This window comes from Herbaspirillum frisingense GSF30 (assembly GCF_000300975.2).
Classification (GTDB): Bacteria; Pseudomonadota; Gammaproteobacteria; order Burkholderiales; family Burkholderiaceae_D; genus Herbaspirillum; species Herbaspirillum frisingense.
Map to the genome: position 1 here is coordinate 1 of NZ_AEEC02000039.1, position 49086 is coordinate 49086.

Sequence of the window (49086 nt, forward strand, 5' to 3'; positions counted from 1 at the left end):
ATCAGGGGGCTGCGTTCGCCCCAGGCCACGAAGAGCTTGCCACGGCGTGTGCGCAGGCGGCGCTGCTTCATGGCCGAATAGACCAGTTCGGACAGAGTACGCTGCTCGGCCGCACTCATCGTCAGCGACATGCGGTACATGCGCAGCAGCATCAGGGCATTGTTCATGAAGGCGTTGTCGGCCGCGTCACTGCGCGCCAGCGCCGCCATCTGCGCCGCCAGGGTCAGGTTGCGCGCACCCTCGGCCGCCGCCGCTGGCAGTGGCTGCCTCATGGAGGGCGCATCCTGCAGCGCGATGCGTTCCAGCACCATCCGATAAGCGGCTTCCAGTTCGCTGCTCTCTCCCGCACTCTCGCCCAGCGGTACTCCGGCCAGGCCGGCCAGCAGTTTTTCCAGGGCACTGAAGCTGCTCACATGACCGCTCAGGTCGCCGTCACGCCAGCCGCCGCCGGCAGGGTCGAGCAGCCACGCCAGGAAGCCATGGTCCAGCCGGGTCATGCTGGCCGCGCGGCTGGTCAGCAGGCGCTGCGCGATGGCGGCCTCTTCACTGCTCATGCGGCCTGCCTGCGCCAGCGATACCGCACCCGCCTGCCCGCTGGAAGCGCCGCCATAGGAAGCCGGGCCGCCGGCGCGTGCCTGCCGATAGGTGGCCAGATCCCGCGCCAATGCATCCACCTCGTCCAGCGCCATCCCGTTGGCCTGGGCATAGGCATAGGCTTCGGCCAGCAGGCGCCGGTCGCCATAGGCCAGGAAATCGCGGCTGGCCACACCGGCCGTGGTACGTCGCACCGGCGTGGGTTCATCCTCGCGCCGCAGCACCCCGAAGACCCGTTGCAGCAGGACCAGATAGGCGCTGTCCTGCACGCTGTGGGCGGCATTGTTGACCTGGATCAGGTCGGCCAGGCGCGGAGCGGCGGCGATCAGTTCGGCCAATGACGGCCCCAGGCGCGGCAGCATCAGACCCCGGATGACACCGCCGGCCAGCGCCAGCGGTCCCATTGGCAGCACCAGCGTTTCCAGCATGCGCGCCAGATCGATCTGCTGTTGCGGCGGCAACGGCGCCTGCGGCTGCAACTGGTAGAGATCCAGATATTGCTGCAGCAACTGGGCGTAGTTGTCGGGATAGGCGGTCTGCTCCAGGGCCGACAGGCTGGCGTAGAACACCAGCGCTGCGGTGATGACCGGCTTCCAGTCGCCGCTGTCGAGGGCGCGCTGGAACACCGGCGCCCAGAATTTCTGGTCTAGCTCGGTACGCTGGTTGGCGGCGGCGTAGCGCTCATTGATGGTGTAGGCGCCGCTCTCGTCATAGACGATGGCCGACAGCTCGGCCCGTGACCAGCCTGCAAACGGATTGGGGGCGCGACCATACAGTGCTTCGGTGGCCTGCCGTGCCTGGTTCAGGCGACGCGGATCGGACGAGGGCGGCACCTCGGCATCGGCCGCCGCAATCGCGTCGGCCCCGCGTCGTGCCGCGACCAGTCTTGCCTCGATGGCGAAGAGCGTATTGCGGGTGATCGGCAGCGTGGCGTCCAGCATCGCCTTCACCGCCGCCGGTACACTGGCAGTGGCACCCTGCGCCGCTTCGGTGGAATCCACCGCCGCCGTGGTGACATGGTCGACCGCCGTGGCCAGGGCCGCCATGAGCTTGCCCTGCGCCGACAGTGTCAGCGTCACGCCCTCATCGGGCGGCACTGGCAGCGCCGTGGCACTGGCGGCCGTGCTCGCCGGTGGCGTATCGCCCCGGGGGTGTTGCTGCGTGGTCAGTTGCGCGACGGCTTCGCGCGCCATGATGGCCAGATCGGTTTCCATCGCCATGTCCGCTCTCCTGGGTCGGAGTTCTCATGACTTGGTTACGGTAGAAAATCGACAATCTTTACACTTGCAAATCGGCATCATCCAGGCGGGACGCGGCGTCTCGGGCGATCACGGTCTCTGCAGGACGTGACAGTTCAGGATTTCTCCGATGCGCGGATGACGGGCCAAGCGCTACAGTGAAGGCACAGGAGAACGCCATGAACAAAGCCTACCCCGTCATCGCCATGATGACGCTCATGCTGGTGCTGCAAGCCCAGCGCAGCGAAACAGCCACAGCGGCCAACCTCGCCGCACTCGATATCTCGGTGGTGGTGGCGGAGAAATGTCGCATCGATTTCTCCGAAGGCAGCGCCGACTTCTTCCAGGTCTGCTCGGTGGGCGGGGGCGCCGCCAATGAGCGGGCCCAGCAGGTCACCGGCGCGGTCAGCGCACTGGCACCGCAAGATGATCCTTACTTCCTGGAACGCGACCCCGACCAGCCACAACGGCAAGCCAGCGCATCGGCCGGCCCGCCGGTGGCAAGCACAACAGCGCCGGTCCGACGCAGCCCGCGGGTGGTGGTCATTCCCTACTGAAGCGCGCTGCGATCCTGCTCCGGCAGGGTGACGCGCCGCCTTTCCTGGCGCGGCTGGTAATGATTGGGCGAACTGCGCAGGGCCTTGCGGAACATGTTGGAAAAGGCGCTCTGGCTGCGATACCCCAGGGCCTGCGCTACCACGCCCACCGCATCGCCACGCGCCAGGCGCACCAGCGCTTCGCTCAGATGCACCTGCTGCACCCAGTGCCGGAACTGCAGGCCGGTTTCACGCGGAAACAGGCGAATCACCGTACGCACGCTGGCCCCACCCACTCCGGCCCAGTCGGCCAGCGCAAACTGCCGCCCGGGCTCGGCCAGGATGGCTTCGCAGATGGCCTGCAGGCGGCGGTCCTGCGGCCAGGGGATGGCCACCGGAATGGACGGTGCCCGCGCCAGCTCCGACATGATCAGGGCCGCCACATGACCGGCGCGGCTCTCCGGTTCATATTCCCTGGGCTCGGCCAGCGAGGCCAGAATCAGTTCGCGCAGCAAGACCGAGACTTCCAGCAAGCGGCACTGTTCACCGATCGCGCGCCCCTCGGCCTGGGCGATGTAGAGGGTGCGCATGCTGACCTTGCTCAGCATGCGGATTTCGTGCTCCACCATGGGCGGCACCCACAGCGCGCGTTGTGGCGGCACCAGCCACACCCCTTGCGGCGTGCGCACCTGCATCACGCCTTCCACTGCGTAGAGCAACTGGCCACGCGCATGCGAGTGCGCCGTCAGCAGGTCGCGATAGGCCAGTTCCCGGGCAAAGGCCACCACCACACTGCGTGCCTGCTGGAAGGCATTGACCTCGGCACTGGGACAGACAGGCTTGAGCTGGGCAACCATGGCACTTAATCGCTAACAATTGGCATCATCATCAATAGATGCCAATGATACGCTTCGCTCCTCCCTTTTTGTTCACTCGAACTGCTCATGTCATGACTAGTGCCACCGACCCCAATACATCTGCAGCATCTGCAGCATCTGCCGCCGCCACCCAGCCCGCCGTCAGCGTCGCCCAGCCGCTGGTGATGAGCATCCTCCTGGCCTGCGGCGGCGCCCACCTGATCAATGACATGATCCAGGCCCTGCTGCCTTCGATCTACCCCATGCTCAAGACGGGCTATGGGCTCAGCTTCACCCAGGTCGGGCTGATCACCCTTACCTTCCAGGTCACCGCTTCGCTGCTGCAACCCTGGATCGGCATGTACACCGACCGCCACCCGCAGCCCTGGCTGCTGCCCACCGGTGCCGTCGCCACCCTCGTCGGCATCGTACTGCTGGCGCTGGCCGGCAGCTTCAGCGCCTTCCTGGTGGCGGCGGCGCTGATCGGCATCGGCTCCTCCACCTTCCACCCGGAAGCCTCGCGCATCGCCCGCATGGCCTCGGGCGGCCGTTTCGGCCTCGCGCAATCGACCTTCCAGGTCGGCGGCAATGCCGGCTCGGCCTTCGGCCCCCTGCTGGCGGCCGCCATCGTGGTGCCTTACGGGCAAACCCATGTGGCCTGGTTCCTGGTGCTCTCGGCGCTGGCCATCCTGGTGCTGTCGCGGGTGTCGTCCTGGTACCGCAGCCACCTGGCCGCCGGCAAGGGCAAGGGCAAGGTGCTGGCCCGTCATCAGCTGCCGGCCTCGACCGTGCGCCGCGCTCTGGTAGTCCTGGCCCTGCTGGTGTTCTCCAAGTATTTCTACATGGCCAGCTTCACCAGCTATTTCACGTTCTACCTGATCGACCGCTTCCAGATGTCGGTGGCGTCCTCGCAGCTCTACCTGTTCCTGTTCCTGGGTGCGGTGGCCGTGGGCACCTTCGTGGGCGGCCCCATCGGTGACCGCATCGGACGCAAGCTGGTGATCTGGATCTCCATCCTTGGCGCGGCGCCGTTCGCCCTGATGCTGCCGCATGCCAACCTGTTCTGGACGGCAGTGCTGTCGGTGGTGATCGGCCTGATCATTTCCTCGGCCTTCTCGGCCATCGTGGTGTACGCCCAGGAGCTGGTGCCGGGCAAGGTGGGCATGATCGCCGGGGTGTTCTTCGGCCTCATGTTCGGCTTCGGCGGCATCGGTGCGGCGCTGCTGGGCCACCTGGCCGATCTCTACGGCATCGCCTGGGTCTACGGTCTGTGCGCCTTCCTGCCGCTGGCCGGGCTGCTGACGGTGTTGCTGCCGGACGTGCGGGAGCACTGACGGCGGAGAAAAACCCTGACCCAAAACAAAAGCGCGCTGGCTTCCAGGCCAGCGCGCTTTTTTTGGACCGCTGCGGTCGGACGGTCGTGACGCTTCAGTCAGTGCCGCCAGATCAAGCCGCGCTCAGGGAAGCGGCGGAGACAGCACGTGCATCGCCCCGGCGACGACGGCGCCAGGCCATTCCACCTACCAACGCCAGGCCTACCAGCAGCATGGCGTAGGTCGACGGTTCCGGTACCGGGGCCACAGTGCGCAGGGCAGCGTTGGAATAGAACATGGTCAGGTTGGAGTATCCCGGCACCTTGCCGCCATTGTTGGTCCAGTTGATGGCGAAGCTGCCACTCTGGGTCTGGCCGGCGGTCAGCACCAGGTTGTCGAACAGGAAGGAACCGGTGGCATTGCCCGCGTGGATACCCAGTACCAGGTCCATCTGCAGGCTCTTGCTGGAGGTGATGGTCCAGGTTCCGCTCTTGCTGTCGCTGCCCAGGGTGAAGCTGACGCTGATGTTGGAACCCAGCACCGAGCCCGGGCTGCCGACGAGCGCGCCGGTCGAGTCGATCTTGTTGAGCAGGTTCCAGGTCCCGCCGCCGAAGGCGCTGCTGAAGAGCGAGCTCGTTCCGGAGGGGCCTGCCTGCGCATTGCCTACGGCAAAGGTAAAGTTGTCGGCCTTGTGAGCACTCAGGGTCACATCGTCGCGGCTGGCATTGGCCACGTTGGGGGCGCTCGGGGCGGCGCTGGCGCTCGAGCTGGCGATTGAACTGGCTACCATAAGGATGGCTGCAATCAGGGTTTTCATGGGCTTCTCTTTGTTGTCAATTCGACATTAATCCGGAAAGGATTTTAATCAAAAGACAACAAAAAGTTTAGCTAAATTTACAATCTTGTTTGCTACTTGCCACAAATGATTGCCTCGCTGCAGCTTTTTACCTGCCGCCACTCACAGGCCGGGAATGTCGGCATCATCGGCACCGGTGGAGCCACTTACCGACCTGCGCGGCGATGGCATTTCTTCCTGCTCTCAATTTTTCGGCGATTTAAGTCTCGCTTAATTTTCAACGCCTACAGTGGGCACATCGGGATCTCCTCTTTCCCCTTGTCCGCTGCGACGACATCCAGCGGATCTTTCAGGCCCGTCCATCCCCCGGACGGGCCTTTTTTTCGCCCGTTACCCGTGCTTCAGGGTGTGGCGTCTTTGTCGGATTGCCGGCTGCAAGGGATTTGCAGGCAGCTCAACCGTTCACTTATGGTCTTTCGTATGAGATCATTAACGACTGGCAATCCTGACCAGGACTCAATGGCAACCTGCCGCCAGCCCGGGTCAGGGCGGGCCAAGCTAACCTGTTCCCCGGCGCGCCGGAGAGAAGTACGAGAAATGTTAAAGAAAATCAAAACGGAGGATCTGGTCCTCGGCATGTACTTCTGCGGCTTCGAGGCCGCATGGCTGGACCATCCGTTCTGGAAGAACAAGTTCCTGCTCAAGAACGAGAACGAGCTCAAGCAGGCCCATGCCAGTGGCATCGCCTATTGCTGGATCGATATTTCACGCGGCCTGGACGTGGCCGAACAGGCGCCCACGGACGCCCCCGAGGTGGACGCAGAACAAGCCGAACCCGCCCCGCTGCCCCCCGAACCAGCCCCGGTCCCGGCCATCGACACCACGCTGATGGATGCCATGGCCCTGCGCGAGACGGCCAAGAAAGCCACCAAGGCCATGTTCAGCGAAGCCCGCATGGGCAAGGTGCTGGACATGGAGCGTTGCGTCTCGGTGGTGGAAGAAATCGCCAGTTCGGTGGTCAAGAGCCCCAGCGGCATGCTCAGCGTCTTGCGCCTGAAGCTGGCCGATGAATATACCTACCTGCACTCGGTGGCGGTGTGCGCCCTGATGGTGGCGCTGGGTCGCACCCTGGGCCTGGACGAGGCAGCCTGTCGCGAAGCGGGCCTGGGTGGCTTCCTGCATGACGTAGGCAAGGCCTTCATCCCGCATGAACTGCTCAACAAGCCCGGCAAGCTCACCGACGAAGAATTCACCCAGATCAAGAAGCATCCCGAACTGGGCTACAAATACCTGAGCCAGGACCCCAACGTTCCCGACTACGCGCGTGACGTCTGCCTGCACCACCACGAAAAGATGGACGGCAACGGTTACCCGGAAGCCCTGCGCAGCGGTTCCATCAGCCTGTATTCGCGCATGGCGGCGATCTGCGACGTCTACGACGCCCTCACCTCGGACCGCCCCTACAAGCGCGCCTGGGACCCGGCCGAAGCGATCTCCACCATGGCCACCTGGACCGGCCACTTCGACCGCGCCATGTTCCTGGCCTTCGTCAAGACCCTGGGCATCTACCCGGTGGGTTCCATCGTCAAGCTGGAATCGGGCCGTTCCGGCTTCGTGATCCGGCAGAACGCCCAGGACCTGACCCGTCCGGTCTTGAAGGTGTTCCGCTACAACGACAGCATGGAAATGAGCGATACCGAAATCCTCGACCTGATGGCCACGCCCGAAGCCGATACCATCGTCGCCCGCGGCGGCGAGGAATGGGCGCGCCTGAGCCATCTGGATTCCATGCAATTGCTCAGCACCGGCACACCGGGCTAAGCCTGTCCCGATCCGCTCAGGCCATGCCCAGTGCCGTCATGAAGTGGCGGCCATGGGCCTCGTGGGAGGCATCGGGTACACCGATGTCGCAGGCCATCACGAAGGTGGAAGCGGCGTCGAAGAAACCCGTGGCGAGTTGCATGCAATCCAGCAGGAAGCTTTCCATGATCGTTCTCCTTGAAAGGCCCGCCGCCTGATTGCTGCGGGCTTGAGAACATCATGCGGTCGTGCCGTGTCAATCCGATGTCAGGCGGTGCGGGCTGGATTTCAGTTGAAACATTGCACCACCCACCGCCTGACCACCAGTCAGGCCGCGCTGACCTGGCGGATCGCCGCTTCCCAGGCGTGGATTCTTTCCTGTGCCTGTTCCCGCGTGAAGCGTGGTTCGAAGGTGCGTTCCATGCGCCACTGCGCGGACAATTCCGACAGATCCCGATAGACCCCGGTGGCCACGCCGGCCAGGTAGGCCGCGCCCAGTGCGGTAGTCTCGGTGACCTGCGGGCGGATCACGGGAATGCCCAGCAGGTCGGCCTGGAACTGCAGCAGCAGGTTGTTGGCGGCCGCTCCGCCATCGACCCGCAATTCGGTGATGGGCGAGACCGCGTCCCGCACCATGGCATTGAGCAGGGCCGTGCTCTGGAAGGCGATCGATTCCAGCGCCGCGCGGGCGATGTGCGCCACCGTACTGCCCCGGCTCAGGCCCACGATGGCGCCCTTGGCCGACGGGTTCCAGTAGGGCGCACCCAGGCCGGTGAAGGACGGCACGAACACCACCCCGCCCGAATCCTCCACCGTGCAGGCCAGGCCTTCGACGTCGGTAGAGGTCTTGATGGCTTTCAAGCCATCACGCAGCCATTGCACCACTGCGCCCCCGATGAAGACGCTGCCTTCCAGGGCATATTGCTTGCGTTCATCGACCTGGCAGGCGGCGGTGCTGATCAGGCCGTTGTGCGAGGTGGCGCACTGGTCGCCGGTATGCAGCAGCATGAAACAACCGGTGCCATAGGTATTCTTGGCCATGCCGGGGCGCACGCAGGCCTGGCCGAACAGGGCCGACTGCTGGTCGCCGGCGATACCGCCGATCTTGACCGCTGCGCCCAGGTGCTGCGCATCGATCTCGCCATAGAGATGGGCCGAGGCATGCACCTGCGGCAGCATCGATGCCGGAATGCCCAGCCACTGCAGCAGTTCCTCGTCCCAGGCACCGGTGTGGATATTCCACAGCATGGTGCGCGAGGCATTGGAAACATCGCTCACATGCAGACGGCCGCCGGTGAGCTTCCATACCAGCCAGGAGTCGACCGTGCCGAACAGCAGTTCGCCGCGCTCGGCACGCTCGCGCAGGCCGGCCACGTTATCGAGGATCCAGCGCAACTTGGTGCCGGAGAAATAGGGGTCGAGCACCAGCCCGGTCTTCTTCTGGATGGCCTCGCCCAGGCCGCGTTCGCGCAGCGCCGCGCACACCACCTCGGCGCGTCGGTCCTGCCACACCACGGCGTTGTAGACCGGCTTGCCGGTGGCGCGCTCCCAGACCACGGTGGTCTCGCGCTGGTTGGTGATGCCCAGCGCGGTCAGCTCACTGGCCTGGATGCCACTTTGCGCCAACACCTTCTGCGCGGTCTGCAACTGGCTTTGCCACAGGTCCATGGGGTCGTGTTCGACCCAGCCCGGCTGGGGAAATATCTGCGGAAATTCCTGCTGGGCGGTGGCCACGATGGCCCCGCTCTGGTCGAAGATGATGCTGCGCGAGCTGGAGGTGCCCTGGTCGAGGGCGAGCAGATAGGCCATGCTGGTTCCTTGCTGACGTACTGAAAACGGCGGGTTGAAAATGAAACCTTGAAAACGGAAAAACTGAATCAGACCGGCTGCAAGACCGGTACACCAGAAACACGAAGACGCCATCCCGACACAAGCCGGGATGGCGTCATCCTACGCGTGATGCGGATCAGATTGCACGATCAGACTGCATCAGCGTACGCGGCCATCCTTCCAGGCCTGCAGCAGCTTGTCGTAGGGGATGGTCTCGCCCTTGGGCTTTTCGTTGGCCAGCTTGGCCCACGGCGCAGCCTTGTCGGACAGCCAGGAGGCCGGGTCCTTCTTCGGGTTCAGCTTGGGCGCGCACTGCTTCATGCCGGCGCGCTGCAGGCGGGCCATGATACCGTCCATCTCGTCGGCCAGGTTGTCCATCGCACCTTGCGGGGTTTTCTCGCCGGAGATGGCCGAGGAGATGTTCTTCCACCAGATCTGCGCCATCTTCGGATAGTCGGGCACGTTGGTACCGGTCGGGGTCCACGCCACCCGTGCCGGGCTGCGATAGAACTCGATCAGGCCGCCATACTTGGCCGCGTTCTTGGTGAAGTAGTCGGAGCGGATGTCGGAGTCACGGATGAAGGTCACGCCGACGATGGACTTCTTCAGCGAGACGGTCTTGGCCGTGGTGAACTGCGCATACAGCCAGGCCGCGGCCATCTGGTCAGGCGGCGTGCTCTTGAGGAAGGTCCACGAGCCTACGTCCTGGTAACCGTTCTGCATGCCATCCTTCCAGTACGGGCCGTGCGGGCCGGGGGCCATGCGCCACTTGGGCGAGCCATCGGTATTGACCACCGGCAGGCCCTGCTTGGTCATGCTGGCGGTGAAGGCGCTGTACCAGAAGATCTGTTGCGCGATGTGACCCTGCGCCGGTACCGGACCGGCTTCGGAGAAGGTCATGCCCAGCGCCTCGGGCGGGGCATACTTCTTCATCCAGTCCAGGTACTTGGTCAGGGCATAGACCGCTGCCGGCGAGTTGGTCGCGCCGCCGCGCGCCACCGATGCGCCCAGCGGGGTGCACTTGTCGTCGGCTACGCGGATGCCCCACTCATCCACCGGCAAGCCGTTGGGCAAACCCTTGTCGGCGGCGCCAGCCATCGACAGCCAGGCATCGGTGAAGCGCCAGCCCAGCGAGGGGTCCTTCTTGCCGTAGTCCATGTGACCGTAGATCTTCTTGCCATCGAGTTCCTTCACGTCGTTGGTGAAGAAGGCCGCGATGTCTTCATAGGCCGACCAGTTCTGCGGCACGCCCAGTTCATAGCCGTACTTGGCCTTGAACTTGTCCTGCAGGTCCTTGCGCGCGAACCAGTCGGCACGGAACCAGTACAGGTTGGCGAACTGCTGGTCGGGCAGCTGGTAGAGCTTGCCGTCGGGCGCGGTGGTGAAGCTGGTGCCGATGAAATCCTTCAGGTCCAGGCCGGGGTTGGTGTATTCCTTGCCGGGGCCGGCCATGTAGTCGGTCAGCACCACGGTCTGGCCGTTGCGGTAGTGGGTACCGATCAGGTCCGAGTCATTGACCCAGCCGTCGTAGATGGACTTGCCGGATTGCAGCGAGGTCTGCATCTTCTCGACCACGTCGCCTTCCTGGATCACGTCGTGGATGACCTTGATGCCGGTGATTTCCTCGAAGGCCTTGGCCAGGGTCTTGGATTCATAGGCATGGGTATCCAGGGTCTCGGAGACCACGTGGATTTCCTTGACGCCCTTGGCCTTGAGCTTGGCGGCAGCGTCGATGAACCATTGCATCTCGCTGACCTGCTGCTGGCGCGACAGCGTGCTGGGCTGGAATTCCGAATCCACCCACTTCTCGGCCGCCTTGATGTCGGCCCAGGCATTGCCGGCGACACCGGCCATCGCCATGGCAGCCACCAGCACGGTTAATTTGATTTTCCGCATGTTCTGCATCATGTCTCCTCGTCACCTTCCCCTGAATTGGCGTGCCGGGTAGGGAAGGAGTATCCCCGGACGTCCGTTCTGATTGGCACTACAGATCTGTTGCCTGCTGCTATAAAAATCGATGTCCAGCTCACCACGAACCGTTCGGACCGAGCAGGCCCGCCAGGGCCGTATCGAAGACGCTCAGCCTCATGCGAACCTTCGATACGCGGCTGCGCCGCTACTCAGGACGAACGGGAGTCATCAGCTCCGATCAGCCCTTGCGCATGATCAGCACCAGGGCGAGCAAACCCAACACCGCTGCGTACCACTGGTCCAGGTCGGTCAGTCCGACCCAGGCCAGGTTGATATAGGCCGCTGCCAGCAGTCCGATGAAGAGGCGATCGCCGCGGGTGGTGCGCATGGGCAGGAAGCCCTTGCGCTCGATGGTGGGAGAACGCACCTCCCACACCGTCATGCCCACCAGCATCAGCGCCACGCAGGCGAAGAAGATCGCCACCGGTGGCGTCCACGACATCCACGAAAATGCATTTGCCATGATCACACTCTCCCCATTGCGAAGCCCTTGGCGATATGGTTGCGCACGAACCAGATCACCAGGGCACCAGGAACAATCGTCAACACGCCGGCCGCGGCCAGGATGCCCCAGTCCATGCCCGCCGCCGAGGCGGTGCGGGTCATGATGGCGCTGATCGGCTTGGCGTTGACCGAGGTCAGGGTGCGCGCCAGCAGCAGCTCCACCCAGCTGAACATGAAGCAGAAGAAGGCCGTCACGCCCACGCCGGACTTGATCAGCGGCAGGAAGATGCGCAGGAAGAAGCGCGGGAAGGAGAAGCCGTCGATATAGGCGGTCTCGTCGATCTCACGCGGCACGCCCGACATGAAGCCCTCCAGGATCCACACCGCCAGCGGCACGTTGAAGAGCATGTGCGCCAGCGCCACCGCGATGTGGGTGTCGGACAGGCCGATGGTGGAATACAGCTGGAAGAACGGCAGCAGGAACACCGCCGGCGGCGTCATGCGGTTGGTCAGCAGCCAGAAGAACATGTGCTTGTCGCCCAGGAAGCGATAGCGCGAGAAGGCATAGGCCGCCGGCAAGGCCACCAGCAGCGACATGACCGTGTTCATGGCCACGTAGATGATGGAGTTGATGTAACCCGAATACCACGAAGGATCGGTGAAGATCACCTTGTAGTTGTCCAGCGTGGGCGCATTGGGCCAGAGGGTGAACACCGACAGGGTTTCCTCGTTGGTCTTCAACGACGTGTTCAGCAGCCAGTACAGCGGGACCAGCGTGAAGGCGATGTAGACCAGCATCACCAGCACGCGGGTGAGGGTCTTGTCCTGGTTTTTTCCCTGGATTTTATTCATGTTGGCCACCCGAAGCATTGGCGTTGTTGCCGGCGCTCTGCATCCAGTTGTAGAGCACGAAGGACAACAGCAGGATGATGAGGAAGTAGATCAGCGAGAAGGCGGCGGCCGGACCGAGGTCGAACTGGCCCACGGCTTTCTGCGTGAGGTACTGGCTCAGGAACGTGGTGGAATTGCCGGGGCCACCACCGGTGAGCACGAAGGGCTCGGTGTAGATCATGAAGCTGTCCATGAAGCGCAGCAGCACCGCGATTACCAGCACGCCGCGCATCTTGGGCAGCTGGATGAAACGGAACACTGCCCAGCGGCTTGCGCCATCGATCTGCGCGGCCTGGTAGTAGGCATCCGGGATCGAGCGCAGACCGGCGAAGGCCAGCAGCGCCACCAGCGGTGTCCAGTGCCACACGTCCATCACCAGCACGGTCAGCCAGGCATCCAGCGGATTGGAGGCGTAGTTGTAGCCGATGCCCAGCAGGTTGAGCACGTAGCCACCCAGGCCGATGTCGGCGCGGCCGAAGATCTGCCAGATGGTACCGACCACGTTCCATGGGATGAGCAGCGGCATGGCCAGGATCACCAGCGTGGCCGAGGATTTCCAGCCCTTGTGCGGCATGGCCAGCGCCAGGCCGATGCCCAGCGGGATCTGCACCAGCAGCACGCAGAAGGAAAAGATCAGCTGGCGCAGCAGGGCCGCATGCAGCTCGCTGTCGCGCATGACATCCTTGAACCATTCCAGGCCGACGAAGACCTTCTGCTCGGGGCTGATGATGTCCTGCACCGAATAGTTGACCACCGTCATCAGCGGGATGATGGCCGAGAAGGCCACCGTCAGGAAGACCGGGAGGATGAAGAACCAGGCCTTGTTGTTGTAGGGCTTGTTCATGGGCTTAGCGTCCTATTCTCTGGTCGTTGCTGAAGTAGATCGTCTCGGGCTTGGCCAGTCGCAGCCATTGCGGCCCGGTGGCGATCTTCATCTCCGGCGCCACGCGCGCCTTCACGCTCATGCCCTCGAACTGCGCCGTCACCAGCTGGCTGGTCCCCAGATGCTGGACCTGTGTGACCTCGGCGCTGATGGCACCGGCCGTGCCGGGCGCGGCCAGTTCGACGAATTCGGGGCGGATGCCCAGCTTCAGTTCGCCACTGCTGTTCTTCAACGCCTGCAACTGCGCCGCGTCCACCTGCACTTGCTGCCGGCCCAGCAGCACGGTATCGCCTTCGATGCTGAGCGGGCAGAAGTTCATGCCGGGGCTGCCGATGAAGTAGCCCACGAAGGTGTGGTCCGGCCGCAGGAACAGTGCCTCTGGCTTGCCCTGCTGCACCACCTTGCCTTCGGTCATGACCACCACTTCGTCGGCGAAGGTCAATGCCTCGACCTGATCGTGCGTAACGTAGATGAGGGTCAGCTTCAGCTGGTGGTGGATTTCCTTCAGTTTCTGGCGCAGTTCCCACTTCATGTGGGGGTCGATCACCGTCAGCGGTTCGTCGAACAGGATCGCGGCCACGTCCTTGCGCACCAGGCCGCGCCCCAGCGAAATCTTTTGCTTGGCATCGGCCGACAGGCCGGCGGCGCGCTGCTTGAGGTCACGGGTGAGATCGAGCATCTCGGCGATCTCGCGCACACGCGCCTGCACTTCGCGCTCGGGCATCTTGCGGTTGCGCAGCGGGAAGGCCAGGTTGTCGAACACGCTCATGGTGTCGTAGAGCACCGGGAACTGGAACACCTGGGCGATGTTGCGATCGCGGGTTGCCATGCGGGTCATATCGACACCGTCGAACAACACCTGTCCTTCGGAAGGCTGCAACAGCCCCGAGATGATGTTCAACAGCGTGGACTTGCCGCAGCCGGACGGCCCCAGCAAGGCATAGGCGCCACCGTCTTCCCACACCATGTTCATGGGTTGCAGGGCGTAGTCCTTGAGGCTGGCCGGATTGCCGCTGTAGGCATGGCCCAGGTTCTTGAATTCGATGCGGGCCATGTCAGTGCGTCTCCAACGGGGCGCTCAACAGGCGACCCTCTGTGTCGAACAGGAAAGCCTTGGCGGCGGCGATGCTGACCTGCACCGTGCTGCCGATGGCCACTTCATGCACGCCCGATAGCTGCGCCACCAGCGGTACCTCGCCATGGCGCAGGTGCAGGTAGGTCTCGGAGCCGGACAGCTCGGCCAGGGCCACGCTGCATCCCAGGCTCACGCCCGGTGCGTCCAGCGCCTGCAGGCGTACGTCGTTGCAGCGGATGCCCAGCTTGCAGCGCTGGCCTTCGGCCAGTGTCAGCGCGCGGCCGGCAATCTCCAGCACGCTGCCATCGTTCATGCGGACGGCGGCCACGCCATTGGCCGAGGACACGGCCGTGGCATCCAGCAGGTTCATCGGCGGATCATTGAAGATCGCCGCCACCTGGGTGGAGGCCGGCGAATTGAACAGTTCCAGGGTCGGTGCGACCTGCAGCAGCCGGCCTTCGTGCATCACCGCGGTATGGCCGCCCAGCAGCAGGGCTTCCTGCGGCTCGGTGGTGGCATAGACCACGGTGGTGTCGCCGGTGGCGAAGAGCGAAATCAGTTCGCTGCGCAATTCCTCGCGCAGCTTGTAGTCCAGGTTTACCAGCGGCTCGTCCAGCAGCACCAGCGGGGCGCGCTTGATCAGCGCGCGCGCCAGCGCAGTGCGCTGCTGCTGGCCGCCGGAGAGTTCGCCCGGCAGGCGTTGCAGCAGGTGGGCGATGTGCAGCTTGTCGGCGATCTCGTTGACGCGCCGGGTGATTTCCTGCTCGCCCTGCTTTTGCAGGCGCAAGGGTGCTGCGATGTTCTCGAACACCGTCAGGCCGGGATAGTTGATGAATTGCTGGTAGACCATCGCCAGGTTGCGCTCGCGCACACCCACGCCAGTGACATCCTGGCCTTCGACCAGCACGCGGCCGGCGGTGGGCTTGTCGAGCCCGGCGATGATGCGCATCAGAGAGGTCTTGCCGGCCTGGGTCGGGCCTAGCAGGACGTTGATGCCACCTTTGGCGAGATTCAGGTCAAGCGGGTAGAGGTGCGTTTCGGCACCGACCGTCTTGGCCACTTGTTTCAGTTCCAGGGTCACGCTGTCTCCTCACTGCATTTTTTTGATTGATGGTGGGCGTCGACCTGGGATCAGCTGGCGGCGTGATCGGGCAGACTCGCCAACCACGCCTCCAGCCGTCCTCTGTGCTGGGGCCCGCAGTGCAGGCCCAGCTTGCTGCGGCGCCAGAGGATATCGTCGGCGCCGCGCGCCCATTCGTGTTGTACCAGGTAACGCGCCTCGGCCTCATACAGGCCCGGGGTCAGCTCCTCGCCCAGCGCGGCCAGGCTGTCGGCCTGACCGATGATCTGGGTCACGCGCGAACCATAGCTGCGCGCATAGCGATGCGCAAGCGCGGCCGGCAGCCAGGGATGACGTGCCTGGAACTGGCGCAGGAACGCATCGAAGTCGTAGCGCGCCACGGTCTTGCCGGGCTGCTCCAGGTCGCCGCCGGGCAGGGGCGCCGCGGCCGTCCACGGCTGACTGGAGGCGCCCAGATGCGGCGCCAGCATGGCCAGCGCCTCTTCGGCCAGCTTGCGATAGGTGGTGATCTTGCCGCCCCAGACATTCAACATGGGCGCACCGGCGTCGTCGCATTCGAGCAGGTAGTCGCGGGTGATGGCCGAGGCATTCTCGGCGCTGTCGTCCAGCAACGGGCGCACACCGGAATAGGTCCAGACCACGTCTTCACGGCCGATCTGGCGCTTGAAGTAGCGGTTGGCCATCTCGCAGAGGTAATCGATCTCCTCGGCATCGATCTCGACCTTGCCGGCATCGCCGTGGTATTCAAGGTCGGTGGTACCGATGAGGGTGAATTCTTCCTGGTAGGGAATGGCGAAGATGATGCGCTTGTCGGGGTTCTGGAAGATGTAGGCGTAGGGATGGTCGAACAGGCGCTTGACCACGATGTGGCTGCCCTTGATCAGGCGCAGGCTGCGCCCGGTCCTGGCCTGCGGCACCGCCTGCGCGAAGCGTGCGGCCCACGGGCCTGCAGCGTTGACGATGGCGCGGGCGCGCACTTCTTCCTGTTGCACGCCATTGGCATGCTGATGTTCCAGCACGGCATGCCAGGCATCGCCCTCGCGGCGGGCGCTGATGCACTTGGTACGGGTGAGGATACGGGCGCCGCGCTCCTGCGCGTCCATCGCATTCAGGACCACCAGGCGCGCATCGTCGACCCAGCCATCGGAATAGACGAAGCCACGACGATAGTCGCCCTTCAAGGGTTGACCCGCGACGTGCCGGGTCAGGTTGGCACCTTCGGAGGCTGGCAATATCTCGCGCTTGGCCAGGTAGTCATACATGAACAGGCCGGCGCGGATCATCCAGGCCGGACGCTGGTTGGCATCGTGCGGCATGACGAAACGCAGGGGCCAGATGATGTGCGGCGCCGAGCGCAGCAGCACTTCGCGCTCCTGGAGCGCCTTGCGCACGAGCTTGAATTCGTAGTATTCGAGATAACGCAGGCCGCCATGGATGAGCTTGGTGCTGGCCGAAGAGGTGTGCTGGGCCAGGTCATGCTGTTCGCACAGCAGCACCCGCAGCCCGCGGCCGGCCGCATCACGTGCAATGCCTGCACCGTTGATGCCACCGCCTACCACCAAGAGATCGTATTCGAGCGCCATTGGCCTGTTCTCCACTTTCCGCTTGTTCGCTTTTTGCTTCGTTCGCTGCACCCAACTCACCCATTTCCCGCGAGTTGGCAATGCTCAGTAAGATAAGCGACATCCCGAACGTAAATCAACAATTATTTGTTGTTTTAAGTTCGTTTATGTTTTTTAATGTTCATCTCTGATCGCAACCGTTAATCCTTTTTCAAGCACACCATGCTCAATCCCAGGCAACAGACGCTACTGGAATGCGTGCGCAAGCACGGCACGATCTCGGTCGAAGAGTTGGCTCAACAGCTGGGCGTGACCACCCAGACCGTGCGCCGCGACGTCAAGGCGATGGTCGATGCCAGCCTGCTGGCGCGCTACCACGGCGGCGTCGGCCTGCTGTCCTCAACCGAGAACATCGCCTATCCGGAGCGCCAGGTCCTGCATGCCGAAGCCAAGCGCCGCATCGGTCGTACCGTGGCTGCCCGCGTGCCCGACGGCTGCTCCCTGATCCTGAACCTGGGCACCACCACGGAAGAGGTTGCGCGCGCCCTGCAACAGCATCGCAACCTGCACGTGGTGACCAACAACCTGAACGTGGCCAATTCACTGGCCAGCAATCCCGAGCTGGAAGTGATCATCGCCGGCGGCGTGGTGCGCGCCCGTGACCGTGGCATCGTCGGCGAGGCGACCATCGATTTCATCCGCCAGTTCAAGGTGGACATCGGCATCATCGGCATTTCCAGTATCGAGATGGACGGCGTGCTGCGCGACTTCGACGCCCGCGAGGTCAAGGTGGCCCAGACCATCATCGAACAGTCACGCCAGGTCTGGCTGGTGGCCGACGCCAGCAAGTTCGGCCGGCAGGCGCTGGTGAAGATGGCGCACCTGTCGCAGATCGATGTGCTCTTCACCGATGCCCCTCCACCGCCGGAACTGGCCAAGCTGCTGGCCGAGACCGATGTGGAAGTGGTGATCGCGAAATAGCAAACACCCCGCCATAGGGAGGGTCATGGGAGCAGGCCCTGCGCACCGCCCGTCCTGCGTATTTCTTAAATGAACGTCCAAGTTTTTCAACGATGAGCGACATGGATCAACCCATGTCCAATCATTGATTGTCGTCCCTGTGCGCCCGGAGGATAGTGGGCCATGCAGGCAGGCACAACAGTTGGCCAACGCAGCAAAACGGTCATCACCCTGCCCTCGCATCCCGTTGATCCCCCCCGAGGAGTGCATATGACGCAAATGATGAAAGCGGCCGTCGTCCGCGAATTCGGCAAGCCCCTGTCCATCGAGGAAGTCCCCGTACCCACACCCGGCCCAGGTCAGATCCTGGTCAAGTTCGAGGCCAGCGGCGTCTGTCACACCGACCTGCACGCCGCCCATGGCGACTGGCCCGTCAAACCCACCCCACCCTTCATCCCCGGCCACGAAGGTACCGGCTATGTCGCTGCGCTGGGCGCTGGCGTCAAGCGCGTCAAGGAAGGTGACCGCGTCGGCGTGCCCTGGCTGCACACGGCCTGCGGCTGCTGCTCACCCTGCCGCACCGGCTGGGAAACCCTGTGCGCCGAACAGCAGAACACCGGCTATTCCGTCAATGGCAGCTTCGCGCAATATGGCCTGGCCGATCCCAACTTCGTCGGCCATCTGCCGGCCGGCCTGGAGTTCGGCCCGGCCGCACCCGTGCTGTGCGCGGGCGTGACCGTCTACAAGGGCTTGAAGGAAACCGAGGTGCGCCCCGGTGAATGGGTGGTGATCTCCGGCATCGGCGGCCTGGGCCACATGGCGGTGCAATACGCCAAGGCCATGGGCATGCACGTGGTCGCCGCCGACATCCACGAAGACAAGCTGGCGCTGGCCAAGAAGCTGGGCGCGGACCTCACCGTCGATGGGCGCGACATCAATGCCGTGGCCGACGTCCAGCGCATCATCGGCGGCGCCCATGGTGCGCTGGTGACGGCGGTCTCGCCCAAGGCGATGGAACAGGCCTTCGGCTTCCTGCGCGCACGCGGCACCATGGCCCTGGTCGGTCTGCCGCCGGGCGACATCAGCCTGCCGGTGTTCAACACGGTCTTGAAGCGCATCACCGTGCGGGGCTCCATCGTCGGCACCCGCCAGGACCTGGAAGAGTCACTGGTCTTCGCCGCCGAAGGCAAGGTCGCGGCGCACTTCACCTGGGACAAGCTGGATAACATCAATGCCATCTTCGCCCGCATGGAAGAAGGCAAGATCGATGGGCGCATCGTGCTGGACCTGAAGTAGCCACATACGTGGCAGACAGGAAAATGGCGACACACATCAGTGCGTCGCCATTTTCATGGGCCCTTTCCAGATTCAGGCGGAGGGTTCTTCCCTGGGCTGCCACTGCCGGATGCCGGCCAGTACATCCCGCATCTTTTCTCGTGCAATCTCGGTGTCATGCGCGACCTGTGCGCGCAGCCAATAACCGTCGGACAGGCCGAAGAAGCGCGCCAGCCGGAGGTCGGTATCGGCCGTGATCGAACGCTTGCCATTGACGATTTCGCTGATGCGCAATTGGGAAACCCCGATCTCCTTGGCCAGGCGATACTGGGTGATGCCCATCGGCTTGAGGAACTCTTCGTTGAGCAACTCTCCCGGCGTCACGGGAGCAAGGTGGCGAGCCATATTGATCTCCTAGCTGTGGTAATCCACGATTTCGATCTCGAACGCAGCGCCATCCTTCCAAATAAAGCAGAGGCGCCACTGGTCGTTGACCCGGATGCTGTATTGCCCTTTACGCTTTCCCTTGAGTAGCTCAAGGCGATTTTGCGGCGGGATTTTCAGATCGTCGAGACGCACGGCAATCTCGAGTTGACGTAGTTTTCGTAAGGCCACACGTTCAATGTTGACGAAGCGCGCAACGCGCCGCGCGTCATGCAGGGACTCGGTGTCCGGACACTTGAATGAACCAATCATAGGAATAGTAACGAAATACGTTAGTAACGTCAAACGATATTATTATTACCACTCCCTGCCTGTGTACCGCCTTGCCGCTATCCTACCAATACCCCAACACCTTCCACCACGCCGTCCCGACGGTCGCGAACACCAGTAGTTCCACCACCGCCATCACCAGCCCCACGCCCCACCACTTGCCCATGGAGACGTAGCCGCTACCGAAGATGATGGGCGAGGTGCCGGTGGCGTAGTGGGTCAGCGTCATCATGATGGCCGAGCCGGCGGTCATCATCAGCATGAAGGGCAGCACGTACTCCTGCGGCAGCAGTTGCGCTCCCACCATCAGGAAGGCCAGCAGCATGGCGCTGATGTGGGCGGTGGTACTGGCAAAGAAATAGTGCGACAGCACGAACACCAGCAGCAACACCGCCGCGACCGCGAACCAGCCCATGCCGCTGGCGACGATGGCCGCCTTCATGCCCTCCGAGAACCAGGCCACCACGCCGGTCTTGTTCAACTGCTCGGCCAGCATCACCAGCGCACCGAACCAGACCAGGGTGTCCCAGGCACTCTTTTCGGAAAGCACATCATCCCAGTCGATGGTGCCGGTGATGATCAGCACGAACAGGCCGACAAAGGCCACCACCGTCGGGTCCAGCGTGAAGGCCGCACCCAGCAGCATGGCCGGCACATTGGCCCACAGCAGCAGCAACAGGGCGAAGGTCCCCAGCATGACCTTTTCACTGGCACCCAGGCGGCCCATCTTGTCCAGCTCGCTGCGGGCGTAGTCCACCGCATTGGGCGTGGACTTCAGCTCCGGCGGCGAGACCAGGTAGATCACCATGGGCATGATCAGCAGGCACACCAGACCGGGCAGCAGCATGCACAGTGCCCAGGTGGTCCAGGACAGTTGCAGCGCCTGGCCGGTCGCCTTGGCGACGTAGTTGACCACCAGCGGATTGGGCGCCGTGGCGGTAAGGAACATGGCCGAGGTGATCGGATTGGCGTGATAGTTGACCAGGGCCAGGTAGCTGCCGACCTTGTTCTGCGTGCCCTTGGCCGGGTCGGAGTCAAAGGCATTGGCGATCGACTTCATGATGGGGTGGACGATGCCGCCGCCACGCGCGGTATTGCTGGGGGTGAAGGGTGCCAGCACCAGTTCGCAGATGGCCAGCCCGTAGCCGATGCCGATGGTGCGCCGGCCCAGCAGGGCAATGAACATCAGGCCCACGCGCCGTCCCAGCCCGGTCTTCTTCAGGCCGCGCGAGATCAGGATCGCTACCACGATGAGCCAGATCAGCGGATTGGAAAAGCTGGCCAGCGCATCCGCAATGGCGCCCTTGGAAGAGGTCGAGGTGACCTGCGAGAGCGAGACGATGACGATGGCCATCATCGCCATCACGCCGATGGGCATGACCTTGAGAATGATGGCCACGATGGTGGTGAGGAAGATCGCCACCAGCGCCCAGGCCTTGGGCGCAAGACCCTGTGGGCAAGGCAGCAGCAACAGCAGGATCAGCACGGCCGTGGTGATCAGGGCGGGGATCAGCCGGAACGGCACGGCCTCGTTGAAGTAGTTGAAAGTGGCTTTGAGTCTGGCAAACATCGCGTCATCCCTGGAGTGGAAAAGCAGGATGGCCGCGCGGCATCACCGTGGCGACCATCGTGGCGCCAGTATAGTCACGCGACCGCCCGGGCTGGTCCGCTCATTGCCGATGAATTGATCTGTGCCAGCTAAGCAGCGGATTTCGCCGCCTTCCATTCCTGCTGCGCCTTCTTCAGTCGCGCCACGCCCTCCACGATGTCCTCGGGCTGGGCATTGGCGAACGACAATCGCCAGTGTCCGGCGTCCGCCGCGCTGGCGTAGAAGGCCGAGCCCGGCACATACATGACGTTGTGCCTGACCGCCTGCTGCAGCAGGGCCGTGGCATCGGTGCCATCCTTCCAGCTGGCCCAGATGAACATGCCGCCTTCCGGCGCGATCAGGTCCAGGCTGTCGCCGAACGCCTCTTTCAGCGAGGCCAGCATGATCCGGCAACGTTCGCGATAGGTGGCGATGATGGTGGGCAGATGCGCCTGCAGGCAACCGGCCTGCAGGTAATGGGCCGCGACCATCTGCATCCACGGCGCGGTGCACAGGTCGCCGGTCTGCTTGGCGATGACGGCGCGGCGCAGGATTTCCGCCGGGCCGCACATCCAGCCGATGCGCAGACCCGGTGCCACCGTCTTGGACAGGCTGGACAGATAGACCAGCCAGTCGCTGGCGCCGTCGATCTCCTGCGCCACCTGCAGCAGCGGCGGTTCTGCCTGGCCGGAGAAACGGAGTTCTCCGTAGGGATCGTCTTCCACCACGATGAACTGGTAGCGCACCGCCAGTGACAGCAGATGCCGCCGGCGCGCCAGCGGCAAGGTGGCACCGGTGGGATTGGCGAAGGTCGGCACCAGATACAGCATCTTCGGCCGGGCGCCGGCCTGCAGCGCGGCTTCCAGGGCATCGGTGTCCATCCCCTGGGCGTCGCCGGGAATTTCCAGCAGGTCGGCATGCGCCAGTCGCAATGCCTGGATCGCGGCCGGATAGCAGGGACGTTCGATGGCCACGCAGTCACCTGCCTGCAGCAGGATGCGCAGCAGCAGTTCGAAACCCTGCTGGGATCCGGTGGTCACGATCAGCTCAACCGGATCGGCGCCGCCGATGCGCTCGCGGGTGAGCTGCTTCAGCGTCTGCGTCAACACCGCCGTGCCTTCGGTAGCACCATATTGCAGGCAGGCCGCAGCGGCACTATCGAGCAAGGTGGCAGCACTGCGCGAGAGTCCGGCGGCATCGAACAGGGACGGTGCGGGATAGCCACCGGCAAAGGAAATCATGCCGGGCTGCTGGGTGTACTTGAACAACTCGCGGATAGGCGAACCCTGCGGCGCCTCGAAGGCGGGATTGAAGCGGTAGGCGGCTGTCATGATGTGCGCAGCAAAATGTGAAGAAAAAAGGACGAGCGCGGCCAGCGCGGGATGTGCAGGATGCGCGGGAAGCGCGGCGCCGCGTGGTTCTTCAGGAATATGAATAAAGCTTCTACGGTGGCTGCAGCTGCAGCCCAAGGAGAAAAGAGCAGCAAAGAAGAGAAAAGGCCAGCGGGGGCTCCAGGCGGAGCCCCGTCACGTCAGCCGATCACTGCTCGATCATGCGGTTCCAGCGGTTGTTCCATTCGGAACGCTTTTCGTTGACCACATCCCAATCGACGGTATTGAGGTTCTTGGTCAGCACCTCGCTCTTGCCCAGCTTGGCTTGAGCAGCTTCCGACAGCGGCACGTTGCGGTTGACCGGAATGGAATTGGCCAGCGCCATGCTCTTGGCCTGCACGGCCGGGGTCAGCAGGTATTCCAGCAGCTTCTGCGCCAGTTCCGGCTCGCTGTTGCCCTTGATAGGGCAGGCGCCGGTCATCAGCAGCACGCCACCTTCCTTGGGTGTGGCGAATTCGGCGGGGATGCCCTTGTCCTTCAGGTTGGCAATGCCGGTCACGGTCAGCGGGAAGATCGCTGCTTCGTTGGTCTGCACCATCTCGGAAATCTTGGCCGAGCTGGACAGGTATTCGACCACGTTCGGGCCGACCGTGCTGCCCCACTTCTTGAAGCCGGGGTCGACGTTCTTGTCGGTGCCGCCCACCAGACGGTTGAACATCATGAAGCCATACAGACCGAAGGTGCTGGCGGAGATGGACTGGAACACCACCTTCTGCTTGTACTTGGGATCGGCGAAGTCCATCCACGAGGTCGGTGCCGGCCAGCCCTTTTCGGCGAACAGCTTCTTGTTGTAGCCGATGCCCAGCACGCCCATCTCGATGGCCACGGCCTGGTCATTGGCCAGGCGTGCGAAGGGGTAGACATCCTTGAGCACGGCGGCGTCCTTGACCTTTTCGCACAGGCTCATGTTGATGGCACGGTACATGATGCCGTCGTCCAGGAAGGCCACGTGCATCTGCGGCTTGTCGCGCTGTGCCTGCATCTTGGCGATGATGTCCGAGGAAGTGCCGGGCACCACCACCACCTTGACGTTGTTGGCCTTCTCGAAGTCCGGGAAGATCGAGGCGGTGTAGTTCTTTTCCATCGTGCCGCCGTTCATGCCGACGTAAATGGTCTTGCTCTGCGCCTGCGCGCCGGAGGCGGCCATCAGGGTCGCGCCGATTGCACAGGTCACTGCCAGGGTCTTCATCTTCATTACTGCACTCCTTGCCGGTTTGCCGATGTGGGTCCCGCTTGCGCGGGTGTGGGTACGTGGGATGCCGCGCCGGTCCCTTGCCGGGCCGGCGTGGTTGCTGCTGTCGCTGCTGTCGCTATTGCTGCTGTTGACGCTGTTGCTGTTATTGCTGTTATCGCTTCAGGCCCTGCGCGGGCCGCCGTGGAGGGCGGCCGCCGGTGACTCAGTCGATATCGAACTTCACGCCCTGCGCCAGCGGCAGGGTCTTGCTGTAGTTGATGGTATTGGTGGCACGACGCATGTAGTTCTTCCAGGCGTCCGAGCCCGATTCGCGGCCGCCGCCGGTTTCCTTCTCGCCACCGAAGGCGCCACCGATCTCGGCACCGCTGGTGCCGATGTTGACGTTGGCCAGGCCGCAGTCGCTACCGACCGCAGAGACGAACAGCTCGGCCTCGCGCATGTCGTTGGTGAAGATGGCCGAGGACAGGCCCTGCGGCACGGCGTTGTTGAGCGCGATGGCGTCGGCCAGCTCTTCGTACTTGACGATGTAGAGGATGGGCGCGAAGGTCTCGTGATGCATGATGGCGGTCTGGCCGGGCATGGCCACCACGGCCGGACGCACGTACCAGGATTGCTCGCCCATCACCGTCACGCGTTCGCCGCCGGTGACTTCGCCACCCTGGGCGCGCGCCTGCTGCAGCGCAGCCTGCATGGCATCGAAGGCGCCCTTGTCGATCAGCGGGCCGACCAGGGTGTCACCCTGCAGCGGGTCGCCGACCTTGACGCTGGCATAGATGCGCTTGATCTGCGCCACCACCTGGTCATGGATGCTGCTGTGGACAAACAGGCGGCGCAGGCTGGTGCAACGCTGTCCGGCCGTGCCCACGGCGGAGAAAGTGATGGCGCGCAGCGCCAGGTTGAGGTCGGCCGAGGGCGCGACGATCATGGCATTGTTGCCGCCCAGTTCCAGCAGGCTGCGACCCAGGCGCTCGGCCACCACGGTGGCGACCTTGCGGCCCATGCGCACGCTGCCGGTGGCGCTCACCAGCGGCACCAGCGCCGAACGCGACAGGCTCTCGCCCAGGTCGGCGCCGCCGATCAGCAAGGGGCACAGGCCGGCCGGGACCAGGTTGGGGCGCTGCGCCGAAAAGCGCGCGACCGCCTTTTCGAAGATGGCCTGTACCGCCAGCGCGGTGACGGGCGTCTTTTCTGACGGCTTCCACACCACGGCATTGCCGGCGACCAGGGCCAGCGCGGCATTCCAGGCCCACACCGCGACCGGGAAGTTGAAGGCGGTGATCACGCCCACCACCCCCAGCGGATGCCAGGTTTCCATCATGCGGTGACCGGGACGCTCGGAGGCGATGGTCAGGCCATGCAGCTGGCGCGACAGGCCCACGGCGAAGTCGCAGATATCGATCATTTCCTGCACCTCGCCCAGTCCTTCGGAGAGGATCTTGCCCGCCTCCTGGGTCACCAGTGCGCCCAGTTCCTCGCGGTGCTCGCGCAGCACTTCACCCAGTACGCGCACCAGTTCGCCACGCACCGGGGCCGGTACTTCGCGCCAGGCCAGGAAGGCCTTGTGCGCGCCAGCGATGGCGGCCTCGGCGTCGGCTGGCGTCTGCGCCTTGAGTTGCGCGATGACCTCGCCATCACGCGGCGAACGGATCACCAGATCGTTGCCGGCATAGGCCGCGAGGTCAGCACCCAGAGTGGAGAAGATGCGTGGAGAAGACATGGAATTCCCTTGAAAAGTGGAGTGGGATGGGTCTGGAACGGTGGAGTATAAGGACAGCCAGGACAATTCTTAAAACCAAAAAATTTCACGACATCATGAGTTTTTGGAATGCACCGTCGTGGCGCGCGATAATCCGCGAGGATGCGCGAGGATGGTGCGGCGCATCACGGGCATTTACGCCGAGAGCCTTTCTGATAGAGGGATAGCGCCCTGCCGACCAGAACCCGGCCAGCCCTGCCCGGGCGCCCTGCGCAACTTGGGCGCCCTCTCTCCCGGTCCAGGCCTGGCGACCGTCGGCCATGAGTTTTAGTCAGCCTGGAGATCAAATGGCACGCAGCCATGCGCACCGAAGCAATGCAGGGCCGTACCGGCCTCAGGACTCAACCGCCCTGGGCTTCGCCCAGCAGCCATTCGCGGAATTTCAGGATGGCGGCCTTGCCAGCGTTCTTCTCGGGATAGACGAGGTAATAGGATTGCGGACTCTTGACCGCGAAGGGGAAAGGCACATGCAACTGGCCCAGGCTGATCTCGGTCTCGACCATGAACTTGGGCATCAAGGCCACGCCCATGCCGGCGACAGCCGCCTGGATGACCATCGCCAGTTGCTCGAAGCGCGGCCCTGACAAGGCATTGGGGCAGTCCACGCCGACATGGCGGAACCAGTCCTGCCATGCCTGCGGGCGGGTGGTGTGCTGCAGCAGGGTGACGTTGGCCAGGTCTTCGACCGCGTGGATGCGCTCGCTCAAGGCCTTGCTGCACACCGGCACCACCTCTTCGCCCATCAGCCGCACCATCACCGTATCGGGCCAGTCGGGTTCGCCGAAGTGGATGGCGGCGTCCACCTGGCGCGTACTGAAATCGAAGGGCAAGACCTCGGTACTGAGGTTGAGCAGCACATCCGGATGGGCGGCGGAAAACTTGGCCAGGCGCGGGATCAGCCACTTCACGCCGAAGGTCGGCAGGATGGCCAGGTTCAGCACGCTGGCCAGGCTGTTGTAGGTCATCACCTGGAAGGTCGCCATCTCGATCTGCTTGAGGATGGTGGAGACCTGGGCCGCGTAGTCGCGCCCGGCCTCGGTGAGGATGAGTCGGCGATTGATGCGCTCGAAGAGCTTGACGTTGAGGTAGTCCTCCAGGATCGCCACCTGCCGGCTCACCGCCCCCTGCGTCATGTGCAATTCGTTGGCCGCCTTGGTAAACGACATGTGCCGCGCCGAGGTATCAAAGGCGATCAGACATGACGTTGACGGGATGAAACGGCGCATGGGACGGGTTCCGCTGGGTAAATGACCCCGCACTATAGCAAAAGCCGCCCTCTCCCCTCCAGCGTGACCGGCCCCGCTCATGCCGGTGGCAGCAGCGCTGGCTGCAGCGCCGCCGGGCGGGACGGACTCATGCAAAACGCGTATTGCCCAGCAGGCAGTCCGGATCGAACACCGGCTGCACCCGCGCCGCCAGCGCGCGTTGCGCGGGCTGGGTATAGCGCTGGTAGTAGTGCTGGTTGAACGGCCCGATGCCATGCTCCGCACTGAAGCTGCCCTGGTAGCGCTGCACCACCAGGTCATACAGGGCGGTGCGCAGGGCCTCGATGCGTTCAGCCGGGAATTGCGGCTGTGCGGCGGGGGCGATGGCCAGGTTGAAGTGCACGCCACCGTCACCCCAGTGACCGAAGTCATACACGTCGGCACCCGCGAAATCCCGCTCCACCAGCGCCAGCGCCTCGGCACGGAAGGCCGGCAGGCGCGAGCGCGAGACCGAGATATCGAAGGCCACGATCTTGCCCTCCTGCTTGACGCTGTCGCTGATGGCGTGGCGCAGGCGCCAGAGGGTATCGGGCTTGTCGACCACGGCATCGACGATGGCGTCGTCGAAATGGCGCTCCAGCCAGGCCATGAAGAGCTTGTCCAGATCGAAGTGCTCGCCTGCTTCAGCCGATGAACTGACTTCAACCAGCAGAGCATAGCCCGGCAAGGGATCGAAAGGTGCGGCAACCTGCGGCAGATGGCGCAGCACCGAGGCCAGCGCATTGCGGGAAATGCCTTCGAAGGCGGTCAGGAAATCGGCGAACTGCGCCTGGGCATCCTGCAGCAGGCGCAGACCGGCCTCCAGCGACGCAGGCACCACGAGTGCCGTGGCACGCTGGCGCGGCAGCGGATGGGCGCGCAACACCGCCTGGGTGACGATGCCGTAGCTGCCGGCGGTACCGATGAAGAGTTGCTTCCAGTCGGGCCCGGTATTGTTCTTGTGCAGGCGATTGCCCATTTCCAGCAGTTCGCCGGGCGGCTGCATCAGCAGGGCCTGCAGGCCCAGCGTGTTGTGGCGCACATCGCCGTAGCGGATCAGACGCGCGCCACCGGTATTGGCAGCCAGCATGCCGCCCACAGACGGGTCCGCGCCGAGATCGATGGGAAAGCACAGCCCATGCGGCGCCAGCGCCTGGTTCAGATCCGACAGCCGGGTACCGGCCCAGGCCTGGATCACGCCATCGACGGGATCGATATCGATCACGCCGCGGATGCGTTCCATGCTGAGGATCACCTGCAGGCCGGAATCATCCGGGGAGGCCGCGCCGACCAGCCCGGTATTGGCACCCTGCGGCACCAGCCGCACACCCTCGGCGGCACACAGGCGCATCAGCTCGGCGGCCTGGGCCACATCGGCGGGACGCGCCACGCACAGCGCCTGGCCGGCGCCATAGCGCGGGCCATGTTCATAGGGCGTACGTTCGGCGGCGGCAGTGATCAGGCCGCTGCTGCCCAGCAACGACTGCAGCTGCTGCAGCGCCCGTTCAGCAGACACTGCCTGCCTCGTCGCCGGCCGGGACCGCTGCGGTCATCTTGAAGATGCCCTGGGCGTTGCCGCTGTCGAAGCTCAGGTCCAGCTTGCGCTGGCCGGCCTCGTCCAGGTAGTGGTCGCGCGAGATGAATTCGTAGAAGGAACCGGGCACCGTCATGGCAACCGGCTGGCCATCGTCGCCCTGCATCTGGTAATCGACCTTGACGGCCCGGAAGGCGGTCTGGCGCACGCGGCCATTGCGCGAGACCTCGACCTGATCCTTGATCGGCCGTCCCAGCTGGCGCTGGCGCTCGGCCGTGGCGACCACGTCGCCCACGCGGTCGGTGGCGTGGTTGAAGGCATTGCCTTCGGTGGAGATCCAGGCCATCTCGGCGGACTCGGCCTTGAGGGTCTCGTATTGCGCCACGGTGGGCAGGTCATGGTGACGGGCGAAGCAGGCCAGCATCGCCGGCAGCAGGCGCTTGGCCTGGTCCAGGGCCAGCTTGCCCTGCGCTTCCAGCTGCGCCAGCAGCGCCAGCACCTCGTCGGAGAGCGGGCTGCGCGAGCTGGCCAGCACTGCCTCTACGGTCTGCTGGAACTGCGGCGAGAACTGCTCGGGATGCAGTTCGCTGACAAAGAACTGGGCGATGTTCTCGGCGTCATCGACGTGGGTATAGACACGGCCGGTCATCTTGATGCGGGCCAGCGGATAGGTACCGCTCTGCTGGTAACCCAGCGGCAGCAAGACCTTGGTGAACAGGGTTTCGCCATCGGGGAAGCCGCTGTCGCGACCACGCCGTACGGTGCGCACGGCACCGTGGTCGAAACAGATCTTCACACCGTCGCGCTCGGCGTCGTCCACATAGTCGCGGCCGCTGGCGACCTGCTGCAGCAATTGTTCGAAGAGCAGCATGTTCAGTGCCTGCGCCAGCTCCAGGCGCGACACCTCCTGCCCGGCCGGCTTCAGGGTGGACACCGGGACCTCCAGCCGCACGAACTGGCGCTCGACAATGGCTTGGTCGCCGTAATGGGAAAGCAGGAGTTGGTAGAGGTTGCTGTCTTGCGCGGAAGTCGTCATTTGCTTGCCTTTGACCATGGGACAATGAGATAGCCTCATGGTAACGGCAGCGCAGGGAAGGAATAAAACGATAATTTCTGAGGTATGCCCGCTTTTTTCTCATGCAAACGGCGTATTGCAGCCGGGCAGCGATGAAAAAAACATGCCAATGTCGATCACGATGCCGAGCAGATGCCTGACCTGTCCATTGACGACCGTCCCGCAAGTCAAAGTCACGGTGCATCCTGCGATTGTCGGCATCGTTCCTTTCCTTTGACCTGTTCTACGTGCAGCCGGAAAACCCCTCCATGACTGCACGGCGCCGGCGCGGGCTTGCGCCCGCCGTGCCCCCCGACACGGCACCGACGGGAAACGGCAGGCCTAATGTATTACAAGCGAGGCGATTTGATTAGCCGTCGTTTTACGAAGGAACTCATTAACACAGCTTAACAATTGCGGCGCAGTGCGGCTCTGGCAGCGGTCCGCAGGGATTGGGCCAAATCATTGAGCACACTCTTTAGTGATGGACCTCTAATCAATTTTCCCGGGATGTAATACATTGGCGCCTCGCACGGCTCACTTGCCGGCGCGCAAGTAATCGTCCGGTCGCTGCCTGCAGAGGTTCCGGTAGCCCGGCTTATCCGGCTTACCCGGCCTTACGGCCCGTCACCGCCCCACCGCTTTTCATCACCCGCAGCCAATCGATGACCCACCTGAAGAAAATCCATGTCAAGCAACTCAGCCCAGGGATGTATTTCTCAGGTTTTGACGGTGCATGGATCACCTCCCCCTTCTGGCGCGCCAGTTTCCTGATCCGCACTGCTGGCGAAGTGCATCTGGCGCAGCAGACCGGGCAGGAGTATTGCTGGATCGACACCGAGAAAGGCTGCCAACCGCCGCCCGAACCTACCTCACAGGAGCCCTGCGTGCAGACACCCGCCAGCGCAGCCCCGCCCGAGGAAGCCGGTATCGATCCGGACCTGGCCGACGCCTTGCAGCTCTACGAAGAGGCAAGGCAGATCACGCAGGAAGTCTTCAATCAGGCGCGCCTGGGCAAGTCACTGGACGTGCAGAAATGCAAGGAACTGGTGGAACAGATCGCCGTCTCGGTGGCCCACCACGGCGATGCCCTGCTGGGCATCATCCGTCTGAAACGCGCTGACGAGTACACCTACCTGCACTCGATCGCGGTCTGCACCATGATGGTGGCCCTGGCACGCACGCTGGGCCTGGACGACACGGCCTGCCGCCAGGCCGGCCTGGCGGGCTACCTGCACGACATCGGCAAGGCCTTCATTCCGCTCGAACTGCTCAACAAACCCGATCGCCTGAACGATCAGGAATACAAGACCATCCAACGTCACCCGGCGCTGGGCCACGCCTACCTGAGCGGTCTGGTGGGCATACCGGATGACGTGCTCGATGTCTGCCTGCATCACCACGAGAAGATCGATGGCTCCGGCTATCCCGATCGTCGGCAGGGCCCGCAGATCAGCCTGTATGCACGTATGGCCGCGGTCTGCGATGTGTATGATGCGGTCACCTCGCATCGTCCCTACAAGAGCGCCTGGGACCCGGCCGAATCGCTCTCGCGCATGGCCTCGTGGCAGGGACACTTCGACCGCACCATCTTCCTGGCCTTCGTCAAGACGCTGGGTATCTACCCGCTGGGCTCCATCGTCACCCTGCAATCGGGGCGCACGGGACTGGTGATCCGCCAGAATCGCCGAGACCTGACACGCCCGGTGGTCAAGGCCTTCAGCACCACCAGCACGATGGAAGTGCTGGAACACGAGATCATCGATCTGTCTGCCGCTGGCCAGACCGACACCATCATCGAACGCAGCGGCCAGGACTGGCTCAGGAGCCACGGCCTGGCCATCGGTTCACTCCAGGCCATGCTGGCGGTATCGGACGCCGCTGCGTCTACACAGGCGACCAATGACGCGTCAGGTCAGCCCGGGCCGGACTTGCCGGCATCGACCGGATGGCGCCGCCTGAAATAGGCGCGGATCTGCTCGATGCAGGCGAGGATCTTCTGCGGGACAGGCGCCCGGTGCTTGGTGGTGAGGAAGGCACTGTAACTTTCCAGTGACCAATCCGGCAGCAGCACCACCAGCCGCCCGGCATCGAGATCCTCCTGCACCTTGCTGCGCAGCAGGCGCGCCACGCCATGACCTTGCAAGGCCAGACGTCGCAGCGAGCGCGCATGATTGGCCGTAATGTGCGGTGTCAGGCGCATCTGCATGCACTGCCCGCCGCGATCGCGCAGGGCGACTTCCACGCTGGTGCCGTGCGGCGTGAAGAAGAGGAATTGCTGGTGCACCAGATCTTCGGGCTTCCAGATCGGTGCGCGCGCCTGGAGATAGGACGGTGCGGCGCACAGGACCGCCTCCAGCTGCGTGAGGTAGACATCCTCGGCGCCGGGCGCCTTGCCTACGCGCAACGCCAGATCCACGCTCTTGTCCATGAGATCGACGTTATGGTCATTGACGTCGATGTGGATGCGCAGCCGGGGATGCTCGTGGATGAAACTCTCCAGGGCCGGCACCAGGTACTCGGAAGCCATGAAGCTGGAAGCAGCGACACGCAACTCCCCGACCAGTTCATTGTGCAGGCTCTCGGTATTGAGCCTGGCCTCGTCCGCCAGGGCCACGATGCGCGCACAATTGGCGTAGAAGGCTTGCCCCGCCTCGGTCAGGCTGAGCTTGCGAGTGGTCCGATGCAGCAGGGTGGTACCGAGGATGGCCTCCAGCGCACTGATGTGCTGGCTCACCGAAGACGAGGTCAGCCCCAGCTCGCGGGCCGCCTTGGAAAAGGCGCCCAGCTCCACCACCCGGGAAAAGATCACCATGCGCGGCAGGTAGTCCATCGCGTTGTTTTTCATCTTGCGCTGTCGTTGTCGTAAGTCGGTTCCGGGTCCGGGCACTACTGGCCGATGACCTATTGTCGGGACCGACTATAGCCGCTCCCGGAAGTCATACAACTTGGAAGCTGGGCGCAAGAAATGGTTTAATTTCCAGTTTGGCAAGACAGGTATTTTCAGGTAATGGACGCCCGCCTGAAGTGGCAGCGTCAACCTGGGCGCAGCGTCCTACCAGAGCCAGGACGCCAGTTGTACCTCCAGCGAGCGTTTTGACATGGCGCCGCCGAAGGACTTGACCACGTTGCCTTCGACGAACACCTTCAACTCAGGAATCGCCGTGACGCCATAACGTTGTGCGAGAGCAGGGCATTGATCGACGTTGACCTTGTAGACCACCAGTTTTTCCTGATGCTCCCCCGCAATGGCGTCCAGATTCTGCGCAATGCTGCGACATGGCGCACACCACGGCGCCCAGAAGCCGACCAGTACCGGTCTGCCGCTATGCAGTACATCCCGCTCGAAGTGTTCTACCGTCGTATGCCTGGCGCTCATGGAATGACTCCTACGCTGTGATGGCACTAAGGGCCGATACAGATGAAAAAGAGGAAAGTAGATTGCCATGATGGCAATCTACTTTCCTGAAAGGGACTACCCACGTCCCCTGACCTGTCTATCCGATCAATGGCAAACTCCGCAGCTCGGCGTTGGCCTCCAGCACGAAACCCGCCACCGCGCCGGCCAGCTGCTGCGACTGTTGCTTGAGGGAGATGGATGTGGCTGAGGACTCTTCCACCAGGGCCACGTTCTGCTGGGTCGAGTGATCGATCTCCTGGACCGCCTGGCTGATATCGGCAATGGCCATGTCCTGCTCGCGCGAGGAACGCAGGATTTCTTCGGTGATCTCGCTCACGCGCCGTACCTCGGCCACGATCTCGGTCATGGTCGATCCGGCGTTCTGCGCCAGCCGGGCGCCGTTTTCGATCATGTCGACCGAATTGACGATGAGTACCTTGATCTCCTTGGCAGCATCGGCGGAACGACGTGCCAGCGAACGCACTTCGGACGCCACCACTGCAAACCCGCGCCCCTGCTCACCGGCCCGCGCTGCCTCCACTGCGGCGTTGAGTGCGAGGATATTGGTCTGGAAAGCAATACCGTCAATGAGTCCAATGATCTCTGCGATCTGCTTGGAACTCTGATTGATGGCGTCCATGGTATGAACCACTTCCCCCACCACGGTACCGCCTTGCTGCGCCACGCCACTGGCAGCGGACACCAGCGAGTGCGCCCGCGATGCAGCCTGGGTACTTTGACTCACGGCGACGGTCACCTGCTCCATGGCTGCGGCAGTCTGTTGCAGCCGCTCGGCGGTGAGCTCAGTACGACGCGACAGTTCGTCATTGCCATTGGCAATCTCTTGCGAAACATGGTCAATGTCGTTGGCCATGCCACGCAACCGCTGCACGATGGTCGCCAGTTGGCTCCGCATGGCAAACAGCGAGAACAGAACGCTTCCGCTGGTAATCTTCCCGACCTGCCCTGCCTGGCTCAGGTCACCATTGGCGACGGCTTCTGCGATTGCCGCCAAGGCCTCGGGTTCGGCCCCCAGGAAGCGTTGCACCAACCGCCCCATGACGATACGGGTGACGGCAAATGCCAGTACGACGATGACCACGGTGCTGCAGATCAGCCATAGCAGCAACTCGTTCAAGGCCTGCGAAGGAGGCGGATGCGGCAGATCCGACACCAGCCACCATCCCTTGCCGGCGGGTCCTGTGTGATCAAAACGGCTGGCGGCCTGGAAGCGCCCCAGATCGGCACCCACATGCAGATAGGAAGCAGCACCACCGGCAGGATGCTGCACGTTTGCGGTAGTGGCGCCCATGCGCGCCACTGCGGCACCTGCGCCATCATAGAGCGCTGCGCTCACATCCGTGGTGGGGCGCAGGATCACCGACGACTTCATACTCAGCACCAACGTACCCAGATGCTTGCCGTCTCTGATGACCGGTACTGCCGCATCGACCTGTCCGTCTTGTAGTCGACCATAGAAGCGCACGTCATCGGCACTGAGGAACTGTTGTCGTATCGCCGGTGCCGGGGGAGCAGCCACCTTGGTCCCGGCATCACGGGCGGCGGCGAAAAGCACGCGTCCGTCGGAAGCCATGAAGATGGCGCTGTCGTAAGCCGGGCGCACCCGCATCAACCCACGCAGATTGGTCTCACCGCGCGCCGCCCACTGGGCCTGGGTGCTCTGATCGGCGGGATCGATGCCCTCGTTGGCCAATGCCCTGAGTGCGCCCTGGAAAGGCGGGGTCATCACCACAAAGCGGGCATCAGAGGCAATCTGCGCCATCGCGCTGCGCGCCGCTTCCACCAGCATTTCCTGTTGCTGGCCCGCCCCTTGCAATGCCTTGCCACTCTCGGCCGAGTCGACCTGGAAAGCTGCAACCGCTCCGATTACAAGGGTGGAGGCCAGCGCCACCGAAAGCACCACCAGCATCAATTGGGTCTGGAATCTTAATCTCATCTCTACCTTTGCGTGAAAGGGCGGGACCGTCGCATGTGGTCATCGATCGGCCAGCTGCCCGGTCTGTGTGATCGCCCCGGTTACCACTTACTGGATATCGGAAAATGCGCACAGCAGCTTGCGCACCGCCATCAGAGGCGCCAGCAGGGCATCGCTGATTTCGTAGTCGGCTCGCAATGCCTCACTGGGATCGGCATAATCAAGGTAGGTGCGACCATCGGCGGTTTCCCAGATCACCACTTTCAATGGCAATTCCAGTGCAGCACGCGGGTTACTGAGCATGATGGGTGTTCCCAGCGCTGGATTGCCGAACAACAGTACGCGGGTGGGACGCAAGGACAGGCCCTTGTGCGCAGCAGCGGCTTGCTGGTCGATATCAGCAAAGAGCATGAGGCCGCGATCACGCAGCAATGAGATCAGCAGGCCATGGGTTTTCTTGAAATCCAGCCGGCTGCGGATCGACAATACGTTGGCCGGGGCGTAGCACACCCCCTCGAATCGGGCATTCATAAGTAGCAGTTCAGAAAGTGTTAAGCGGAATCTTCAGGTAACGGATGCCGTTGTCGCCTGCAGCCGGTAGCTCGCCGGCATGCATATTGACCTGCAGCGCGGGGATGATCAGTTGCGGGAGGGACAACGTGGCATCGCGCCTGGTTCGCATGCGCACAAAGTCGGCCAGTTCGACACCATCACGCAGGTGGATATTGCGTTCGCGCTGCTCCTGCACGGTGGTATGCCAGACCGGCGCACGTCCATCAGGCGGATAGTCATGGCACATGTAAAGCACAGTCTGCGGTGGCAGTGCCAGCAGCTTGCGCACCGAGCGATACAGTAGCTGCGCGTCTCCTCCAGGGAAATCACAACGCGCCGAACCGATGTCGGGCATGAACAGGGTATCGCCCACGAAAACGGCCTGCTCGCCAATGCGGTAGGCCAGGTCGGCTGGCGTATGACCTGGCACCGATATGACCTCGGCGTTCAGCCGTCCGATCAGAAAACGCTCCCCATCCTCGAAGAGGTGATCGAAGTCCGTCGCCTGCAAGGATGCCGGCGCCAGATCGAAGGCGTGCGAAAACGTCTGCCTGACATCGGCGATGCGAGCACTCATGGCAATCTTCCCGCCCAGGGACTGGCGCAGGTAGGCGGCAGCAGAGAGGTGATCAGCATGCACATGGGTCTCCAGATGCCATTGCACCTGCAAGCCGCCTTGCCTGACGTAGTCAGCGATCTGATCGGCGCCGGCAGCAGAGATGCGGCCGGAGCGTTGATCGTAGCCGAGCACTGAATCGATGATGGCGCATGCTACGCCACCCTCTTCGTGGATGACATAGCTGAAGGTCCCGGTGGTGGCATCGAAGAAAGCTTCTATCTGTGGTGTCATCTCATTGGCCCTGAACGCCAGGTCCTCAAGCAAATACACGCCGCGTCGTCAGCGCGGTCATGTCCTTTACCGGCCCCGGCCCTTCAATTTCAATAGGTCTTGTACGGCAAGTACTTCCCGGAAAGCAGTACATTGACGCGATCGCCATTCGGATCGGCCTGGCGCTGGATATCCATCTTGAAATCGATGGCACTCATGATGCCGTCGCCAAACTCCTCGTGGATCAGCTCCTTGATGGTGGTGCCATAGACATTGACCATCTCGTACCAGCGATAGATGAGCGGATCGGTCGGCACGGCCGTAGGCAGGGAGCCCTTGTACGGAACGATCTGCAACCACGCGACGGCTTCGTCACTCAGGTCGAAGAGCCGGCCGACGGCTTCCGCCTGGCTCTTGTCGAGGGTCATCTGGCCCAGGCAGGCCGCCGTGCTCCATTCCTTGGAAAGGCCGGTAGCCGCGGTGACCTGACTCCACTTGATGCCCTTCATTACCTTGGCAGAAAGGATCATCTTGGTTACTTCTTCACGACTGGAAATCATTTGATAGCTCCGAATTGACGGGTTGAAAAAAAACGGTGCGCGGACTCACGCCGAAGCGCGTATATCCAGCACAGAGGAGATGTCAGGCACGGCGTCGGACTCCAGGCCGGGCCGTACGATGCGCGTGACGGCCAGCTCGGCCACCTCGCCCGACATCTGGAATGTCCTGGATCGGTGCACCAGGAAATCGACGAGGTGGTTGCGTATCCGGTAGAACTGGGGATCACGATGAATGGTGGCCCGGGTGCGCTGCGGCGAGAGTGTGTTGATCACGATCTCGGCGATACGCGCCTTGGGGCCGTTACTCATCAGGAAGATGCGATCGGCCAGCAGGATGGCTTCGTCCACGTCGTGGGTGATCATGAAGACGGTCTGTTGCGTCGCCTCGCAGATGTTGAGCAACTCGTCCTGGATGACGCCGCGCGTGAGGGCGTCAAGCGCGCCGAAGGGCTCATCCATGAGCAGCATCTTGGGCTCGATGGCGAAGGCACGGGCAATGCCGACGCGCTGCTTCATGCCGCCGGAAAGCTCGGCAGGCTTCTTTTTGGCTGCGGCCGACAGGCCGACCATCTCGATGAAACGCGCAGCGTGGGCCGCCACCTTGTCGCGGCTCCAGTCGGCGTAGCGCGAACGCACTGCGAAGGCGATGTTCTCTTCCACGCTCAGCCAGGGCAACAGGGCGTGGCTCTGGAACACGACGCCCCTATCCAGGCCAGGTCCGGCCACCTCGCGGTTGTCCATGATGACGGTGCCGGTGGTGGCCGCCTCCAGCCCGGCCAACACATTCAGGATGGTGCTCTTGCCGCATCCGGAGTGGCCGATGATGCAGATGAACTCGCCACGCTCGATGCCGAACTGTACCTGATTGAATACCGGCGGCAGGTCGTGCCGATACTGCTTGGACAGGCCGTCAACCTGGACGAAGGGTCGGCCGGCGGGGGACCGGGAAGTATCCCGGGTGCGATCATTCAGCATAGGTCACCTTCTTTTGCAGGGCGGCGAAGAGGATGTCGAGCAGCATGCCGACGACGCCAATGACGAGGACGGCAAAGATCACGTTCGACAGCGAGAGGTTGTTCCATTCGTTCCACAGGAAATAGCCGACCCCGTTGCCGCCGATGAGCATCTCGGCGGCAACGATGACCAGCCAGGCGATCCCCATGGAGATGCGCATGCCGGTGATGATGGTGGGAGCGGCAGCCGGCAGGATCACCAAAAAGGCCTTGCGTAGCGGTGAGACTTCCAGGGTACGTGCCACGTTGAGCCAGTCACGGCGTACACCGGCTACGCCGAAGGCGGTATTGATGAGCATCGGCCATACCGAGCAGATGAAGATGACGAAGATGCCCGAGACCGAAGAATCCTTGATGGTGTAGAGCGCAATGGGCATCCAGGCCAGCGGAGAGATGGGCTTTAGCACCTGGATGAAAGGGTCGATGGCTCGATATAGAAGTGGGGACATGCCGATAGCAAAGCCCAGCGGAATGGCGACCAGCATGGCCAGCAGATACCCGAGTGCCACGCGCAGCAGGGAATGCGCCAACTGGATGCCGATGCCCTTGTCGTTGGGGCCATGATCGTAGAAAGGATCGCTCAGGTGCCGTGCCGCGATATGCAGGAACTGGCCGGGCGTAGGAAAGCCGTCGACCTTCGCCGGAGTCTCTCCGGCGGCAGACGGGGCCTGCCCCATGAGGGCTGCGTATTCGGCATCCTTGGCGCTGACCGCGGTGGGGGCCGAGGCACGCGGCATCGTTGCCAGTTGCCAGATACCCAGCAGAAGCAACAGCAGCAACACCGACAACAAGGCCGCACGCAGTTTGAGTTGATGGTTCATGTTCTTTCCTCGCTGCGGTCAGGTTCGCTTGATGGCGAAGCTGTTCAGGTAGCCCTGCGGATTGGTCGGATCAAAGGTCTTGCCCATGATGCTGAACGAACGGTAGCCATTGCTGGCCGCCGCCGGCACCTGCATGCCCAGCGCTGTCATCTGGCGACGCGCGTCAGTGAGCAGGAACACCTTTTCCGCCAGCGCCTGGTAGTTCATATCCCCCTTGATGTAGCCCCATCGTTTCATCTGGGTCAGCATCCAGGTCGCCATCGAGTACCAGGGCATGGCGTCGAAATCCGCGCGATCCGGTTCGTTGCGCACATTACCCAGACCGTCGGCATAACGACCGCTGAGGGCTTGCAGTACCACTGTCTCGGGCTGATTCAGATAGCCCGGGGTGCAAATGGCCCGCGCGATGGCCGCCCGGTTCTCGGCCTTGTGCGCCATGGCGCTGGCGTTGAGAATGGCCCGGTAGAGCGCCGCGAAGGTATTGGGGTTGCGGTCGATGAAGGCGTGCGTGGTGCCAAAGGCACAGCAGGGATGGCCGTTCCAGATATCCTTGGTCAGCAGATGGATGAAACCGATCTGGTCGTATACCGCACGCTGGTTGAAGGGATCGGGACCGAGAAAGCCGTCGATATTGCCGGCGCGCAGGTTGGCGATCATTTCCGCCGGTGGCGTCACCCGCAGTTGCACATCGCGGTCGGGATCGATGCCATGCTCGGCCAGGTAATAGCGCAACAGGAAGTTGTGCATCGAATACTCGAAGGGAATGGCGAACTTGAATCCCTTCCAACGACGCGGATCACGGTTGTCCTTGTGCCGCAGTGCCAGCGTGATGGCCTGACCATTGATGTTCTGGATCATGGCTACCCGCATCGGTTGCGCGGCCGCGCCAAGGCCGGCGGAGATTGCCAGCGGCATGGGCGCCAGGAAATGCGAGGCATCCAGTTCGCCATTGATCATCTGGTCGCGTACCAGCGCCCAGCCTGCGGTCTTGCTGAGGGTCACATCCAGGCCCTGCTCCCGGTACATGCCCATCGGGTCGGCCATGATCAGTGGCGTCGCGCAATTGATGGGAATGAAGCCGATCCTGAGGCTCTTCTTTTCCAGACTGCCCTGTTTTTCCAGCGCTTGCGCCTGCAGGCTACCCAACGGCAGCACTGACGCCACTGCAGCCATCAGTGCTTGGGAACCGATGGCCTTGATCAGGTTGCGGCGCGTGGCATCGTGAGGAAACAGCGCGCGCACGGCGGCCGCTTCGACGAAGTCGCATGACAGCGCCTCGACGTCTCCAGCGCGGGCCAATCGGGTCGCGCTGGCCGCTGCGGCCTGGTTCGCATGCTCCTCCTCGGAGGCATGCTGGCCGCATGAACAGGCCGCCAACGAGGTGTCGAGGGAATACGGACGATAGAGATTTTTATCGGTCATGCAAGGCCCCTGGTTGGGAGTGGATGGGTGAAATATCAACAGAGATGCGGCGATATCAGGCGGCCAGGCGTTGTCGCGGGACACTCATGTCCAGTGCGGCAACGATCTTGTCCTGGTAGAGCTGATGCATTCGGAGGACCTCCGGGCTGTCCTCCAGAACCAGCCATTGGCCATTGGCGCAGGGCTGGCCATGCAGTACCACCGAAAGCGATTTGGTCTTGAGGCGGATGACCGGCGGCCGGTGCTCGTATTGCGGCCCGGCCAGGCCGAGCAACTGGGCGGCGATCACGGCTGCCTGACGCGCCAATGGTTCGATGAAGCGACAGGGTGTGCCGGCGATGCTGATGCAATCGCCCAGCGCATAGATGTGCTCGGCGCTGGTGCGCAAGGTAGCGGCATCGACCGTAATACCTCGCTCGAACGCCAGCCCCGCACCGCGGGCCAGGCGGCTCTCGGTATGCAGGCCGGTGGCGACCACGATCTGGTCGCAACTGAGGCTAAGGCCGTCGGCACCGCGGATTTCCTTGATGCCTTGCGCGCTACCAGCGATGTGGCTGATCCGGGTCTGCCCGTAGAAGGCAATGCCCTGGGACCGGAAACTGGCACGCATGCGCTCAGCGGCTTGCGGCGGCAGCAGTTGCGCCAGTGGCAGCGCTGCTACGTCAAGCAAGCTGACCTGATGCCCTGCGCGCGCAAAATCCTCGGCCAGCTCGCACCCCACCATGCCGGCGCCGATGATGGCCACGCGCCTTGCAGCCCCTGCAAGACCTGCTTGCAGGCCACTCCAACCTGCCAGATCGTTGACGCGCCAGCACAACGCAGGCGGCACCTCGGCCGGCAGGTAGGGCTTGGCTCCCTGGGCCAGCACGAGGTCGGTATAGCGCAGGGTGCCGCGCGTGGTACGCAGTTGTCGCAGGCCAGGAGCAATGCCGATGGCATAGGTCCCGCTGAGCAGACGCACCCGAAGACGTCGGGACGATTCGGCTGCCGATTCGCGTACCAGGGCAGCGGGGTCGAGCTTGCGGCTGAGTGCGATCGACAACTCCGGTTTGTGATAACGGTCCCCGGCGCAGGCAGTCACCAGGGTGATGGGAACATCGGCATCCAGCTTGCGAAGCGCCTCGACCACCGACCAGCCAGCGATGCCGGCACCGACGACGATGACCCCGCGGCGGTGCGTCGAAGCCTGCATCGTTGCGCCCGACGGCGGCGGCGGCGCCTCCGACTGCGGTGCATAGGGCTCGAAGTCCGCCTTGACCACACCGCACAGGGGGCAAACCCAATCGTCGGGTATGTCTTCAAAGCGTGTTCCCGGCGGCAGGCCGCTATCGGGATCGCCTTCCTGTTCGTCGTAGATCAGGCCGCAGGCGCGGCACAGGTATTGGCGCCACTTCACGACAGCGAGGCTCATGCCGGCACCTCTTCGCGGGACAGGCGCGCCATTTCCGAGCGCAGATGCTTGATGGCGGGTGTGACGATGGCTGCGAAATGCGCCTCGCGTACGCGCCGTTGCGGGGCCGAGTTGATCAGGTAGCCGCGCGCGCCCTGATGCAACAATGCCGACTGGGTCGCTCGCAGCGCCAGCTCGGCCCCCTGGGCGCGGGCGTCGAGCACGTCCAGCATATAATCCTTGCTGCCGTCGAAGGGCGAGCCGACAAGCCTGGCGACGCGGCCAGCCAGTTCGAGATATTCGGCTTCCAGTTCATCCGGGCGGTCGTCCAGGAACTGGTTCACATGCCCCAGCAGCGGTTCCACGTCGCGCATGGAATCGAGCGCTCCCTGGATCAGCCCGGTGGCCATTCCTATCTGCAGCAGGACGAAGGCAGCGCGGATCTTTTCAATAAAAGGCCGGGCCGGATCGGCGATCATATTGTCTTCGCCGACGAAGTAATCCTCCAGACGCACACCCCAGGTACTGGTGCCTTCCATCCCGGAAAACTCCGGACATTGACGCAGCACCACCTGTTGGTCACAGCGAACCAGAAAGATGATGTCATGCGAATGCGACTGGTCATCGCGATAGACCGAGGCAATCGCGCCGAAGTACTGACCCGGCCCGATATGGCTGACCCAGGGCAAGGCACCGCTGACCCGGTAACCGCCCGCTACCCGTCGCGCGCGCAGCAACATTCGTTCGATCCCGGCGAAGGCCTTCATGGGATTGGACAGGCCGGTGCCTCCGAAGCTGCGCCCTGCCACATGGTCGTCCAGCAACTGGCCGTCGAGGGCGGGGTTGCCGGATTGTTCAAGATACAGCGCGCAGACGTCATGCGCCCAGGTCAGGAAACCAGTCGAGCCACACTGCCTGCTGATTTCATGCATGGCGCCCAGCGCCAGCCCATAACGCTCGCCGTTGCGCCGCAAATGGCCGGCAAAGGCCCCCGCGCGCGCCAGCGACGCCATGACCTCCAGCGGATAGTGGCCCTCATGGTCGATCCTGGTCGCCAGCGGCGCCAACTGGTCGACCGCAACACCGGCCACGGCGGCCACCACGGCGGCATCGCCAAGGGCCGGATCGAGTTGTGCACTACGGATATCTATGGTGGTCATGACGTTCTCCTCAACAAGCTGATGGCGGGGACTGGCGCGACGAAATCAGTCGGCCAGGCCGATGCTGAAGGGGATGGGGTTACGCATGGTGTTGGCCACTGGCGAGTAGAAGTTGGCCTGTTTGACGATCTCGTCAAGTTCTTCGCGACTGGCATCGCCTTCCACCAGCACCTTGACGCGGATTGCCTGGAAGCCCATCTCGGAAGGCTGCATCTGCGCGCCACCGGCACCCCAGGCAGCGGGGTTGCCGATATCGCCCTCCACGAACAATTCCAGACGCGACAGCTTGACCTGCTTCCAGGTCGCCACGGCGGTGATGCCCACCGCCAGGCAGCCGCCCAGCGCAGACAGCACGATCTCGCCCGGGGCTGGCGCGGTGTCTTCTCCGAACAGATGTAGCGGCTCATCCACCACCACGGCGGCGTGGTCACCGACATAGCTGAGAGTGCGGTACTGACCCTCGACAACGGTATGGACCTTGTTCGTGCCGCGACGCGCGGGGTTGTCACGGCCCTGTTCGGCGAATTTCATCAGTCCGTCGCGATCAATCGGACGCAGATAGGTCTGGACGGTCTGGGGGGTGGCGGTAGTCACGGAACGCTCCTTGGGAAATAACGGCTTTTGGCGCCGTGCCAGCCAGAAGATCTTTCTCCGGCCCTTCCCTAATGGCAAAAGCTGTGCCAAGACGATTTATCACTGTAAGTCATTGATTTAAATCATAAAAACTATTTTCAGTGACAATTTTATCCACCCACCAAATGTCCGACAATGTTTACAATTTGTAGACATTGTTAATCTTCATGGCGATAATTGACCGGTCCATTCTTTTGCTCACCACCACCGGCCTCCATGACCCCTGACCCCGAAATCGACATCGATTCCGATAGCTCGCCGTCGTTTTGGCGCCAACAGGAAATGCTGTTGTTTGAACAGGTAATGTCCCTGGTCGGCAAGAGCCTTTCTCCCGAAGTGGTCCTGCGCGAGATGCTGCATCTGCTCTCCGAACTACTGGGATTGAACCGGGGCCGCGTGGTCCTGCGCGACGAGGGTAGCGAGACGGCGCGCATCCATTACGCATATGGCATGACGCGCCAGGAGATGGCACGCGGGGTGTACCAGCCTGGCGATGGCGTGACCGGGCGCGTGCTGGCGACCGGGCAGTTGACCATCGTCCAGGATATTGACCAGGAACCGCGCTTCCTGCTGCGTACGGTGCGGCGGGAGGACCTTCCCTCCGGCCCGGTTTCCTTCATCGCCATGCCGATCAAGATCGACCGCCAGACCGTGGGCGTGATGGCCTGTCACCGCATCCGCAGCCGGATGCGCACGCTCAGTGACGACCTCACGGTGCTGCGCATCCTCAGTACGCTGGCGGGCCAGTTGCTGCAACTGCAACAGAGTCTTCTGGCCAAGACCAAGGTGCTGGAACAGCGCAATGAAATCCTGACCAAGGCGTTGCAAGCCGAGGCCACCCGCTATGGGATCGTCGGTACCGCCCCTTCGCTACTGAAGGCAATTTCTGAGCTTGAGCGGGTTTCCGACGCTACAGCCAGTGTCCTGCTGATGGGCGAATCCGGGACCGGCAAGGAACTCTTCGCACGCGCACTGCACCTTGCCAGCCCGCGGCGCGACAAGCCCTTCATCAAGATCAATTGCGCTGCCATCCCCGACACGCTGTTCGAATCGGAACTGTTCGGGCATGAGCGCGGCGCCTTTACCGGCGCAGCTACTGCACGTGCTGGATGGTTCGAGCAGGCCAATGCAGGCAGCATCTTTCTCGATGAGATCGGTGAGATGCCGCTGGCAATGCAAACCAAGCTGCTGCGTACCTTGCAGGAAGGCACCATTACGCGCCTGGGGGGCAAAAAGGAAATTGCCATCGATGTGCGGCTGGTCGCCGCCACCAACAGGGACCTGGCGCGTGAGGTCGAGGTCGGCGCATTCCGGCAGGATCTGTACTATCGGCTCAATGTGATCCCCATCCATCTTCCCTCGCTGGCCGAACGGCGTGAGGACATTCCAGCGCTGGTCCTGCATTTCCTCAATCACATCAACCAGGCGCACCAGCGCAATGTCAATCTCTCCCAGGATGCGCTGGACCTGCTCCAGCAGCAGGAGTGGCCTGGCAATATCCGCGAGCTCTCCAATCTCATCGAGCGCGCGATCCTGCTGGCTGAGCGCCCTATCCTCGATGCCCGCGATATAGCGCGTTTCCTGCCGGACAAGCGAAAAAGCTCTGGCATGGCGCAGCCATTGCCACCACAGCATCAGGAGGCGGCGATGCGGCCGATGGACAGTGCCTCCTGGGGCCAGGACGTGGCATCGACTGCTGTTGCGGTCAGGCCGTATGCCCCAGTGGCCTCGCACTCCGCAGCGCAACTGACGGCGGCGCTGACGCAAAGCGCCGGCAACAAGTCGCGCGCCGCGCAACTACTGGGCCTCACGCCAAGACAGTTTTCCTACCGCTGGGAGAAGCTGGGGCTGGAATAAGCTGCGCGACCGAGCGCATCGCGGTCCGGGCATGCAAGGCCGCCGCACCGGACCACCTCCCCATCCCGGATTTGACAGCAAGGCATCGGCCCGGTATTCTCTCCAAAAGGTCATAAGTATGACCTAATGATTTTAATGATCCGCCCCCCCCCTTCCCTTGCATGAGACACGAGGCAGGAGGCCGGCGCATCCAACAGCATCGATAAAGAACAATGAACGAGGAGACCCGATGAGCAACGCTGATTCCCCATCCCTGGGGCAGGCCGGCAAGCAGTCCATGGCACCGGACCGCACCACGCTGGCTGATGCCACCTACCGCAAGATCCTGTGGCGCATCATGCCCTTCCTGATGCTGGTGTACGTGGTCTCCTTCATCGACCGCTCCAACGTCGGCTTTGCCAAGCTGCACTTCCTGGCCGATCTCAATTTCACCGATGCCATCTATGGCATCGGCGCCGGCATCTTCTATGTGGGCTACATCCTCTTCGAAGTCCCCAGCAACCTGTGGCTGCAAAAGATCGGTGCGCGCAAGACCCTGCTGCGCATCATGGTGCTGTGGGGCCTGTTCTGTGCCGCCCTGGCGTTCATGCAGACCGCCACGCATTTCTACCTCATGCGCCTGCTGCTGGGCGCGGCCGAGGCAGGGCTGTTTCCGGGCATGCTGCTCTATCTCACCTATTGGGTTCCGCTGTCTCGCCGTGCACGCTTCACGGCCCTGTTCACCGCCTCCATCCCGCTGGCCGGACTGATCGGCGGCCCGCTCTCGGGCTGGCTGATGCACGCCTTCGAGGGCGTGGCGGGCATGCGCGGCTGGCAATGGCTGTTCATCATCGAAGGCCTGCCAGCCTGCGTGCTGGGCGTGGTGGCCTATTTCTACCTGAATGACAAGCCGGATCATTGCCGTTGGCTCACTCCCGAAGAACGCGCCCTGGTGACGGCCGACATGCAGGCCGACCAGGCCGCCAAACCCAAGGGCGGCGGGCATTCCTTCGGCGACGCGCTGCGTAATCCTCAGCTGTACTGGCTGGCCGGCATGGGCGTGGCCGTGCTGGTCGGCACCGGTGGGGTGTTCTTCTGGCTGCCCACCATCATCCGCAAGGCGGGCGTGCATGACATCGCCACGGTGGGCCTGCTCTCGGCCATTCCCTTTGCTGCAGCCATCGTCATCCAGTATCTCAATGCCCGTCACTCCGACCGCACCGGCGAGCGCCGCTGGCACGTGGCCATCCCGGCCATCATCGCCGGCATCGGCTGGATCGCTCTGCCTTCGGTGCAGAACAGCATTCCCCTGTCGCTGGCGATGCTGACCCTGGTGACCGCGGGCACCTTCAGCCTGACCGGACCGTTCTGGATCCTGCCGGCGCAATTCCTTTCCGGCACCGCACTGGCGGCCGGCATCGCCCTGCTCAGCACCCTGGCTGGTATCGGCAGCGTGTTCAGCCCGATGCTGGTGGGCTGGCTCTCCAGCACCACCGGCAGCCTCGCCACCGGCCAGTATTACTTCGGCGCATGGATGCTGGTGGGTGCGTTCACCCTTCTGCTGGGCGTCAAGCCCAAGCCCCGCACCGCCGCAGCCTGACCACGCCATGAGCTCTTTGCATACCCACATGAACGCCTTGAAACCAGACACCCTCATCGGCATCATCGGCGCCGGCGCCATGGGCAGCGGCATCGCCCAGGTGGCTCTCGACGCCGGTCACCCGGTGGTCTTGCACGATGCCGCAGCGGGCGCACTGGAACGTGGCCTCGATGGCATCCGCACCCGCTATGCCCGGCTACTGGCCAAGGGCAAGATAGACCAGGCCCATCACGACGCCTGCCTGGCCCGCCTGCGCGGCGGCAGCCTGCAGGAACTGGCCGGCGCCGCACTGGTGATCGAGGCCATCGTCGAACGACTGGACGTGAAGATCGCCGTGCTGTCGCAACTGGAGCAACTGCTGCGCCCGGACGCCATCATCGCCAGCAATACGTCCTCCCTGTCGATCACCGCCATCGCCGCCGGACTGGCACGGCCACAGCAGGTAGTGGGCATGCACTTCTTCAACCCGGCACCGCTGCTGCCGCTGGTCGAGGTGGTCAGCGGCAAGGCCAGTGCCGAGGCAGTGGTGCAGACCATCTTCGAGACCGCCCTGGCCTGGAAAAAAGTCCCGGTGCATTGCCGCTCCACGCCGGGCTTCATCGTCAATCGCATCGCCCGCCCCTACTATGGCGAGGCGCTGCGCCTGCTGGCCGAGGGCGCTGCCGATGCCGCCACCCTGGATCGGGTGCTGCGCGAGACGGGCGGCTTCCGCATGGGCGCCTTCGAGCTGATGGACATGATTGGCCACGACGTCAATTACGCCGTCACCCAATCGGTCTACGACGCGCTCTACCAGGATCCGCGCTACAAACCGTCATTGCTGCAGAAGGAGCTGGTCGACGCCGGCTGGCTGGGGCGCAAGAGCGGGCGCGGCTTCTACCGTTATGACGCGCAGGCGCAGACAGGCGACGCGGTCAGGCCCGGCGCCGACACCCCTGCCGGCTACACCATAGGCAGTGTCATCGCCGAAGGCGAACTGGGCCCCGCCGCCGCGCTCATCGACCTGGCGCACGAACATGGCCTGCCAGTACGTGTGACCGACGGCGCGGGCGTGCTGCACATCGATGGCGTGACCCTGGCCCTGAGCGACGGCCGCAGTGCCAGCGAGCGCTTTGCCCGGGATGGCGTGCAGGTGGTCTTCGACCTGGCCCTGGACTACCGTCAGGCGCGCAGCATTGCGCTGGCGCCGGCCGACCAGACGGATCGCCATGCACTCACGGTCGCCCAGGCCTTCTTCGCCGGTATCGGCAAGTCGGTCGTCGTGCTGGATGACTGCCCGGGGCTGGTGGTCATGCGCACCGTGGCGATGCTGGCCAACGAAGGAGCGGACGCCGTGCAGCAGGCGATTGCCACGGCCGCCGATGTGGATCTGGCGATGCTTAATGGCGTGAACTATCCGCGTGGGCCGCTGGCCTGGGCCGACCGCATCGGCATTGCCCATGTGGCGCGCGTGATCCGCCATCTGTCACTGAGCTATGGCGAGGACCGCTACCGTCTCTCGCCGCTGCTGGCGCGCATGGCATTGACGAATCGCGCCTTCTTTTCCGAGAGGGCCAGCGCATGAGCCAGGCTGCCGACAGGACGGCGCCCGTCCGCTGCGAAATCTCCGACGCGGTGGCCGTCATCACCATCGACCGGCCGGAACGCCGCAATGCCCTCAATCTGGAGGTCAAGCAGGCCCTGGCCGAGCTGATCGACGTGGCGGCGGCGGACCCGGCGGTACGCGTGATCATCCTCACCGGCTCGGACCGCTATTTCGTCGCCGGGACCGATATAGGCGAAATGGCGACGATGACGCCGACCTCGCATACCCTGCAAGCCACCGACCGCGTCTTCAATGTGCTGCGCCGTGTGGACAAGGTGCTGATCGCGGCAGTGGAAGGTTATGCCCTGGGCGGCGGCTGCGAGCTGGCGCTGTGCTGCGACCTCATCGTCGCCGGTGAGACTGCCAGGCTGGGCCAGCCGGAAATCCGCGCGGGCATCATGCCGGGTGCCGGCGGCACGCAACGGCTGGTGCGCACCATCGGCAAGTACCAGGCCATGAAGCTGGTATTGACCGGCGAAGCGGTCAGCGCACGCGACGCCTTGGCCATGGGCATGGTCTCGGAAGTCTGCGAAGACGGCCAGGCGCTGGCGCGCTCGCGTGAACTGGCAAGCACCATTGCGGCCATGCCGCCGCTGGCGGTGCGGGCGATCCGGGAGGTCATGCAACAGGGTCAGGATATGGCGCTGGACAGTGCGCTGGCGCTGGAACGGCGCGCCTTCCAGATGTTATTCGACACGCAGGACCAGAAGGAGGGCATGCAGGCGTTCCTGGAAAAGAGAGCAGCGCGCTATCAGGGGCGCTGAGCC

44 protein-coding genes are annotated in these 49086 nt (G+C 63.4%); 10 read left to right on the forward strand and 34 right to left on the reverse strand.

Annotation, left to right across the window (positions count from 1 at the left end):
* Positions 1–1814 (reverse strand): hypothetical protein (locus tag HFRIS_RS20640; protein WP_006464936.1); only part of this gene is annotated, 1814 nt, incomplete at its 3' end.
* A gap of 197 nt (positions 1815–2011) precedes the next feature.
* Between HFRIS_RS20640 and HFRIS_RS20645 the strand changes: the two genes are divergently transcribed.
* Positions 2012–2389 (forward strand): hypothetical protein, encoded by a 378-nt coding sequence (locus tag HFRIS_RS20645; protein ID WP_006464937.1) that lies wholly within the window; start codon positions 2012–2014, stop codon positions 2387–2389.
* Here HFRIS_RS20645 and HFRIS_RS20650 read toward each other — a convergent pair.
* Complete coding sequence (locus HFRIS_RS20650) at positions 2383–3225, reverse strand: AraC family transcriptional regulator (protein WP_006464938.1); 843 nt, start codon at positions 3223–3225, stop codon at positions 2383–2385. The two genes, HFRIS_RS20645 and HFRIS_RS20650, sit on opposite strands and share 7 nt — an antisense overlap.
* A 92-nt stretch (positions 3226–3317) precedes the next feature.
* Here HFRIS_RS20650 and HFRIS_RS20655 point away from each other — a divergent pair, with 92 nt between their 5' ends.
* The gene (locus tag HFRIS_RS20655) at positions 3318–4559 is read left to right on the forward strand and encodes an MFS transporter (protein WP_039876707.1); all 1242 of its coding nucleotides are present in this window, start codon (positions 3318–3320) and stop codon (positions 4557–4559) included.
* A gap of 112 nt (positions 4560–4671) precedes the next feature.
* Here HFRIS_RS20655 and HFRIS_RS20660 read toward each other — a convergent pair whose 3' ends face one another.
* Positions 4672–5355, reverse strand: a complete 684-nt coding sequence (locus HFRIS_RS20660) for a PEP-CTERM sorting domain-containing protein (RefSeq protein ID WP_006464940.1) — start codon at positions 5353–5355, stop codon at positions 4672–4674.
* A gap of 576 nt (positions 5356–5931) precedes the next feature.
* Between HFRIS_RS20660 and HFRIS_RS20665 the strand changes: the two genes are divergently transcribed.
* A complete protein-coding gene (locus tag HFRIS_RS20665; protein ID WP_006464941.1) occupies positions 5932–7155 on the forward strand; it encodes an HD-GYP domain-containing protein in 1224 nt (407 codons plus the stop codon).
* 16 nt (positions 7156–7171) lie between these two features.
* Here HFRIS_RS20665 and HFRIS_RS25480 read toward each other — a convergent pair whose 3' ends face one another.
* From HFRIS_RS25480 to glpD, 9 genes are all read right to left on the reverse strand, one after another.
* Positions 7172–7321, reverse strand: a complete 150-nt coding sequence (locus HFRIS_RS25480) for a hypothetical protein (protein ID WP_158243320.1) — start codon at positions 7319–7321, stop codon at positions 7172–7174.
* 140 nt (positions 7322–7461) lie between these two features.
* Complete coding sequence (gene glpK / locus HFRIS_RS20670; protein ID WP_006464942.1) at positions 7462–8943, reverse strand: glycerol kinase GlpK; 1482 nt, start codon at positions 8941–8943, stop codon at positions 7462–7464.
* 180 nt (positions 8944–9123) lie between these two features.
* Positions 9124–10872 carry an ABC transporter substrate-binding protein gene (locus HFRIS_RS20675; protein ID WP_006464943.1) on the reverse strand — a complete coding sequence of 583 codons (1749 nt, stop codon included), beginning with the start codon at positions 10870–10872 and terminating at the stop codon, positions 9124–9126.
* Between the two features lie 241 nt (positions 10873–11113).
* The gene (locus HFRIS_RS20680) at positions 11114–11398 is read right to left on the reverse strand and encodes a DUF2160 domain-containing protein (RefSeq protein ID WP_039876711.1); all 285 of its coding nucleotides are present in this window, start codon (positions 11396–11398) and stop codon (positions 11114–11116) included.
* Between the two features lie 2 nt (positions 11399–11400).
* Positions 11401–12231 (reverse strand): carbohydrate ABC transporter permease, encoded by an 831-nt coding sequence (locus tag HFRIS_RS20685; protein ID WP_006464945.1) that lies wholly within the window; start codon positions 12229–12231, stop codon positions 11401–11403.
* Positions 12224–13114 carry a carbohydrate ABC transporter permease gene (locus HFRIS_RS20690; RefSeq protein ID WP_006464946.1) on the reverse strand — a complete coding sequence of 297 codons (891 nt, stop codon included), beginning with the start codon at positions 13112–13114 and terminating at the stop codon, positions 12224–12226. Before HFRIS_RS20690 ends, HFRIS_RS20685 begins: the two co-directional genes overlap by 8 nt.
* A 4-nt stretch (positions 13115–13118) precedes the next feature.
* A complete protein-coding gene (locus HFRIS_RS20695; protein ID WP_006464947.1) occupies positions 13119–14207 on the reverse strand; it encodes an ABC transporter ATP-binding protein in 1089 nt (362 codons plus the stop codon).
* A gap of 1 nt (position 14208) precedes the next feature.
* The gene (locus HFRIS_RS20700) at positions 14209–15309 is read right to left on the reverse strand and encodes an ABC transporter ATP-binding protein (RefSeq protein ID WP_006464948.1); all 1101 of its coding nucleotides are present in this window, start codon (positions 15307–15309) and stop codon (positions 14209–14211) included.
* Between the two features lie 50 nt (positions 15310–15359).
* Complete coding sequence (gene glpD / locus HFRIS_RS20705) at positions 15360–16892, reverse strand: glycerol-3-phosphate dehydrogenase (RefSeq protein ID WP_006464949.1); 1533 nt, start codon at positions 16890–16892, stop codon at positions 15360–15362.
* A 201-nt stretch (positions 16893–17093) separates the two neighbouring features.
* Between glpD and HFRIS_RS20710 the strand changes: the two genes are divergently transcribed.
* Positions 17094–17852, forward strand: a complete 759-nt coding sequence (locus tag HFRIS_RS20710; RefSeq protein ID WP_006464950.1) for a DeoR/GlpR family DNA-binding transcription regulator — start codon at positions 17094–17096, stop codon at positions 17850–17852.
* A 249-nt stretch (positions 17853–18101) separates the two neighbouring features.
* Positions 18102–19127: an alcohol dehydrogenase AdhP gene (gene adhP / locus HFRIS_RS20715; RefSeq protein WP_006464951.1), complete on the forward strand. Its 1026-nt coding sequence runs from the start codon at positions 18102–18104 to the stop codon at positions 19125–19127.
* 72 nt (positions 19128–19199) lie between these two features.
* Here the strand turns inward: adhP and HFRIS_RS20720 are convergent, their stop codons facing one another.
* The 10 genes from HFRIS_RS20720 to HFRIS_RS25485 all read right to left on the reverse strand — a co-directional run bounded on the left by HFRIS_RS20720 (position 19200) and on the right by HFRIS_RS25485 (position 29804).
* Positions 19200–19511, reverse strand: coding sequence for a HigA family addiction module antitoxin (locus tag HFRIS_RS20720; protein WP_006464952.1), 312 nt, complete (start codon positions 19509–19511; stop codon positions 19200–19202).
* A 9-nt stretch (positions 19512–19520) separates the two neighbouring features.
* Positions 19521–19802, reverse strand: a complete 282-nt coding sequence (locus HFRIS_RS20725; RefSeq protein WP_006464953.1) for a type II toxin-antitoxin system RelE/ParE family toxin — start codon at positions 19800–19802, stop codon at positions 19521–19523.
* An 82-nt stretch (positions 19803–19884) separates the two neighbouring features.
* The gene (locus HFRIS_RS20730) at positions 19885–21390 is read right to left on the reverse strand and encodes a DASS family sodium-coupled anion symporter (RefSeq protein ID WP_006464954.1); all 1506 of its coding nucleotides are present in this window, start codon (positions 21388–21390) and stop codon (positions 19885–19887) included.
* Positions 21391–21518: 128 nt separating this feature from the next.
* Positions 21519–22739, reverse strand: coding sequence for an aminotransferase-like domain-containing protein (locus HFRIS_RS20735; protein ID WP_006464955.1), 1221 nt, complete (start codon positions 22737–22739; stop codon positions 21519–21521).
* A gap of 208 nt (positions 22740–22947) precedes the next feature.
* Positions 22948–23988, reverse strand: a complete 1041-nt coding sequence (locus HFRIS_RS20740) for an ABC transporter substrate-binding protein (RefSeq protein WP_370460917.1) — start codon at positions 23986–23988, stop codon at positions 22948–22950.
* Between the two features lie 208 nt (positions 23989–24196).
* Complete coding sequence (amaB, locus tag HFRIS_RS20745; protein ID WP_006464957.1) at positions 24197–25711, reverse strand: L-piperidine-6-carboxylate dehydrogenase; 1515 nt, start codon at positions 25709–25711, stop codon at positions 24197–24199.
* Between the two features lie 380 nt (positions 25712–26091).
* Positions 26092–26976 (reverse strand): transcriptional regulator GcvA, encoded by an 885-nt coding sequence (gene gcvA, locus HFRIS_RS20750; RefSeq protein WP_039876716.1) that lies wholly within the window; start codon positions 26974–26976, stop codon positions 26092–26094.
* A 127-nt stretch (positions 26977–27103) separates the two neighbouring features.
* Complete coding sequence (locus tag HFRIS_RS20755) at positions 27104–28510, reverse strand: FAD-binding oxidoreductase (RefSeq protein WP_006464959.1); 1407 nt, start codon at positions 28508–28510, stop codon at positions 27104–27106.
* A complete protein-coding gene (locus HFRIS_RS20760) occupies positions 28500–29564 on the reverse strand; it encodes a DUF1338 domain-containing protein (RefSeq protein WP_039876726.1) in 1065 nt (354 codons plus the stop codon). The genes HFRIS_RS20755 and HFRIS_RS20760 overlap by 11 nt, the downstream gene beginning before the upstream one ends.
* 99 nt (positions 29565–29663) lie before the next feature.
* Positions 29664–29804, reverse strand: coding sequence for a hypothetical protein (locus HFRIS_RS25485; protein WP_161625986.1), 141 nt, complete (start codon positions 29802–29804; stop codon positions 29664–29666).
* A gap of 443 nt (positions 29805–30247) precedes the next feature.
* On the opposite strand from HFRIS_RS25485, the gene HFRIS_RS20765 reads away from it, so the two are divergent.
* Positions 30248–31549: a cyclic di-GMP phosphodiesterase gene (locus tag HFRIS_RS20765; protein ID WP_081626892.1), complete on the forward strand. Its 1302-nt coding sequence runs from the start codon at positions 30248–30250 to the stop codon at positions 31547–31549.
* Here the strand turns inward: HFRIS_RS20765 and HFRIS_RS20770 are convergent.
* The 12 genes from HFRIS_RS20770 to HFRIS_RS20825 form a co-directional block, all read right to left on the reverse strand.
* Positions 31498–32430: a LysR family transcriptional regulator gene (locus HFRIS_RS20770; RefSeq protein ID WP_006464962.1), complete on the reverse strand. Its 933-nt coding sequence runs from the start codon at positions 32428–32430 to the stop codon at positions 31498–31500. The two genes, HFRIS_RS20765 and HFRIS_RS20770, sit on opposite strands and share 52 nt — an antisense overlap.
* Before the next feature lie 207 nt (positions 32431–32637).
* Positions 32638–32961, reverse strand: a complete 324-nt coding sequence (locus tag HFRIS_RS20775) for a thioredoxin family protein (RefSeq protein WP_006464963.1) — start codon at positions 32959–32961, stop codon at positions 32638–32640.
* Positions 32962–33079: 118 nt separating this feature from the next.
* The gene (locus tag HFRIS_RS24580; protein WP_081626893.1) at positions 33080–34939 is read right to left on the reverse strand and encodes a methyl-accepting chemotaxis protein; all 1860 of its coding nucleotides are present in this window, start codon (positions 34937–34939) and stop codon (positions 33080–33082) included.
* An 87-nt stretch (positions 34940–35026) separates the two neighbouring features.
* Positions 35027–35449 (reverse strand): DUF302 domain-containing protein, encoded by a 423-nt coding sequence (locus tag HFRIS_RS20785; RefSeq protein ID WP_006464965.1) that lies wholly within the window; start codon positions 35447–35449, stop codon positions 35027–35029.
* Positions 35450–35459: 10 nt separating this feature from the next.
* Positions 35460–36320 carry an MBL fold metallo-hydrolase gene (locus HFRIS_RS20790; RefSeq protein ID WP_006464966.1) on the reverse strand — a complete coding sequence of 287 codons (861 nt, stop codon included), beginning with the start codon at positions 36318–36320 and terminating at the stop codon, positions 35460–35462.
* A gap of 89 nt (positions 36321–36409) precedes the next feature.
* A complete protein-coding gene (gene cynS, locus HFRIS_RS20795; protein ID WP_006464967.1) occupies positions 36410–36859 on the reverse strand; it encodes a cyanase in 450 nt (149 codons plus the stop codon).
* A gap of 45 nt (positions 36860–36904) precedes the next feature.
* On the reverse strand, positions 36905–37834 hold the full coding sequence (locus HFRIS_RS20800; protein ID WP_006464968.1) for an ABC transporter ATP-binding protein: 930 nt from the start codon (positions 37832–37834) through the stop codon (positions 36905–36907).
* Positions 37824–38693 (reverse strand): nitrate ABC transporter permease, encoded by an 870-nt coding sequence (ntrB, locus tag HFRIS_RS20805; protein ID WP_006464969.1) that lies wholly within the window; start codon positions 38691–38693, stop codon positions 37824–37826. The genes HFRIS_RS20800 and ntrB overlap by 11 nt, the downstream gene beginning before the upstream one ends.
* An 18-nt stretch (positions 38694–38711) precedes the next feature.
* On the reverse strand, positions 38712–40115 hold the full coding sequence (locus HFRIS_RS20810; protein WP_006464970.1) for a CmpA/NrtA family ABC transporter substrate-binding protein: 1404 nt from the start codon (positions 40113–40115) through the stop codon (positions 38712–38714).
* Between the two features lie 55 nt (positions 40116–40170).
* A complete protein-coding gene (locus HFRIS_RS20815) occupies positions 40171–41526 on the reverse strand; it encodes an FAD-dependent oxidoreductase (RefSeq protein WP_006464971.1) in 1356 nt (451 codons plus the stop codon).
* Complete coding sequence (locus HFRIS_RS20820) at positions 41523–42665, reverse strand: acyl-CoA dehydrogenase family protein (protein WP_006464972.1); 1143 nt, start codon at positions 42663–42665, stop codon at positions 41523–41525. The genes HFRIS_RS20815 and HFRIS_RS20820 overlap by 4 nt, the downstream gene beginning before the upstream one ends.
* A gap of 45 nt (positions 42666–42710) precedes the next feature.
* Positions 42711–43196, reverse strand: coding sequence for an OsmC family protein (locus tag HFRIS_RS20825; protein ID WP_077237461.1), 486 nt, complete (start codon positions 43194–43196; stop codon positions 42711–42713).
* Positions 43197–43580: 384 nt separating this feature from the next.
* Here HFRIS_RS20825 and HFRIS_RS20830 point away from each other — a divergent pair, with 384 nt between their 5' ends.
* The 4 genes from HFRIS_RS20830 to HFRIS_RS20845 all read left to right on the forward strand — a co-directional run bounded on the left by HFRIS_RS20830 (position 43581) and on the right by HFRIS_RS20845 (position 49083).
* Positions 43581–45155 (forward strand): sigma 54-interacting transcriptional regulator, encoded by a 1575-nt coding sequence (locus HFRIS_RS20830; protein WP_152486732.1) that lies wholly within the window; start codon positions 43581–43583, stop codon positions 45153–45155.
* Positions 45156–45384: 229 nt separating this feature from the next.
* Positions 45385–46734 carry an MFS transporter gene (locus HFRIS_RS20835; protein WP_006464975.1) on the forward strand — a complete coding sequence of 450 codons (1350 nt, stop codon included), beginning with the start codon at positions 45385–45387 and terminating at the stop codon, positions 46732–46734.
* A 28-nt stretch (positions 46735–46762) separates the two neighbouring features.
* The gene (locus HFRIS_RS20840; RefSeq protein ID WP_006464976.1) at positions 46763–48298 is read left to right on the forward strand and encodes a 3-hydroxyacyl-CoA dehydrogenase; all 1536 of its coding nucleotides are present in this window, start codon (positions 46763–46765) and stop codon (positions 48296–48298) included.
* Positions 48295–49083, forward strand: a complete 789-nt coding sequence (locus HFRIS_RS20845; RefSeq protein WP_006464978.1) for an enoyl-CoA hydratase-related protein — start codon at positions 48295–48297, stop codon at positions 49081–49083. The genes HFRIS_RS20840 and HFRIS_RS20845 overlap by 4 nt, the downstream gene beginning before the upstream one ends.
* Positions 49084–49086: the final 3 nt, after the last annotated feature.

Excerpts from the sequence above, each read along its gene's own strand:
- HFRIS_RS20645 (WP_006464937.1), top strand. The coding sequence starts at position 2,012 with ATGAACAAAGCCTACCCCGTCATCGCCATGATGACGCTCATGCTGGTG.
- HFRIS_RS20650 (WP_006464938.1), bottom strand. The coding sequence starts at position 3,225 with ATGGTTGCCCAGCTCAAGCCTGTCTGTCCCAGTGCCGAGGTCAATGCC.
- HFRIS_RS20655 (WP_039876707.1), top strand. The coding sequence starts at position 3,318 with ATGACTAGTGCCACCGACCCCAATACATCTGCAGCATCTGCAGCATCT.
- HFRIS_RS20660 (WP_006464940.1), bottom strand. The coding sequence starts at position 5,355 with ATGAAAACCCTGATTGCAGCCATCCTTATGGTAGCCAGTTCAATCGCC.
- HFRIS_RS20665 (WP_006464941.1), top strand. The coding sequence starts at position 5,932 with ATGTTAAAGAAAATCAAAACGGAGGATCTGGTCCTCGGCATGTACTTC.
- HFRIS_RS25480 (WP_158243320.1), bottom strand. The coding sequence starts at position 7,321 with ATGGAAAGCTTCCTGCTGGATTGCATGCAACTCGCCACGGGTTTCTTC.
- glpK (WP_006464942.1), bottom strand. The coding sequence starts at position 8,943 with ATGGCCTATCTGCTCGCCCTCGACCAGGGCACCTCCAGCTCGCGCAGC.
- HFRIS_RS20675 (WP_006464943.1), bottom strand. The coding sequence starts at position 10,872 with ATGATGCAGAACATGCGGAAAATCAAATTAACCGTGCTGGTGGCTGCC.
- HFRIS_RS20680 (WP_039876711.1), bottom strand. The coding sequence starts at position 11,398 with ATGGCAAATGCATTTTCGTGGATGTCGTGGACGCCACCGGTGGCGATC.
- HFRIS_RS20685 (WP_006464945.1), bottom strand. The coding sequence starts at position 12,231 with ATGAATAAAATCCAGGGAAAAAACCAGGACAAGACCCTCACCCGCGTG.
- HFRIS_RS20690 (WP_006464946.1), bottom strand. The coding sequence starts at position 13,114 with ATGAACAAGCCCTACAACAACAAGGCCTGGTTCTTCATCCTCCCGGTC.
- HFRIS_RS20695 (WP_006464947.1), bottom strand. The coding sequence starts at position 14,207 with ATGGCCCGCATCGAATTCAAGAACCTGGGCCATGCCTACAGCGGCAAT.
- glpD (WP_006464949.1), bottom strand. The coding sequence starts at position 16,892 with ATGGCGCTCGAATACGATCTCTTGGTGGTAGGCGGTGGCATCAACGGT.
- HFRIS_RS20710 (WP_006464950.1), top strand. The coding sequence starts at position 17,094 with ATGCTCAATCCCAGGCAACAGACGCTACTGGAATGCGTGCGCAAGCAC.
- adhP (WP_006464951.1), top strand. The coding sequence starts at position 18,102 with ATGACGCAAATGATGAAAGCGGCCGTCGTCCGCGAATTCGGCAAGCCC.
- HFRIS_RS20720 (WP_006464952.1), bottom strand. The coding sequence starts at position 19,511 with ATGGCTCGCCACCTTGCTCCCGTGACGCCGGGAGAGTTGCTCAACGAA.
- HFRIS_RS20725 (WP_006464953.1), bottom strand. The coding sequence starts at position 19,802 with ATGATTGGTTCATTCAAGTGTCCGGACACCGAGTCCCTGCATGACGCG.
- HFRIS_RS20730 (WP_006464954.1), bottom strand. The coding sequence starts at position 21,390 with ATGTTTGCCAGACTCAAAGCCACTTTCAACTACTTCAACGAGGCCGTG.
- HFRIS_RS20735 (WP_006464955.1), bottom strand. The coding sequence starts at position 22,739 with ATGACAGCCGCCTACCGCTTCAATCCCGCCTTCGAGGCGCCGCAGGGT.
- HFRIS_RS20740 (WP_370460917.1), bottom strand. The coding sequence starts at position 23,988 with ATGAAGACCCTGGCAGTGACCTGTGCAATCGGCGCGACCCTGATGGCC.
- amaB (WP_006464957.1), bottom strand. The coding sequence starts at position 25,711 with ATGTCTTCTCCACGCATCTTCTCCACTCTGGGTGCTGACCTCGCGGCC.
- gcvA (WP_039876716.1), bottom strand. The coding sequence starts at position 26,976 with ATGCGCCGTTTCATCCCGTCAACGTCATGTCTGATCGCCTTTGATACC.
- HFRIS_RS20760 (WP_039876726.1), bottom strand. The coding sequence starts at position 29,564 with ATGACGACTTCCGCGCAAGACAGCAACCTCTACCAACTCCTGCTTTCC.
- HFRIS_RS25485 (WP_161625986.1), bottom strand. The coding sequence starts at position 29,804 with ATGCCGACAATCGCAGGATGCACCGTGACTTTGACTTGCGGGACGGTC.
- HFRIS_RS20765 (WP_081626892.1), top strand. The coding sequence starts at position 30,248 with ATGACCCACCTGAAGAAAATCCATGTCAAGCAACTCAGCCCAGGGATG.
- HFRIS_RS20770 (WP_006464962.1), bottom strand. The coding sequence starts at position 32,430 with ATGAAAAACAACGCGATGGACTACCTGCCGCGCATGGTGATCTTTTCC.
- HFRIS_RS20775 (WP_006464963.1), bottom strand. The coding sequence starts at position 32,961 with ATGAGCGCCAGGCATACGACGGTAGAACACTTCGAGCGGGATGTACTG.
- HFRIS_RS24580 (WP_081626893.1), bottom strand. The coding sequence starts at position 34,939 with ATGAGATTAAGATTCCAGACCCAATTGATGCTGGTGGTGCTTTCGGTG.
- HFRIS_RS20785 (WP_006464965.1), bottom strand. The coding sequence starts at position 35,449 with ATGAATGCCCGATTCGAGGGGGTGTGCTACGCCCCGGCCAACGTATTG.
- HFRIS_RS20790 (WP_006464966.1), bottom strand. The coding sequence starts at position 36,320 with ATGACACCACAGATAGAAGCTTTCTTCGATGCCACCACCGGGACCTTC.
- cynS (WP_006464967.1), bottom strand. The coding sequence starts at position 36,859 with ATGATTTCCAGTCGTGAAGAAGTAACCAAGATGATCCTTTCTGCCAAG.
- HFRIS_RS20800 (WP_006464968.1), bottom strand. The coding sequence starts at position 37,834 with ATGCTGAATGATCGCACCCGGGATACTTCCCGGTCCCCCGCCGGCCGA.
- ntrB (WP_006464969.1), bottom strand. The coding sequence starts at position 38,693 with ATGAACCATCAACTCAAACTGCGTGCGGCCTTGTTGTCGGTGTTGCTG.
- HFRIS_RS20810 (WP_006464970.1), bottom strand. The coding sequence starts at position 40,115 with ATGACCGATAAAAATCTCTATCGTCCGTATTCCCTCGACACCTCGTTG.
- HFRIS_RS20815 (WP_006464971.1), bottom strand. The coding sequence starts at position 41,526 with ATGAGCCTCGCTGTCGTGAAGTGGCGCCAATACCTGTGCCGCGCCTGC.
- HFRIS_RS20820 (WP_006464972.1), bottom strand. The coding sequence starts at position 42,665 with ATGACCACCATAGATATCCGTAGTGCACAACTCGATCCGGCCCTTGGC.
- HFRIS_RS20825 (WP_077237461.1), bottom strand. The coding sequence starts at position 43,196 with ATGAAATTCGCCGAACAGGGCCGTGACAACCCCGCGCGTCGCGGCACG.
- HFRIS_RS20830 (WP_152486732.1), top strand. The coding sequence starts at position 43,581 with ATGCTGTTGTTTGAACAGGTAATGTCCCTGGTCGGCAAGAGCCTTTCT.
- HFRIS_RS20835 (WP_006464975.1), top strand. The coding sequence starts at position 45,385 with ATGAGCAACGCTGATTCCCCATCCCTGGGGCAGGCCGGCAAGCAGTCC.
- HFRIS_RS20840 (WP_006464976.1), top strand. The coding sequence starts at position 46,763 with ATGAACGCCTTGAAACCAGACACCCTCATCGGCATCATCGGCGCCGGC.
- HFRIS_RS20845 (WP_006464978.1), top strand. The coding sequence starts at position 48,295 with ATGAGCCAGGCTGCCGACAGGACGGCGCCCGTCCGCTGCGAAATCTCC.